Source organism: uncultured Jannaschia sp. (genome assembly GCF_947494055.1).
Classification (GTDB): domain Bacteria; phylum Pseudomonadota; class Alphaproteobacteria; order Rhodobacterales; family Rhodobacteraceae; genus Jannaschia.
In genome coordinates, this window is record NZ_CANLTR010000019.1 from 1 (window position 1) to 56,234 (window position 56,234).

54 protein-coding genes and 3 pseudogenes (1 of these 57 running past the window's edge) are annotated in these 56,234 nt (G+C 69.5%); 30 read left to right on the plus strand and 27 right to left on the minus strand.

What is annotated here, in order from left to right; genetic code table 11:
- From Q1A87_RS14465 to Q1A87_RS14480, 4 genes are all read left to right on the plus strand, one after another.
- On the plus strand, positions 1-1,259 hold a 1,259-nt coding region (locus Q1A87_RS14465), incomplete at its 5' end, for a Mu transposase C-terminal domain-containing protein (RefSeq protein WP_299652562.1).
- A gap of 264 nt (positions 1,260-1,523) precedes the next feature.
- Positions 1,524-2,498 (plus strand): TniB family NTP-binding protein, encoded by a 975-nt coding sequence (locus tag Q1A87_RS14470; RefSeq protein WP_299652564.1) that lies wholly within the window; start codon positions 1,524-1,526, stop codon positions 2,496-2,498.
- A 1-nt stretch (position 2,499) separates the two neighbouring features.
- Positions 2,500-4,329, plus strand: coding sequence for a TniQ family protein (locus Q1A87_RS14475; RefSeq protein WP_299652566.1), 1,830 nt, complete (start codon positions 2,500-2,502; stop codon positions 4,327-4,329).
- Positions 4,330-4,532: 203 nt separating this feature from the next.
- Positions 4,533-5,297 carry an SDR family oxidoreductase gene (locus Q1A87_RS14480; protein WP_299652569.1) on the plus strand — a complete coding sequence of 255 codons (765 nt, stop codon included), beginning with the start codon at positions 4,533-4,535 and terminating at the stop codon, positions 5,295-5,297.
- A 92-nt stretch (positions 5,298-5,389) separates the two neighbouring features.
- Here Q1A87_RS14480 and Q1A87_RS14485 read toward each other — a convergent pair whose 3' ends face one another.
- The 5 genes from Q1A87_RS14485 to Q1A87_RS14505 form a co-directional block, all read right to left on the minus strand.
- Positions 5,390-6,046: an ABC transporter permease subunit gene (locus Q1A87_RS14485; protein ID WP_299652573.1), complete on the minus strand. Its 657-nt coding sequence runs from the start codon at positions 6,044-6,046 to the stop codon at positions 5,390-5,392.
- Positions 6,047-6,149: 103 nt separating this feature from the next.
- Positions 6,150-6,953: an ABC transporter ATP-binding protein gene (locus Q1A87_RS14490; protein WP_299652576.1), complete on the minus strand. Its 804-nt coding sequence runs from the start codon at positions 6,951-6,953 to the stop codon at positions 6,150-6,152.
- Positions 6,940-7,803 carry an ABC transporter permease subunit gene (locus Q1A87_RS14495; protein WP_299652579.1) on the minus strand — a complete coding sequence of 288 codons (864 nt, stop codon included), beginning with the start codon at positions 7,801-7,803 and terminating at the stop codon, positions 6,940-6,942. Before Q1A87_RS14495 ends, Q1A87_RS14490 begins: the two co-directional genes overlap by 14 nt.
- Positions 7,800-8,804, minus strand: a complete 1,005-nt coding sequence (locus tag Q1A87_RS14500) for an ABC transporter substrate-binding protein (RefSeq protein ID WP_299652582.1) — start codon at positions 8,802-8,804, stop codon at positions 7,800-7,802. The genes Q1A87_RS14495 and Q1A87_RS14500 overlap by 4 nt, the downstream gene beginning before the upstream one ends.
- Before the next feature lie 64 nt (positions 8,805-8,868).
- Positions 8,869-9,549, minus strand: a complete 681-nt coding sequence (locus Q1A87_RS14505; RefSeq protein WP_299652585.1) for an FCD domain-containing protein — start codon at positions 9,547-9,549, stop codon at positions 8,869-8,871.
- A gap of 178 nt (positions 9,550-9,727) precedes the next feature.
- Here Q1A87_RS14505 and Q1A87_RS14510 point away from each other — a divergent pair, with 178 nt between their 5' ends.
- Entirely contained in the window at positions 9,728-10,411 is a 684-nt protein-coding gene (locus tag Q1A87_RS14510; protein ID WP_299652588.1) for a fumarylacetoacetate hydrolase family protein, read from the plus strand.
- Positions 10,412-10,485: 74 nt separating this feature from the next.
- On the opposite strand, the gene Q1A87_RS14515 is transcribed toward Q1A87_RS14510, so the two are convergent.
- A complete protein-coding gene (locus tag Q1A87_RS14515) occupies positions 10,486-11,694 on the minus strand; it encodes a DegT/DnrJ/EryC1/StrS family aminotransferase (RefSeq protein WP_299652591.1) in 1,209 nt (402 codons plus the stop codon).
- Positions 11,695-11,935: 241 nt separating this feature from the next.
- On the opposite strand from Q1A87_RS14515, the gene Q1A87_RS14520 reads away from it, so the two are divergent.
- A complete protein-coding gene (locus tag Q1A87_RS14520) occupies positions 11,936-14,290 on the plus strand; it encodes a transketolase (protein WP_299652594.1) in 2,355 nt (784 codons plus the stop codon).
- Between the two features lie 261 nt (positions 14,291-14,551).
- On the opposite strand, the gene Q1A87_RS14525 is transcribed toward Q1A87_RS14520, so the two are convergent.
- The 10 genes from Q1A87_RS14525 to Q1A87_RS14570 form a co-directional block, all read right to left on the minus strand.
- Positions 14,552-15,055 (minus strand): isopropylmalate isomerase, encoded by a 504-nt coding sequence (locus tag Q1A87_RS14525; RefSeq protein ID WP_299652597.1) that lies wholly within the window; start codon positions 15,053-15,055, stop codon positions 14,552-14,554.
- Positions 15,056-15,443: 388 nt separating this feature from the next.
- Positions 15,444-16,268 carry a hypothetical protein gene (locus Q1A87_RS14530; RefSeq protein ID WP_299652600.1) on the minus strand — a complete coding sequence of 275 codons (825 nt, stop codon included), beginning with the start codon at positions 16,266-16,268 and terminating at the stop codon, positions 15,444-15,446.
- Positions 16,265-16,519 carry a hypothetical protein gene (locus Q1A87_RS14535; protein ID WP_299652603.1) on the minus strand — a complete coding sequence of 85 codons (255 nt, stop codon included), beginning with the start codon at positions 16,517-16,519 and terminating at the stop codon, positions 16,265-16,267. Before Q1A87_RS14535 ends, Q1A87_RS14530 begins: the two co-directional genes overlap by 4 nt.
- A 20-nt stretch (positions 16,520-16,539) precedes the next feature.
- Entirely contained in the window at positions 16,540-17,703 is a 1,164-nt protein-coding gene (locus Q1A87_RS14540; protein ID WP_299652606.1) for a Gfo/Idh/MocA family oxidoreductase, read from the minus strand.
- Positions 17,700-18,458, minus strand: coding sequence for a sugar phosphate isomerase/epimerase (locus Q1A87_RS14545; protein ID WP_299652609.1), 759 nt, complete (start codon positions 18,456-18,458; stop codon positions 17,700-17,702). Before Q1A87_RS14545 ends, Q1A87_RS14540 begins: the two co-directional genes overlap by 4 nt.
- Complete coding sequence (locus Q1A87_RS14550; protein WP_299652612.1) at positions 18,455-20,875, minus strand: glycoside hydrolase family 2 protein; 2,421 nt, start codon at positions 20,873-20,875, stop codon at positions 18,455-18,457. The genes Q1A87_RS14545 and Q1A87_RS14550 overlap by 4 nt, the downstream gene beginning before the upstream one ends.
- Entirely contained in the window at positions 20,875-21,957 is a 1,083-nt protein-coding gene (ugpC, locus tag Q1A87_RS14555; protein ID WP_299652615.1) for a sn-glycerol-3-phosphate ABC transporter ATP-binding protein UgpC, read from the minus strand. The genes Q1A87_RS14550 and ugpC overlap by 1 nt, the downstream gene beginning before the upstream one ends.
- A 148-nt stretch (positions 21,958-22,105) precedes the next feature.
- Positions 22,106-23,002: a carbohydrate ABC transporter permease gene (locus Q1A87_RS14560; protein ID WP_299652725.1), complete on the minus strand. Its 897-nt coding sequence runs from the start codon at positions 23,000-23,002 to the stop codon at positions 22,106-22,108.
- Positions 23,003-23,042: 40 nt separating this feature from the next.
- Positions 23,043-23,969, minus strand: a complete 927-nt coding sequence (locus tag Q1A87_RS14565) for a sugar ABC transporter permease (RefSeq protein ID WP_299652618.1) — start codon at positions 23,967-23,969, stop codon at positions 23,043-23,045.
- A gap of 58 nt (positions 23,970-24,027) precedes the next feature.
- A complete protein-coding gene (locus tag Q1A87_RS14570) occupies positions 24,028-25,233 on the minus strand; it encodes an ABC transporter substrate-binding protein (protein ID WP_299652728.1) in 1,206 nt (401 codons plus the stop codon).
- Positions 25,234-25,383: 150 nt separating this feature from the next.
- Here Q1A87_RS14570 and Q1A87_RS14575 point away from each other — a divergent pair, with 150 nt between their 5' ends.
- On the plus strand, positions 25,384-26,397 hold the full coding sequence (locus Q1A87_RS14575) for a LacI family DNA-binding transcriptional regulator (protein ID WP_299652621.1): 1,014 nt from the start codon (positions 25,384-25,386) through the stop codon (positions 26,395-26,397).
- 30 nt (positions 26,398-26,427) lie between these two features.
- Here the strand turns inward: Q1A87_RS14575 and Q1A87_RS14580 are convergent, their stop codons facing one another.
- From Q1A87_RS14580 to Q1A87_RS14595, 4 genes are all read right to left on the minus strand, one after another.
- Positions 26,428-27,420 carry an aldo/keto reductase gene (locus Q1A87_RS14580; RefSeq protein ID WP_299652624.1) on the minus strand — a complete coding sequence of 331 codons (993 nt, stop codon included), beginning with the start codon at positions 27,418-27,420 and terminating at the stop codon, positions 26,428-26,430.
- Between the two features lie 190 nt (positions 27,421-27,610).
- On the minus strand, positions 27,611-28,009 hold the full coding sequence (locus Q1A87_RS14585; protein ID WP_299652627.1) for a type II toxin-antitoxin system VapC family toxin: 399 nt from the start codon (positions 28,007-28,009) through the stop codon (positions 27,611-27,613).
- A complete protein-coding gene (locus Q1A87_RS14590) occupies positions 28,006-28,251 on the minus strand; it encodes an AbrB/MazE/SpoVT family DNA-binding domain-containing protein (RefSeq protein WP_299652631.1) in 246 nt (81 codons plus the stop codon). Before Q1A87_RS14590 ends, Q1A87_RS14585 begins: the two co-directional genes overlap by 4 nt.
- A gap of 187 nt (positions 28,252-28,438) precedes the next feature.
- Complete coding sequence (locus Q1A87_RS14595) at positions 28,439-29,122, minus strand: hypothetical protein (protein ID WP_299652634.1); 684 nt, start codon at positions 29,120-29,122, stop codon at positions 28,439-28,441.
- A gap of 422 nt (positions 29,123-29,544) precedes the next feature.
- Between Q1A87_RS14595 and Q1A87_RS14600 the strand changes: the two genes are divergently transcribed.
- The 13 genes and pseudogenes from Q1A87_RS14600 (at position 29,545) to Q1A87_RS14650 (ending at position 39,366) form a co-directional block, all read left to right on the plus strand.
- Positions 29,545-30,855, plus strand: a complete 1,311-nt coding sequence (locus Q1A87_RS14600) for an AAA family ATPase (protein WP_299652637.1) — start codon at positions 29,545-29,547, stop codon at positions 30,853-30,855.
- Complete coding sequence (locus Q1A87_RS14605; protein WP_299652640.1) at positions 30,852-31,904, plus strand: ParB N-terminal domain-containing protein; 1,053 nt, start codon at positions 30,852-30,854, stop codon at positions 31,902-31,904. Before Q1A87_RS14600 ends, Q1A87_RS14605 begins: the two co-directional genes overlap by 4 nt.
- A 1,650-nt stretch (positions 31,905-33,554) precedes the next feature.
- Positions 33,555-33,899, plus strand: a complete 345-nt coding sequence (locus Q1A87_RS14610) for a glycosyltransferase (RefSeq protein WP_299652643.1) — start codon at positions 33,555-33,557, stop codon at positions 33,897-33,899.
- A gap of 572 nt (positions 33,900-34,471) precedes the next feature.
- The gene (locus Q1A87_RS14615; protein ID WP_299652646.1) at positions 34,472-34,723 is read left to right on the plus strand and encodes a hypothetical protein; all 252 of its coding nucleotides are present in this window, start codon (positions 34,472-34,474) and stop codon (positions 34,721-34,723) included.
- Between the two features lie 123 nt (positions 34,724-34,846).
- Positions 34,847-34,975 (plus strand): annotated as a pseudogene (locus tag Q1A87_RS24210) (glycosyltransferase); the annotation flags it as partial.
- Positions 34,976-35,159: 184 nt separating this feature from the next.
- Positions 35,160-35,696 (plus strand): SIS domain-containing protein, encoded by a 537-nt coding sequence (locus Q1A87_RS14620; RefSeq protein ID WP_299652650.1) that lies wholly within the window; start codon positions 35,160-35,162, stop codon positions 35,694-35,696.
- A 21-nt stretch (positions 35,697-35,717) separates the two neighbouring features.
- Positions 35,718-36,182, plus strand: coding sequence for a PfkB family carbohydrate kinase (locus Q1A87_RS14625; protein WP_299652653.1), 465 nt, complete (start codon positions 35,718-35,720; stop codon positions 36,180-36,182).
- Positions 36,140-36,529: a hypothetical protein gene (locus Q1A87_RS14630; protein WP_299652656.1), complete on the plus strand. Its 390-nt coding sequence runs from the start codon at positions 36,140-36,142 to the stop codon at positions 36,527-36,529. The genes Q1A87_RS14625 and Q1A87_RS14630 overlap by 43 nt, the downstream gene beginning before the upstream one ends.
- 550 nt (positions 36,530-37,079) lie before the next feature.
- Entirely contained in the window at positions 37,080-37,646 is a 567-nt protein-coding gene (locus Q1A87_RS14635) for a glycosyltransferase family 9 protein (RefSeq protein WP_299652659.1), read from the plus strand.
- Positions 37,647-37,648: 2 nt separating this feature from the next.
- A complete protein-coding gene (locus Q1A87_RS14640; protein WP_299652662.1) occupies positions 37,649-38,218 on the plus strand; it encodes a hypothetical protein in 570 nt (189 codons plus the stop codon).
- Positions 38,219-38,291: 73 nt separating this feature from the next.
- Positions 38,292-38,513 (plus strand): annotated as a pseudogene (locus Q1A87_RS24215) (glycosyltransferase family 9 protein); the annotation flags it as partial.
- Positions 38,514-38,583: 70 nt separating this feature from the next.
- Positions 38,584-38,793, plus strand: coding sequence for a hypothetical protein (locus Q1A87_RS14645; protein ID WP_299652665.1), 210 nt, complete (start codon positions 38,584-38,586; stop codon positions 38,791-38,793).
- A gap of 252 nt (positions 38,794-39,045) precedes the next feature.
- A complete protein-coding gene (locus Q1A87_RS14650) occupies positions 39,046-39,366 on the plus strand; it encodes a hypothetical protein (protein ID WP_299652668.1) in 321 nt (106 codons plus the stop codon).
- Positions 39,367-39,752: 386 nt separating this feature from the next.
- On the opposite strand, the gene Q1A87_RS14655 is transcribed toward Q1A87_RS14650, so the two are convergent.
- Positions 39,753-40,673 carry an NADP-dependent oxidoreductase gene (locus tag Q1A87_RS14655; protein WP_299652671.1) on the minus strand — a complete coding sequence of 307 codons (921 nt, stop codon included), beginning with the start codon at positions 40,671-40,673 and terminating at the stop codon, positions 39,753-39,755.
- 377 nt (positions 40,674-41,050) lie between these two features.
- Between Q1A87_RS14655 and Q1A87_RS14660 the strand changes: the two genes are divergently transcribed.
- From Q1A87_RS14660 to Q1A87_RS14685, 6 genes and pseudogenes are all read left to right on the plus strand, one after another.
- Positions 41,051-41,890: a manganese catalase family protein gene (locus tag Q1A87_RS14660; RefSeq protein ID WP_299652674.1), complete on the plus strand. Its 840-nt coding sequence runs from the start codon at positions 41,051-41,053 to the stop codon at positions 41,888-41,890.
- A gap of 1 nt (position 41,891) precedes the next feature.
- Positions 41,892-42,308, plus strand: a complete 417-nt coding sequence (locus Q1A87_RS14665) for an HIRAN domain-containing protein (protein WP_299652677.1) — start codon at positions 41,892-41,894, stop codon at positions 42,306-42,308.
- Positions 42,309-42,393: 85 nt separating this feature from the next.
- The gene (locus Q1A87_RS14670; protein WP_299652680.1) at positions 42,394-43,251 is read left to right on the plus strand and encodes an SDR family oxidoreductase; all 858 of its coding nucleotides are present in this window, start codon (positions 42,394-42,396) and stop codon (positions 43,249-43,251) included.
- Positions 43,252-43,624: 373 nt separating this feature from the next.
- Positions 43,625-45,034 (plus strand): dihydrolipoyl dehydrogenase, encoded by a 1,410-nt coding sequence (locus Q1A87_RS14675; RefSeq protein WP_299652683.1) that lies wholly within the window; start codon positions 43,625-43,627, stop codon positions 45,032-45,034.
- Positions 45,035-45,236: 202 nt separating this feature from the next.
- Positions 45,237-45,672 (plus strand): annotated as a pseudogene (locus Q1A87_RS14680) (twin-arginine translocation pathway signal).
- Between the two features lie 35 nt (positions 45,673-45,707).
- The gene (locus Q1A87_RS14685; protein ID WP_299652686.1) at positions 45,708-46,268 is read left to right on the plus strand and encodes a ferric reductase-like transmembrane domain-containing protein; all 561 of its coding nucleotides are present in this window, start codon (positions 45,708-45,710) and stop codon (positions 46,266-46,268) included.
- A 37-nt stretch (positions 46,269-46,305) separates the two neighbouring features.
- Here the strand turns inward: Q1A87_RS14685 and Q1A87_RS14690 are convergent, their stop codons facing one another.
- Positions 46,306-46,761 (minus strand): hypothetical protein, encoded by a 456-nt coding sequence (locus Q1A87_RS14690; RefSeq protein ID WP_299652689.1) that lies wholly within the window; start codon positions 46,759-46,761, stop codon positions 46,306-46,308.
- A 236-nt stretch (positions 46,762-46,997) separates the two neighbouring features.
- Here Q1A87_RS14690 and Q1A87_RS14695 point away from each other — a divergent pair, with 236 nt between their 5' ends.
- Positions 46,998-47,780 carry an L-iditol 2-dehydrogenase gene (locus Q1A87_RS14695; protein ID WP_299652692.1) on the plus strand — a complete coding sequence of 261 codons (783 nt, stop codon included), beginning with the start codon at positions 46,998-47,000 and terminating at the stop codon, positions 47,778-47,780.
- 19 nt (positions 47,781-47,799) lie between these two features.
- Positions 47,800-48,579: an SDR family oxidoreductase gene (locus tag Q1A87_RS14700; RefSeq protein ID WP_299652695.1), complete on the plus strand. Its 780-nt coding sequence runs from the start codon at positions 47,800-47,802 to the stop codon at positions 48,577-48,579.
- 170 nt (positions 48,580-48,749) lie between these two features.
- Here the strand turns inward: Q1A87_RS14700 and Q1A87_RS14705 are convergent, their stop codons facing one another.
- The 4 genes from Q1A87_RS14705 to Q1A87_RS14720 form a co-directional block, all read right to left on the minus strand.
- On the minus strand, positions 48,750-49,478 hold the full coding sequence (locus Q1A87_RS14705) for an SDR family oxidoreductase (RefSeq protein ID WP_299652698.1): 729 nt from the start codon (positions 49,476-49,478) through the stop codon (positions 48,750-48,752).
- Between the two features lie 301 nt (positions 49,479-49,779).
- On the minus strand, positions 49,780-50,520 hold the full coding sequence (locus Q1A87_RS14710) for an ATP-binding cassette domain-containing protein (protein WP_299652701.1): 741 nt from the start codon (positions 50,518-50,520) through the stop codon (positions 49,780-49,782).
- Positions 50,517-51,518 (minus strand): ribose ABC transporter, encoded by a 1,002-nt coding sequence (locus Q1A87_RS14715; RefSeq protein WP_299652704.1) that lies wholly within the window; start codon positions 51,516-51,518, stop codon positions 50,517-50,519. Before Q1A87_RS14715 ends, Q1A87_RS14710 begins: the two co-directional genes overlap by 4 nt.
- A 2-nt stretch (positions 51,519-51,520) precedes the next feature.
- Positions 51,521-52,519, minus strand: a complete 999-nt coding sequence (locus Q1A87_RS14720; RefSeq protein WP_299652707.1) for an ABC transporter substrate-binding protein — start codon at positions 52,517-52,519, stop codon at positions 51,521-51,523.
- Between the two features lie 385 nt (positions 52,520-52,904).
- On the opposite strand from Q1A87_RS14720, the gene Q1A87_RS14725 reads away from it, so the two are divergent.
- A complete protein-coding gene (locus Q1A87_RS14725; RefSeq protein WP_299652710.1) occupies positions 52,905-53,885 on the plus strand; it encodes a sugar kinase in 981 nt (326 codons plus the stop codon).
- Positions 53,882-55,150 carry a D-tagatose-bisphosphate aldolase, class II, non-catalytic subunit gene (locus Q1A87_RS14730; RefSeq protein WP_299652713.1) on the plus strand — a complete coding sequence of 423 codons (1,269 nt, stop codon included), beginning with the start codon at positions 53,882-53,884 and terminating at the stop codon, positions 55,148-55,150. The genes Q1A87_RS14725 and Q1A87_RS14730 overlap by 4 nt, the downstream gene beginning before the upstream one ends.
- A 401-nt stretch (positions 55,151-55,551) precedes the next feature.
- Here the strand turns inward: Q1A87_RS14730 and Q1A87_RS14735 are convergent, their stop codons facing one another.
- Positions 55,552-56,234, minus strand: the 3' portion of a protein-coding gene (locus Q1A87_RS14735; protein WP_299652716.1) for an ABC transporter permease. It continues 79 nt past the right edge of the window; 683 of the gene's 762 nt are visible here — the last part of the coding sequence; the start codon falls outside the window, past its right edge; the stop codon is at positions 55,552-55,554.

Below are 56,234 nucleotides of genomic sequence, written 5' to 3' on the forward strand. Positions count from 1 at the left end.
CAAGATGTCCATTATCGATCATGGACATTATCGACAGCAGAGGCTCACCGTCAGAGCAGTCACAACGGACGGATACGGATCAGCTCGGGTTCAACAAGAAGGGAACCGGACGCTTTCTCGTGACGCTCGCGCTCTGCGCCGCAACTAGGTGCATCGTCGGTCTGACCCTGACCCCGACGGCGAACGCCTCCGCGGCCCTGAAGACACTGGCGATGATCCTGTCCGACAAAGGCGTCTGGGCAGATCTGGTCGGGGCCCAATCGCCCTGGAACATGTATGGCACGCCCGAAACGATCCTTACGGATTGCGGGTCCGCGTTCCGCTCGGAGGTCTTTCGCCATGCCTGCGCGGACCTCCTGATCACGCTCGAGCGGGCACCTGCCGGAGTGCCGGAGTTCCGCGGTTCGGGAGAACGGATCTTCCGAACCATCTCGGGCGGTCTCTCTGCGCGTCTGGCCGGGCACACCTTCGGCGACATCTTCGCTAAAGGAGATCGCGACCCGTCGAAGGACGTGTCGCTCACGATCGAGGACATCGCTTTCGCGCTCGTTCGCTGGGTCGTCGACGTCTACCACAATACGCCGCACGAAAGGTTGGGTGGGGAGACGCCGGCGGCCTGCTGGCGTCGCCTTTCCAGCGAATACGGCGTCATGGCGCCTCCGGCAATGGACCGCTTCCGGATGATCTTTGGCACCAGGCTCGAACGTTCCCTCGGAAAGACGGGCGTGATCGTGCTCGGGGTGAGATACCAGTCTCACGCGCTCGCCCAGCACATGCTCCGGCGCGATCCTCACAAGGTCGACATCCGCTGGCATCCCGAGGACGTCGGTTCCATCGCGGTCCGGATCGGTGAAGAGTGGCATGTCGTCCCCGCGGTCGTCGAAGGGCTGGACGGGGTTCCCGCCGCAAGCTGGCTGACGGCCCTTCGCGACGTTCGTGCGGGTCGTCATCAGGCCCGGGAGATCGACCTTCGCATCGTGCTCGACGCATTGGCGGCGATCGAGGCCCGTAATGCCGACGCCATGCTCGCAGCCGGCGTGACCATGGACGACTGGTCGCCCGAGCGTCTGGCAAAGGCCGAGAAAACCCTCCTTTCGGGGACGACGTTACGGGAACCGACCACGTCCACCGCCGATGACGGCGGCATCGGGCGACCGATCCCCGATCCAATCGATCCCCTGGTCAACGAGCGCGTCCCTGCCAAACGGGTCACGCCGACCAACGGCCGCAAGGGCGGCCTCGCCGCGGAGGAAGACTGACGATGGAAAGCCTTTCTCCCGGCATTCTGCATGCAAAGGGGCCCCTCCGGGGGGGCCTTCTCTAATTCTGCCGTCCTTCGTCGTCGTGCGGGCTTGAGAGGGCCCGGCGACACGGAGACGTCCGGCCAGCCACAGCCTCCTGCCACAAGATCTCATAGGCACGCTCCGCGACCCTCGACGTCGCGGGGCCTAGTCTCGCGACGGTCTCCGGGCTCGAACTGCCCCGCCGCCGACTATTCCCTTCACTCCTATTGGAGACAAACCATGTCTGACATCATGCGCACTCACACCATCGTCGAAGGTCTTCGTGCCCTCCACTTCCCCTCGGACCGGGACGGCGAGATGACCGCCCATCTCGACCGGCTATTCGAACGGGACGCCGAGGGCGCTCCCATCCCCGTCCCGCTGCGGTTCGGGCGAACCCGGGAGACGCGCGCGATCTTGTATGTCGCCGATCCGGGGGACGGAAAGACGCATTCCGTACACCGTGGGCTCTTCAAGTATCCCGCGCTCGTGGAGCGGCCGGATGGCTCGCTGCCCTGGATTTTTGCGACCGTTCCAAGCCCCGCTTCCCTGAAGTCGATGGTCTACGCGCTGCTCAAGGCTTCCGGATACCCGATCGAGACCTCCCGTCGTTCGATCTGGGAACTCGTCGATATTCTGCGTGATCGACTCCATGACTTCGGCCAATGCCTGATCTGGATCGACGAGGGGCACGATCTCTTCTGCGCAGACCGTGATCTCATCCTGCGGTTTCTGAAGGCGCTCATGCAAGGCGACGAGGCGGTTATCGTCGTAATGTCAGGTACCAACAAGCTCGACGAGGTGATCCGAAGCGATCCGCAGGTCCAGCGCCGCTTCTCGGTCATCCGGCCCCGGGCGGTGACCGCCCATATCGACGGTCCGGACTTCACCGATCGGATCGCCGAATGTTGCAGACGGGCCGGGCTGAGGCCGCCTTCCGAACCGGATCTCGTATCCCGTCTCTTTCATGCGGCTCGCTATCGTTTCGGCCGCGTTATCGAGATGACCATCGACGCGATCGAGCAGGCCCTGCTGGCAGAGGCCGACGGTCTCGAGGTATGGCACTACGCGCTTGTCTGGGGGATGCAGGAGGGTCCGGAAGCCGAGCGCAATGTATTCCTCGTCGGCAATTGGAAAAGTATCGAGACGGACCCGATCGAGATCGAACGGCCCCGTCGCCGGCACCGGGCTGCCTCGCGTACGGGAGGTCGCTGACATGACGAAGCTCATGCCTAACCTTCCCTTTGACGACGACGAAACCCCCCTATCCTGGGCCTCCCGGATGGCGGAACTGCATACGCATGGCAGGATCAACTCATTTCTCACCGAGATCGGGATCTCCGTGGGCGATCTTGCGGTCGGCGTACGATCGGCTGTTATGGCTCTCTGTAAAATCACGGGTCAGGATCCCGCACCGGTTCTGCGCAACACCGTGACCCATACCGATGCGCGGACGCGGACCTTCCGTGATCAGAGCTTCGAAGCCGACCTGACGGCGTCGCATCCCAAGTTCTGCGCGCAGTGTCTCGTGGAAGACGAGGTTGGTGTCGATCATCCCCACATCGGACGCAGACACCGCCTGCTTTGGACCTTCGCTCCGGTCCGAAGCTGCGTTCGGCACGAGGTTCGCCTTTACGAGAGACCATCGTCAAGCGGTGGTTCGGCGCCTTTGGACATGCGCGAAGTGGTTCCGGAAACGGGACTTGCTCTTGCAGATCTGGCCAATGCCGCGGAGCCTGCCGTACCGACCGGGCTGGAACGCTACCTCATGGGACGCTTCGACGGGATGTTGGGGCCGGTCTGGCTTGACGGGCAACCCGTCGATCTGGCCGTCAAGTCGACCGAAATTCTTGGGGCAAGGCTTCTGTTCGGCCCGGAGAAGACGCTAAGGCAAATGTCCGAAGATGACTGGCGTCGCGCGGGCGCTGTCGGCTGGAATGCTGTCTCGGAGGGCACTGACGGCCCTCTCAACGTCCTTGACGAGATGCTCGATGAGCACGGTCTGCAATGCGCCTCCAGGTTCCGGCCCGTGCATGCTCTGGGCATGATGGCATCTTGGCTACAATACCGGGGGCGGCAGGACGAACCGGGCGCGATGCATGATATGGTCTTCGAGAAGGTTCGGCAACGCTTCCCCTTCAAGCCCGGCCAGACCTTGTTCGGCAGGAAGATCGACTCCCCGTGTCTCGTCCGGATCAGTGACGCGACCGCAGGCCTTATCACCGACGTGGAGGGTTACGCACACGAACTGCATCGCCGAGGGCTTCTAAGGGACCATCAACGCATGCTGCCGCCCAATCGTCAGGTCGTACACTACCGCGGTGCCATCGACGTCCGAGATTTGGTCATGCGGGCTGTCCGACCGGAGCACGCCGCCCAATGGCTTGGAACGGATACGAGGCTGATCAATGCTCTGATGACGGCAGGCTTTCTGGGGGCGTTCGATGTAACGCTGGGCGTCCGGGCGTCCGATCGATCCTTCGTGGACAAGAGCGACCTTCAGGCTTTGTTGATGCTGATCGCGTCATTCCCGATCGCTCGAGAGAGCCAGACCGGTCTTGTCGATCCATTCGTGCCCACATGGACGGGGGCGGCGGACCTGGTTTCCCTCGTTTCGAGCATCCTGGGTGATCCAGATCGAACCGTATTTCGGCTGAATGGCCGAGCCGCGATCGATCGGGTCCGCACAAGGGTCGTCGATCAGGTCAACGATTGGCGTCCGGGCGGGGGTATGGCCGGGACAGTCGCGCTTTACATGCTCGGGCTCTCCGCCAAGTCCGATCCACGTGAGATCGCCTGGCCGGAGGAGTTTCCATGGTCCGCGACTGACGGAGATCTCGGCGACGTCTGGGTCGAGCCATGGGAGATGGAAATGATACGCAAGACGTTCGTCCTGCCTGATCGACTTGCTTCGGAACTGGGGTCATCGCCGACGGCGATCGAGCATCGCATCAGCGAGGCCGGCGTAACGCCCGAGGTCGGTCTAGAATCCTTGCAGGCACCGCTCTATCGAAGGACAGATTTACCCGAAGGCCTTCGAACCTGACGCGCCATTCTCCCTCGATGCTTTAGGCCGCCCTTTCGGGCGGCTCTTTTTTTCAGATTCCGATGGAAGTTAATCGACGGCTTAATGGCAGTTTTATCGGCGTAGTCTCGTCGAGATCTGCGTTCTCTTCAGGAAAATTGAAGATTGATTTGACGTTGTGGTCGTTTGGCGATGTTTCCTACATCTGGTCCGGAGGAAGCCGCATGCGATTGTTCGACCTGAGCGACAGGACCGCGCTCGTCACGGGCGCGACCAAGGGCATCGGTCGCGCCATCGCCGGGGCGTTGGCGGAAGCCGGGGCCCGTGTCGTCGTGTCGAGCCGGACGCAGGTGGATTGCGACCGGGTGGCCGAGGAGATCGCGGAGGCCGGCGGCACCGCCACGGGCATCGCCGCCAACATCTCGAAGGACGGTGCGCTCGAAGCTCTCGTGGACGGCGCCGAGGCCGCTTTCGGCCCGGTCGACGTTCTCGTCTGCAACGCGGCGGCGAACCCCTATTACGGGCCTTTCCTCGATACGCCGGACGCGGCGTTCGACAAGACGATCCGCACGAATGTCCGCGCCAACATGCGGCTCGCCCGCCGCGTCGTTCCGGGGATGCGGGCGCGGCGCGACGGGGCGATCGTCGTGATCTCCTCCATCGCGGCGTTCAAGGGTTCCGACAATCTCGGCATGTATGCCCTGACAAAGGCCGCCGACGCGCAGCTCGTGCGCAACCTCGCGGTGGCCTACGGACCCGACAACATCCGCGCGAACGGCATCGCGCCGGCGCTGGTGCGGACCGACTTCGCTCGCGCGTTGTGGGAGGACGAGGCCCGCGCCGCTCGCGTTGCGGAGACCTACGCGCTCAAGCGGCTGGGCGAGCCCGACGACATTGCCGGGCCCGCGGTCTTCCTCGCGAGCCGAGCCGGCGCCTGGATGACCGGCCAGACGCTCATTATCGACGGTGGCTGGTCGGTGCGGGACTGACGGCGCTTGCGGGCCGCCTGCGACAACGTCGATGCGCCGCAGGCCTCAGACGTTACCGGCTCCTGCCCCCGAAGCGGTTTCCGGGCCCCCGATCAGCGGGACGCCGCATAATACGCGATCTTGCGCTCCAGATAGGCGAGAAACTCCGACAGCGTGAAGGCCAGGGCGAACAGCACGATCAGCACGGCCCAGAACTCTGCCATCAGGAAATTGCTGGCATAGAGCTCGAACAAAGCCCCGAACCCCACGATCGAGATCAGCAGCTGGCCGATGATCACGCCCTTGACGGCCCGGATCACTCCGATCCGCACGCCGCCCAGGATCTCGGGCAGCGCCGCCCAGACGTAGATCTTGAAGAAGGCGTCGAGCGGCGTCGCACCGAAGGAGCGCGACATCTCGACCAGCGACCGGTTGATGTTCTTCACCCCGGCCCGCGCGTTCAGGATGATGATCCAGATCGCGAACAGGGTCGTGGTGATGATGATCGTCCGCATGCCGAACCCGAACAGCACCATCAGTACCGGCACGAGCGCGGTCAGCGGCGCGCTGAGGAAGATGTTGACCCAGGGCAGCAGCAACTCGTCGAGAAGCCGGCTCCGTCCCATGAGGATGCCGACGGGGATACCGATGACGACCGCCACGATCACCCCCGCCCAGAACGCGTAGGCCGTCGTCGCCAGCGCATCGAGGAAGGAGGGCGTCGTCACCAGACCCAGCAGCGTGACGACGACCTCCGAGAGCGGCGGCACGAAAAAGGTGAGATCCAGCCGCCCGACGAGTTCTCACAGGAGCCCCCAGACGATCAGGGAGGACATCATCGGCAACCTGTATCCGAAGACCATCATGATCGGCTCACTCCACGTAGCTTCGCAGCGAGGCCCAGATCTCGTCCACGATGTCGAGATATTCGGCATCCCTGCGGATGTTGCCGCCGCCGCCGCGCGAGATCGACGGCCGGATCACCTCGTGCACCCGGCTCGGACGCGGCAGCAGGATGGCGATCTGGTCGGAGACGTAGACCGCCTCCTCGATCGAGTGGGTGACGAAGATGAAGGTCTTCCGCTCGGTCTCGACCAGCGCCAGCATGTCCTCCTGGAACTTGCGGCGCGTCTGCTCGTCCACCGCCGAGAACGGCTCGTCGAGGAGCAGGACGTCGGCATCGACCGAGAGCGCTCGGGCGAGGCCGACGCGCTGGCGCATGCCGCCCGAAAGCTCGTGCGGGAAGCTCTGCTCGAACCCTGCCAGGCCGACCTCCCGGATGTAGCGCGCCGCCCGGTCCTCCCGCTCGGACCGGGCGACGCCGCGCAGTTCCAGCCCGAAGGCCACGTTGCGCAGCACGCTGGCCCAGGGCAGGAGCGCGAAATCCTGGAACACGAAGGCGCGGTCCGGGCCCGGCCCCTCGACCGGGCGACCATCCACCTCGACCGAACCGGAGCTCGCCGGGATCAGGCCCGCGATGATCTTGAGCAATGTCGTCTTGCCGCAGCCCGAGGGGCCGAGCAGCGAGGTGAGCTGCCCCCGCGGGAAGTCGAGCGACAGGTTCTCGAGCGCCTGCACGTCGCCGTAATTCTTCGACACGCCACGGACCGACACCGCGATATCGGCGGGCGGGGCGGCCGGGGCCGCGCGCCCGAGGCTTCGATCAATCTGAGACATAGCCACGGTTGTTCCCTTCGAAGAGCCGGTTCTCGAGCGTCTCGAGCAAATTGAGGAAGACCACCGCCAGCAGGATGATCGAGAAGATCGCCGCGTACATGCTCGGGTAGTCCGCGACCGACCGGCTGTAGGTGATGATGTCGCCCACACCCGTCGGCGTGATCTTCAGCTCCGACAGGATGGCGCCGATGAAGCCCGCCGACACGCCGAGGCGCAGCCCCGAGAAGATGATGGGCGAGGCGGCGGGGATGACGACCTTGAGCAGCACGTCGCGATCGCTCGCCATGAAGGAGGTCGCCATCTCCTTGATCGAGCCGGGCGTGTTGGCGACCGCGCTCGCCGTGTTCAGGACGATCACCGGCATCGCCATGATGCAGACCACGAACACCTTCGAGGTGAGCCCGATGCCGTAGACCATCACCAGGATCGGGATCAGCGCGGCGAGCGGCGCGGCCTGCATGACGATGAAGATTGGCGAGAACAGCCATCTGGACGCGGCGTTGAGACCGATCCAGAGCCCCATCCCGATTCCCACGAGCGCGGAGATCGCGACGCCGATCACCAGAGGCTGCAGCGTCTCCGCGTAGGCCACGAAGAGCGAGCCGTCGAAGACCATGCGCATCAGCGCCAACATCGAGTTGATGAAGGTGGGGAAGGCGTAGCTGACCGGAACGCGCCCGGCGATCTCCCACGCGCCGAACACGATCGCCGCGGAGAGGACCTTGAGCGCGAGGGACCGGTGGGTCCGGAACGCGTCGATCGCGCGCCCGGTCCCCGCGGTGACCCGCGGCCGCCCGCCCGACGCGCCCTTGCCCGCATCGCGGGCGAGGGACCGCCCGGCGCGGATCACTGCGAGGCCTTCTCGGTCGCGGCGCCGCCCGTGGCCTTGTCGAGAGGCGCGAAGTACCAGAAATCCTCGATGTCGAGCGAGGCCGGATCGCCTTCGAGCTGACCCGCGGCGGTGTACCATTCGAGATCGGCCTCAGCAGCCTTCCGGCCGCCGCCCTGCGGGTCGTAGAGGCCGCCCTCCACCGCTTCGGCGTAGAAGGTGTCGAGATCGCCCAGCACCGCTTCCGGCAATCGCCCGATCGGCCCGTCGGGATCGGTCTCGCGGCCGATGATCGTCGGGTCCGCGGCCATGTCGGCCCAGGTGCTCGCGAGCGCCGCGACGAAGATGTCCACCGCCTCCTCGTTGGCCTCGATCCAGTCGAGATTGGCGAAGAGCGCCTCGTCGCTGGCGTTCACCTCGAACATCGGCAGGGCACGGAACCTGTCGCCGGCCTCGTCGAGGATGCGGTTCTTGTTGGCGAGGTCGAGGATCGTCGCGTCCGCCTGCCCGGCGATCAGCGCGACGACCCGGTTGGCCGAACCCGGCACGTAGGAGCGCTCGCCGAAGGTGAGCCCCTCCCGCTCCTCGATGACGTTGGCGATCGAGTCGGTGCCGCCGCCGCGCGAATGCAGCAGGATCGGCTCCCCGTCGAGATCGGCGAGCGTCTCGTAGGTGTTCGTCGTGACCGGGAAGAAGATCAGCCGCGAAAGCTGGTAGATGATTCGGATTGGGGCGCGCGAGCGCTGCATGGCCGCGTAGGGCGTGCCGAAGCCGACATCCATCTGCCCCGAGAGCACCGCCTGGATGGCGAGCTCCTCGTCGGCGAAGGCGGTCCATTCGTAGTCCAGACCCTGCGCCTTCGCCCGGTCGAGCGCGACGAAGAACGCCGCCAGCTCGGCGGAGGGCGTCTCGGCGAGCGCGATGCGGATAGTGTCCGTCTGCGCGGTGGCGCCCGTCGTCGACGCGGCTAGGACGAGGCCCGCCATCGCGCCGAGGAACGATGCCTTCGGATAATGTCGCATGTGTTCTCCTCCCAAAAGAACGTTCGGACTTCGGTCGCGCCTCTCGGACGCGACCCCGAGGGGGCTACTCCCCCTCGAACAATCTCGCCGAGACGGAGCGCAGGTGCGCCCGCATCGCGGCATCGGCGGCAAGCGGATCGCGGGCCCGGATGGCCGCCACGATCGTGCGATGCTCGGCGAAGCTGGTATGGTCGCGCGGCGGACGGTCGGTCGTCCGCTCCACGCTGCCCCAGGCGACGGCGCGCCGCGCCTCGTTGAGCTGATCGAAGAGCGTCAGCAGCAGCAGGTTGTCGGTGGCCTGCGCGATGGCGCGATGCAGCCGGTCGTCCTGCCCCTCGTATTCGTGCCAGCTCGCCGCCGAGACGCAGCCGTCGAGCGCCGCCTGCATCGCCATCGCGTTCGCATGCGAGGCGTTCAGTGCCGCCTCCCGCGCGATGGCCGGCTCCAGCGAGATCCGCGCCCGCATCATCTTGAACGGCGTCAGCTTGAGCCCGAGCTCCACCAGCGGACCGTCGCCGCCCCTCGGACGTTCCTGCGACACGAAGGTGCCGCGGCCGACATGCCGCCAGATCAGCCCCTCGCGCTCCAGCACGTCGAGCGCCTTCCGGAGTGTCGCACGCGACAGGCCGAGCGTCTCCGTCAGGCTGCGCTCCGCCGGAAGACGCGCGCCCGGCCCGAAGCCGCCCTCTTGGATGTAGGTCCTGACCTGCGTGGCCGGATCCGGCATCTGGTCGATGTCGTACAAGGTCGCTCACCCGATTGGTTGACCGATCCCTGCCTGATTGGCCGGATATAGTCAAGTATCTCGGCCTCCAGTGGCCAATTTAGATCGACCAAACCGATATACTCTGACCAATTTGGATTGATCAGCCAATTCAGATCGCCTATGGCCATGCGTGAACCAAGCTCGAACGAGGCGTCCCATGACCGACTACGCGATTGCCGCACCCCCCATCCCGACGATCCCGACCCGCGACGGGGGGGCCTTTCCGGTACGCCGCGTCTATTGCATCGGTCGGAACTACGCCGCCCATGCCGTCGAGATGGGGCACGACCCGGACCGGGAGCCGCCCTTCTTCTTCCAGAAGAACCCCGACAACCTCGACGCCTCCGGCAGCTTCCCCTACCCGGCACAGAGCGACGACGTTCACCACGAGGTCGAGCTTCTGGTGGCGCTCGGCTCCGGCGGGCGCGACATCGCGACGGAGGACGCGCTTGACCATGTCTGGGGCTACGGCGTGTGCCTCGACATGACGCGGCGCGACCTGCAGGGCGTGGCCAAGAAGATGGGCCGCCCCTGGGAGATCGGGAAGGCGTTCGAGCGCTCCGCCCCCATCGGACTGCTCTACCCGGCCTCCGAGATCGGCCATCCCGCGGAGGGCCGGGTCGAACTGAAGGTCAACGGCGCGGTGACGCAGGAGGGTGACCTGAACCAGATGATCTGGAAGGTGCCCGAGATGATCGCCTACCTGTCGGATTATTTCGAGCTCGCCGCCGGCGACGTGATCATGGCCGGAACCCCTTCGGGCGTCGGCCCGGTGAACCGGGGCGACGTCATGGAGGCGACGATCGAAGGGCTCGGCACGTTGAACGTGACCGTAAGCTGAGACGAAGGCGCAGGACTGGCCGCGGGCGATCCGTCGCCGCGCGGTCGAGCCGGCTCGTCTACCGGTCCGCCCGGCTATTCGGCGGCGGCGAGACCGGCCTCCGCCGCCGCGTCCGCGATGATCTCCGCGATCACGTCGCAATCCGCGAGGTCGAAGGTCAGCGGCAGGCGCATGTCGAACAGTCCGGCCAGCACCGCATCCGTTCTCGGCAGCGCTTGCGGTTCCATGTATCGCCAGGAGCGGTGGCTGGACGTGAAGCCCGCGGGCTCCGCCGCGCCGAACCACTTGATCTCCACCCCGTCCGCCGCGGCGCGCGCGACGAAGGCCGCGGCCTCGCCCGACGCAATGCCCGGTACGGTGAACTGGACCGAGGAGCCGACGTAACGCTCCTGCGGCGGACGGACCGGAAGGCGGATCGCGGGCTGGCCACGGAGCCGGTCGGCCAGCCGGTCGTGGCGCGCATTCCAGCGCACGACGTTCGCGTCGAGCTCGCCGATCTGCGGGCGCAGCAGCGCGGCGCGCAGGTTGTCCATCCGCGCCGAGAGGTTCGGCATGTCGAGCCGGGCGTCGGCGAAGGCCGCGGCCTCCGGCCCCGCGCCGTGGCGGTCGTGCAGCATGTAGGAGCCCGACAGGATCGTAGCGCGCGCCATGAAGCCCGCATCGTCCGAGGTCAACAGCCCGCCCTCGCCCGAGTTCATGTGCTTGTAGGTCTGCGTCGAGAAGCACCCCACCAGCCCGAAGCCGCCCGACCGGCGCCCGGCCCACGCCGCCCCCATCGTGTGGGCGCAATCCTCGATCACGGTGACGCCCCGCGCGGCGGCGATCGCCATCAGCCGGTCCATGTCGCACAGATGCCCGCGCATGTGCGACAGCAGCAGGAACCGCGCGCCGGTCGCGCGGGCCTTCGCGTCGAAATCGTCGAGGTCGAGAACGAGGTCCAGCGTGATCTCGACGAGCGCCGGCCGCGCGCCGAGGGCCGCGATGGCGCCGGGCACGGGGGCCAGCGTGAAGGCGTTGGTGAGCACCGTATCGCCCGGGCCCACCCCCGCGGCGCGCATGGCGATCTGCATCGCCTGTCCGCCCGAGGCCAGTGCGAGGCAGTACCGCGCCCCCTGCCACGCGGCGAAGTCCCGCTCCAGCGCGGCCGCTTCCGACACCTCGCCCGGACCGGTGTTGTAGCGGTGCAGGCGGCCCGAGCGCATCACCTCCACCGCGGCGGCGATGCCGACCTCGGGGATGGGCGCCTGCTGCGTGAAGCTGCCGCGGAAACGTGGGCTCGGCATCGTCGTCGGTCCTCCCCTGCCCTCCTCTGCCCGGGCCAGCGTCGTCAGCCTACGGGGAAGGCGTGCCCGCCGCCATGCGGGAAACGTCCTTGGGAAGCGCGGCCGGCCCCGGCCGCGACCGTCACCGAAAACAGCGACCCGTGGCTTCACCTGCGACGCCCTTTCGGTCATGCCTCGACGAAACCGGTATGCTGCGGCGGCAAGTGCCGGCACGAGGCGGCACCGAGCGGGAGGAGACGTCATGGACGGCACGCAACTCAAGATCGTCGAGCAGCGGCTTCTCTGGCTGTCGCATTGGATGATCCACAACGCCAACCACCTTCGCCCCAAGGCGGACGGGATCAAGGTCGGCGGGCATCAGGCGTCGTCGGCCTCGATGGTGTCGATCATGACCGCGCTCTACTTCTCCGCGCTGCGTCCCGAGGACCGGGTGGCGGTGAAGCCGCATGCCTCGCCGGTTTTCCACGCGATGCACTATCTCATGGGCAACCAGACCCGCGAGAAGCTCAAGACCTTCCGCGGCTTCGGGGGCGCGCAGAGCTATCCGAGCCGAACCAAGGACATCGACGACGTCGACTTCTCCACCGGCTCCGTCGGCCTCGGCGTCGGCATCACCGCGCTCGCCGCGATCGTGCAGGACTTCATCGCGGCGAAGGAATGGGGCAACGTCCCGCTCGGGCGGATGGTCGCGCTGGTGGGCGACGCGGAACTCGACGAGGGCAACGTCTACGAGGTGCTGCAGGAGGGCTGGAAGAACGACCTGCGCAACACATGGTGGATCATCGACTACAACCGACAGTCGCTCGACGGGATCGTGCGCGAGGGGCTGTTCGGACGGATCGAGCGCATCTTCGAGGCCTTCGGCTGGGACGTGGTGCGGGTGAAGCACGGCACGCTCCAGCGCGCGGCCTTCGACGAGCCCGGGGGCGCCAAGCTGCGCGACTGGATCGATGCCTGCCCCAACATCGAATACGCCGCGCTGACCTATCGCGGCGGCGCCGTCTGGCGCGAGCGCCTGATGGACGATCTGGGCGACCAGGGCGACGTGACCGCGCTTATCGACCGGCGGGACGACGACGCGCTGGCCGCGCTGATGGAGAATCTCGGCGGAAATTGCGTGGAGACGATGGCCGAGACCTTCGCCGCCATCGACCACGACCGCCCGACCTGCTTCCTGGCCTACACGATCAAGGGCTGGGGCACGCCCATCGCCGGGCACAAGGACAATCACGGCGGCCTGATGACGAAGGCGCAGATGGCCGAATGGCAGGCCAATATGGGTGTGCCCGAGGGTCAGGAATGGGAGCGTTTCGCCACCGTCGTGGACGTACCTGCCTTCGAGACGGCGCTCACGCGGGTGCCGTTCTTCGCCGCCGGTCCGCGCCGCCACGGCGACGCACGACTCGACGTGCCCGCCATCGCCTTCGCCGCCGAGCGGGAGATCTCGACGCAGGCCGCCTTCGGCAAGATCCTCGACGAGTTGGCGAAGGGGGACAGCGACCTCGCCGCGCGCATCCTCACCACCTCGCCGGACGTGACGGGGACGACCGGGCTCGGCGCCTTCGTCAACCGCCGCAAGCTCTTCGCGCGGGAGGCGCTGGCCGACGCCTTCATCGACCACCGCATCCCGTCCGTGGCGAAGTGGAACTTCGCCCCCGAGGGCCAGCATGTCGAACTCGGCATCGCGGAGATGAACCTGTTCCTGCTGCTCGGTGCCGCAGGGTTGGCACACAGCCTCTGGGGCAAGCGTCTGATCCCCATCGGCACGGTCTACGACCCGTTCGTGCATCGCGGCCTCGATGCGCTGAACTACGCCTGCTACCAGGACGCGCGGTTCATGATCGTGGGGACGCCCTCGGGCGTCACGCTCGCACCCGAGGGCGGCGCGCACCAGTCGATCGGCACGCCGCTCACCGGCATGGCGCAGGACGGGCTCGCCGCCTTCGAGCCGGCCTTCGCCGACGAGCTTGCGGTCATCATGGAATGGGCCTTCGACTACCTGCAGCGCGACGGCGAGGGCGACCCGGACGAGCGCACCTGGCTGCGCGACGAAACCGGCGGCTCGGTCTATCTGCGGCTAACTACCAAGCCGCTCGAACAGCCCGGCCGCCGCCCCGACGACGCGTTCCGGCAGGGCACGATCGACGGGGCGTACTGGTTGCGCAAACCGGGTCCGAACTGCGCGGTCGTGATCGCCTATCAGGGCGCGGTGGCCGACGAGGCGATCGCGGCGGCGGGGACGATCGGGGAGCATCGACGCGACGTGGCCGTGCTCGCCGTCACCTCGGCCGACCGCCTGAACGCCGGCTGGACCGCGGCGCAGCGCGAACGCGCGCGCGGCAATGCCGGGGCCGCGAGCCACGTCGAGCGCCTGCTCGGGGATCTGCCGCGGCACTGCGTCCTCGTCACCGTCATCGACGGCCACCCGGCCACGCTCGCCTGGCTCGGCGCCGTTGCCGGGCACCGGACGATCCCGCACGGGGTCGAGCATTTCGGCCAGACCGGCACGATCGGCGATCTCGCGGAACATTTCGGCATCGACCGGGCGTCCATCGCCCGCTCGGTCGGCGCGCTCACCGAGGGCTCGCGGGTCTAGGGCCGGGGAACGTAGCCCTTAGGCAGCCCTCTCAACCGTGCCCGGCCGCGAGGGCGGGCACCGAAGGCTCGAGATCGGCGGTGGCATCTCGCGCAGGCGCCGCAACCTCGCCTGGACCTTCCGAGGGCTCGGTCCCGACCCGAATGTCGCCGGCGCTCTGCAGCGCGAAGCCGACGGGGCCCACTGCGCCCCGGTCACCGCGCCGTCGGCGATGCGCCGGACAGTGAGCCAGTACGCAGAGGACGCCGTTCCCCGTCCGTGTCAGTATCCGGATCGCGGCGGCCGTCGCACCGACAGCGCGACAACGCAACCCAGGATGAAGACGGCGATCCCGCCGAGCTCGAACACCCAGTTCAGCCGCATCCCCGCTAGGCGAAACCCGATCATCCGGTCGACATCGTGGAAGCCGACGGCCCGGACGAGGACGAACCCCGTGATCCAGACCAGACCGAGAAGCGCGATGCCGGTGCGACGGATCGTGCGGCGCAGCAACCAGAAGACGCCGGTCCCGCCGATGATCGCCATCGCGATCAGTCCGATGATGAAGTCGGCCTGCACGGTGCGGCGCATGTCGTACCAGCCCTGCATCTGCGCGGTGCAACGACCCGCCGCCGTCAGGAAGCTCTGCAGGTCGAGTTGCTTGTTGACCGACAGGAACAGGAGCCCGGCCCCCGCGACGGCCCAGAACGTGCGCTCGAGGGTCTGCCGATCCCGCCGCGTGGCAAGCGTCAGGGAGAAGATGGCGGCAACGGCATAGGCGACCACGGTCAGCCATCCGGCGAAACCCGGATCGCCTATGCCCGGCGACCATCGCAGGAGAGAACAGTCGATTATCTGCGAGATGGTGTCGGGCAAAACAGGCGGCCTCGTCGGGTCTGGCGTCGCGCCTCCCTACCACCGGGAGCGGGCGAAGCCACGTCTGCGGGCGAGCTTCGTGAATGATCGCCTGCGGCGTGCCCCCGGAGCTGCCACCATCTCGTCGTAAGGCCCTGGCAACAAGGCAACACGCCATCGTTGTCGAGCACATTCGCCGCGGGAACGACAGACCGGATCGCCGGCACGAGCGTGATCGGCGACGGCCCTCCCTAATTCGACTGTCATGCCGCCCGGTCCGGATCGATAGCCTTCGCGAGGCCCGCTCCGGGCACGCGGCTCAGGCCGGGGCGTAGCGCGCGAAGGCGAACGCGCCCCCGGACGGGCGCCAGCACGGCACGTTGATCGTGCCCTGGCCGCCGAAGAGCGACAGGACAGACCGCGGGGTCCCGCCCGCGGCGGGCATGGTCCGGAGCTCGACCAAGCGGTCGCGGGGATGCTTCTGCGTCCCGGGCGGGAAGGCCAGATACAGGATGTCGCGTCCGTCGGGCGACGGGTGGGGGAACCAGCCCACGCTGTCGCCGCGGGTCATGCGCTCGGGCGTGCCGCCCGCGGCCGGCACCCGCCACAGATCGACGCCGGCTTCGGTCTCGCCGTTGAACCAGACCCAGGCGCCGTCGGGCGTCACGTCGGGACCGTCGCAATGAAGGAACCCCTCGGTCAGCGCACGTTCGGGCCCGCCCGCCACGGGAATGGCGTGGATCTGGAACGTCGCGCCCCGCCGCGCCGTATAGACGAGCGTGGCGCCGTCCGGGGTCCAGCCGTGCCAGTAGGACGGCGTCGCGGGGGTCACGCGGCGCGGCTGTCCCCCCTCGGCCGGCAGGACGTAGATGGCGGAGGCCCCGTCCGCGCTCGAATCCGAGACGGCGAGGAGGCGCCCGTCGGGCGATAGCCCGTGATCGTTGTTGAGCCGGTCGAGCGGGCCGGTGTCGATCTGCGCGAGGCTGCCGTCCGCGTCGAGCCGCCAGAGACGCCCGTCGCCATTGACGATCAGGTGCCCGTCGGGATGCCAGTTCGGCGCTTCCAGCAGGCGCGGCGTTTGCAGCCAGACCGAGACCGCGCCCGTGGCGAGGTCCATCGTGCAGATTTCGGTCCGCCAGGTCATTCGGCCAAAGCCTCGCCGCGGACCGGGTCGAAGCTCTCCGGCACGACCGTGGTGATCCGGAAGATTTCGAACCGTGGCGGGCCACTTCTAGCAACGGCGCGGCTGACCCCCGCCTCGCTGCCGCAGCCTTCGGCAGTGTCGAGGCGGCGGCAGTCCGGCGCCAGCGCGGTGGAGACGCCGTGACAGGCGGCGTCGCCCTCACGGTTCCAGAAGCGGGGACCGGTCCGCGGCGCGCGCTCGATGCGCCTCATTCCAGGGCTTCCGGTTCGGATCATGCGGCGACGGCCCCTTCCGGCATCAGGCGGCGCGCGGCGGCGGCGTCGAACGGCGCCGGACGCGCGCAGGTCGTGGTCATCTCGATGAACCGGCCCTCCTCGCCCGAGCGCAGGATCGCCTCCAGCACCTCGGTCACGTGGAGCGCCATCTCCAACGCGCAGCGATGCGGCCCGCCCGTCTGGATCGCCCTTGCCATGTCGGCCAGCCCCACACTCCGGTAATCGGCGCGCGGACGCCCGTCGCGGGTGGTGCGGTTCACGACCGAGAGCGGATGGTCGGCGGCCTCGAAGCTCCGGACGTCCTGATCGGAGCCCACGATCTCGGTCGTGCCGCCGAAAAAGTTCGGGTCCTGCGGCAGCAACGTGCCCTCGGTCCCGTAGAGCTCGACGTTGCGATGGCCGTGATGGGGCACGTCCCACGAGGCGGAGAAGGTGATCTGCGCGCCGGAGGCGAAGTCGAGGAGCGCGTGGGCCGTGGTCGGCGTCTCCACCGGGATCGTCTCGCCCGTGCGGGGCGCCGTGGCGATGACGCGCGTGTCCCGGGCCATGCCGGTCATCGCGGCGACGCGGCGCACCGGCCCGATCAGGTTGACGAGCTGCGTGACGTAATACGGCCCCAGGTCGAGGACCGGGCCGCCGCCCTCGAGAAAGAAGAAGTCCGGGTTCGGATGCCACATCTCCATGCCGGCCGACATGACGTGGCAGGTGCCGTGGGTGATCCGCCCGACCGCGCCCGCATCGAGCAGGCGGCGCGATTCCTGATGGCTGGCGCCGAGGAACGTGTCGGGCGCGCAGCCGATCCGCCGCCCAACCACCTCCGCCGCGCGGGCGAGCCCCTTCGCGTCCGCGAGCGTCAGCGCGAGCGGTTTCTCGGAATAGGCGTGCTTGCCCGCCGCGAGGATCGCGCGGGTGACCTCCGCATGGGCCGCGGGCACGGTGAGGTTGACGACGATGTCGATATCCTGCGCGGCGAGCAGGCCCTCGACCGTTTCCGTGCGCAGGCCGAACTCGGCGGCGCGCGCCTCGGCCCGGGACGCGTCGAGATCGGCGACGGCCCGCATCTCGATCCCCGCGAAGAGCGCGGCGCGGGCGAGGTAGCTCTCGGAGATGTTGCCGCAACCGATGAGGCCGACGCCGAGCGGGGCGGGGGCGGCGCTCATGCCGGCACCCCGTCGAGCGCGCGGGCCGCCGCGAGCCCCGCCTCGGCGAAGCGTCGGTCGTCGGAAGGGTTGTCGTGCTCCATCACCCAGTGACGGACATCCACGTCGGCGAGCGCGCGGGTGAGCGTGGGCCAGTCCATCGTGCCGGTGCCGGGATCGGCCCAGCCATCCTCGTCCGCCTTCTCGCCCGCAGGCGCGATGTCCTTGACGTGAACGGCGGAGATGCGGTCGCCGTGGCGGGCGATCCAGTCCATCGGGTCGGCGCCGGCGCGAACGGCCCAGGCCAAGTCGAACTGCCAGTCGAGCCGCGTTCCGCCCAGGAGGTGATCCATCGGCACGGTGCCGTCCGGCAGCGCGGCGAACTCGAAATCGTGGTTATGCCAGCCCGCCCGCAGGCCGGCGGCCTCGATGCCCCGTGCCGCGGCGGCGAGGCGCTCGGCGAAGGCGCGCCAGCCCGCGGGGTCCGAGGGCCGCTCGGCGGGCGGGATGCTCGGCACGAACGCCGTCTCGACGCCCATCTCGGCCAGATGTGCGGGCAGGTCCGGCTCCGCCTCGAGCGTGGCCAGCCCGACATGCGCCGTGGGCATCGCAAGCCCGGTCTCGTGCAGGCCGGCGGCCAGCCCGGCGCGGGCCCCGGCATCGGCGAAGAGCGCGCCGTAGCCCTCGACCGCCGGATAGCCGAGATCGGCCAGCATCCGCAGCGTCTCCGGCAACGGGCCGAACTTGCGGGACGAATAGAGCTGATAGGAGATCATGCAGGATCCTCCGGATAGGTCGCGCCGTGCAGGTCGCGCAGGGTGAAACGGGGCTCCGCCGCGGAGTCGAGCGGCGTGAAGTAAAAGGTCTCCGCCGTGCCCGGCAGCGCCAGCACCGCGGCGCGGTCCCAGCGGCCGGGCAGGTCCGCCTCGGCGGTCAGGAAGAAGCTCGGTGCCGAAACCTCGACCTCGAGCCGCCAGCCTTCGCCGTCGCGCGTGGCCTGGAAGGCCGGGCGGGCCTCAAGCAGGTCGTAGGCTTTCCACGGGCGCGGCGCGTGCAGGTCGCGGCCCGGATCGGGGCCGTCCCAGTCGAAGAGCAGCACCTCGTCCGCCGCCAGAGCGCCCGCGTCGAGCGTCAGCAGGTCCGCCGCGGCATCCGGCCCGACCGCGCCGCCGCCTTCGTCCAACGCATGCAGGCCGCCATCCATCGACAGCGCCCGCGCCCGCACGGCAATGTCGACGGACGCGCGCGTGTCGTTCACCCCGACCAGCCGGATCGCGTCGCCCGCGGGCACCGCGAGGACGGCCACCGGCGCGAAGAAATCCCGCGCCATGTGATGCAGCAGCTTCCACCCCCCGCCGTGGTCGAGCGACGACCACGAGGCGCAGGGCCAGGTGTCGTTGAGCTGCCAGTAGAGCGTGCCCATGCAGCGCGGTTTGAGCGACCGCCACTGCGTCACCGCCGTCCGGATCGCCAGCCCCTGCTGGATCTGGCTCAGCCAGACAAAATCCTCGAACGCGTTCGGAAACCGAAAGTAGCGGAACATCGTCTCCGCGATCCGGGCGTTGCCGCCCGCGTTCTTCTGGTGGCTCTCCATCACCGGCGCGGCGATGTTGCGGTCCTCGGGCGCGGCGAAGCGGCGGATCACCTCCATCGACGGGTAGGACTGGAAGCCGAACTCGCTGCAGAACCGGGGCGCGACGTCGCGGTAATGGTCGAAGTCCCGGCCCTCGTGCCAGACCGACCAGAAATGCATGTCGCCCGACGCGTCGTCGTGCCACGCATCCCCGAAGGCGAGTGGCCCCGGCGAGGGCGAGGACGGCCACCAGTTCGCGTCGGGCAGCGCCGCGCGCAGCCCCGCCTCGACCGCGCGGTTCAACCGGTCGTAGCAGACCAGGTAACGATCCCGGTCGGCCAGGCTCTCCGGGAACCAGCCGAGCGCGCCGATGAGTTCGTTGTCGCCGCACCAGAGCACCACGGACGGATGGTGCGAGAGCCGCAGCGCCACCTCCTCGGCCTCGTCCCGCACCTCGGTCAGGAAGGCCTCGTCGGCGGGGTAGAGGTGGCAGGCGAACATGAAGTCCTGCCAGACCATCAGGCCCATCTCGTCGCAGATGTCGTAGAACCAGTCCGGCTCGTAGCGGCCCCCGCCCCAGACCCGGATCATGTTCATGTTCGCCGCCGCCGCGGATCGGAGCAGGTCGCGCACCGCGTCGCGGTCGATCCGGCCGGCCAGCGCGTCGGCCGGGATCCAGTTCGCACCGCGGCAGAAGGTGTCGTGGCCGTTGATCCGGACGACGAAGTTGCGGCCGATCGCATCCGGTTCGGAGACGAGACGCGCGTCGCGCAGGCCGATCCGGCGCGTGGCGGTCTCGGTGCCGCAGGTCACGTGCAACTCGTGCAGCGCCGGCGGCCCGAGCCCGTTCGGCCACCACAGTTCGGGGTCGGGGATCGCGAGGCATAGCGTCGCGCCGTCCCTCGCCACTTCGGCCTCGGCGCGCTGGCCGCAGAGCGTCGCCTGCACCGCCGCGCCCTCGACCCCGCCGCGCATCCGCACGGTGACGTGGGCGGTTCCGCCTTCATGGCGCTGCTCGACGGCCACCGCGGTGATCCGCCCGGCCCGCCGCGGTTCCAGCCGGATACCCCCGGTCACGCCGAAGGGCGCCAGCGCGATGTTCCAGTCCCAGCCGAAATCGCATTGCGGCTTTCGCAGCATGTTGCCGTGCGGCAGCGGGCAATTGCCCTGGTGCCAGGGGATCGGGAAGGGCTGCGCCGCCGCCCGCTCGGCCGCCGCGGCAAGCGGCGACTGGAAGGCGATCTCGATCTCGTTCGCCCCGGGGTGGGCCGCGGCCGACAGATCGGCGCGATGCGTGCGGAACGCGTTGGCGGCATTCAGCACGCACACGCCGTTCACCCGGATCTCGGCGACGGTATCCAGCCCCTCGACCACGAGGTCGCGATCCGCCGCCTCCATCTCCACCCGACGTGACACGATCCAGTCCCGCTCCGCCGGCCAGCGGGCTGCGTATTCGTTCCGCGCCTCGTAGGGCTCCGGCAGCAGCCCGGCCTCCACCAGCGCCGTGTGCCCGTCGCCCGGCAGGGTCATCGGAACGCCCCCGACGGGCAGATCCGCCCCGCCCTGCCCGTCCGCCGGACGGAGGACCCACGCCCCCGCAAGGTCGACCGTGTCGTCCATCAGATGCGCTGCTCGCTCTCGGCGTCGAACAGACTGGCCTTGTCCATCACCGGCACGACCCGGACCTCCGTCCCGCGCCGCAGGCTGCGCTCGACGGGGATGCGGGCGGACATCTTCTGCCCCTCCACGTCGAGCCAGAGCAGGCTGTCGGCGCCCATCGGCTCGTCGATGTCCACGGTCGCGAGAAGGCCCCCCGGCCCCCCCTGCCCTTCCACGATCTCCACATGCTCGGGCCGCAGCCCGAGGATCGCGGGGTCGAGCCGCGCGGGCACCTCGCCGTCGTACCCCCCGAGGTCGAGCGATTGCGTCCCCACGTGGAACCGCCCGCCCTCCACCCGGCCCGACAGCATCGACATGGCGGGCGAGCCGATGAAGCCCGCCACGAACAGGTTCGCCGGCCGGTTGTAGATTGTGAGCGGCGTGTCGAGCTGCTGGATCACGCCGCCGCGCATCACCGCGATCCGGTCGGCCAGCGTCAGCGCCTCGATCTGGTCGTGGGTGACGTAGATCATCGTGTTCTCGAGCTGCGCGTGCAGGCGCTTCAGCTCCACCCGAAGCTCCGCGCGCAGCTTGGCGTCGAGGTTCGAGAGCGGCTCGTCGAACAGGAACACGTCCACGTCGCGCACCAGCGCCCGGCCGATGGCCACCCGCTGGCGCTGCCCGCCCGAGAGCGCGGCGGGCTTGCGGTCGAGGTAATCCTCGATCTGCAGAATGCGCGCCGCCCGCGCGATCCGCTCCTCGATCTGCGCCTTCGGCATGCGCTGGTTCTTCAAGCCAAAGGCCAGGTTCCCGCGCACGCTCATCTGCGGGTAGAGCGCGTAGGACTGGAACACCATGCCGATGCCGCGGTCCTTCGGCTCCTCCCAGGTGACGTTCTTTCCCTTGATCCAGATCTGGCCGTCGGTGATCTCGAGCAGCCCGGCGATGCAGTTCAGCAGCGTGGACTTGCCGCAGCCCGAGGGCCCGAGCAGCACGAGGAACTCGCCCGGCGCGGTCTCGACGTTGAGGCCCTTCAGGACCTCGACGGCCCCGAAGGCGAGGTGGAGGTCGCGGACGGAGACGGAGGCGGTGTCTTGTGTCATCGGGGCCTCCGGTCCGGGCGGGAGAAATCGGGGTGGGCGAGACGGTGAAGGCCGAGGCGCGGCGGCCCGGCGACGGGCTCTCGCCCGCCGCGTTCGGCGGTCGCGGTGCCCCACCGGGGCCCCGCGTTTCGCTGCGCGACAACCCGCCTCACCCCTTCACCGCCCCGGCTGCGATGCCGCGCACGAAGAGCTTGCCGGACACGAAATAGATGGCAAGCGGCACGAGGCCGGTGAGCAGCGTCGCCGCCATGTTGACGTTGTATTCCTTCACGCCCTGCACCGAGTTGACGATGTTGTTGAGCTGCACCGTCATCGGGTAGTTCTCCGGCCGCGTGTAGACGACCCCGAACAGGAAGTCGTTCCAGATCCCCGTCACCTGGATGATCGTCGCGACCACGAAGATCGGCAGCGACATCGGCATCATGATCTTGAAGTAGATCGCCCAGAACCCCGCCCCGTCGACCCGCGCCGCCTTGAACAGCTCCTCCGGGATCGAGGTGAAGTAGTTCCGGAACAGCAGCGTCAGGATCGGCATTCCGAAGATCGTGTGCACGAGGATCAGCCCCCAGAGCGTGCCGTAGATCCCCAGCTCGCGCAGGATGATGACGAGCGGGTAGAGCATGACCTGATAGGGGATGAACGCCCCGAAGATCAGGATCACGAAGAACGTCTCCGACCCCCGGAAGCGCCAGTTCGCGAGCGCGTAGCCGTTCACGCTCGCCACCGCGATCGACAGGATGACCGAGGGGACGAGGATGCGCACCGAGTTCCAGAACCCGCGGCTCAGCCCGTCGCAGTTCAGCCCGGTGCAGGCCTCGCCCCAGGCCTTGACCCAGGGCTGGAACGTGACCTCGACGGGCGGCGCGAAGATGTTGCCCAGCCGGATCTCCGGCATCCCCTTCAGCGACGTCACGATCATCACGTAAAGCGGCAGCGCGTAGTACAGCGCGGCCACCAGCAGCGTGCCGTAGAGGAACACGTTGCCCCGCGACAGCGCCCGCCGCGGCCGCGCGCCTCTGGGCCCGCCCGGGTCCGCGCCGGGGATCGCGTCGGCCGCGGCGACGGCGGCCGAGAGGGTGGCGGGGTTAGCCACGGCGCTTGCCTCCGAATTCGAGATAGGCCCAGGGGATCAAAATGATCGCCACGGTCAAAAGCATCATCGTCGAGGCGGCGAAGCCCTGGCCGAGGTTCTGCGCCTGGAACATCAGGTCGTAGACGTATTTCGCGGGGACCTCGGAGGCGATGCCCGGCCCGCCCCCGGTCTGCGCCACGATCAGGTCGTAGAGCTTGACGATGCCGCTTGTGATCAGGACGAGCGTGGTCACGAAGACCGGCCGCATCATCGGGATGACGATGAACAGGTAGGTCTTCCACATCGGGATCCCGTCGATCCGCGACGCCTTCCAGATATCCTCGTCGATGCCGCGCAGGCCCGCGAGCATCAGGCACATGATGAGCCCCGTCCCCTGCCACAGCCCGGCGATCAGGACGCCGTAGATGACGATCTGCGGGTTGTAGAGCGGGTCGAAGTCGAAACTTTCCCAGCCAAGCGCGCGGATCACGCTCTGGACGCCGAAATCGGGGTTCAGCAGCCATTGCCAGACCAGGCCCGTGACGATGAAGCTGAGCGCGAAGGGATAGAGGAAGATGGTGCGGAACGCGTCCTCGAACCGGATCTTCTGGTCGAGCAGCGCGGCGAGGAGGAAGCCGATCACCAGACTGAAGATCAGCGAGAGCGATCCATAGATCAGCAGGTTCTCGATCGAGATCAGCCAGCGGTTCGTGCCCCACAGCCGCTCGTACTGGTCGAACCCGATCCAGCGCTCGCGCGGCAGCAGCTTCGAGTCGGTGAAGGAATAGACCACCGTCCAGATCGTGCCGCCGACGAACACGCCCATCGCCGTCAGGATCATCGGGATCGAGGCGAGCTTGGCGTTCAGGTTGCGGAACAGCTGGCTCGGCCGGGCCGTCCGCGTGCGGGGCCCGGACGGGGTGTCGGTGACGGAAGGCATGGATCGACCTCGCGCGGGAAGCGTCGGGCCGCCGCCGACGCGGCGGCCCCGGGCGGCGTCAATAGGCGTCGGCGATGATGTCCGCGAACCGCTCCTGCGCCATTTCCGGCGTCATCGAGGTGTCGGCGAAGAACTCAGAGAACAGCGTCTCGATCTGCGTGTTCGTGTCGGGGCTGACGAGCTGGTTGACCGAGGTCACCGTGCCGCCCGCCTCAAGGATCGCGAGACCCTTCTTCATGCAGTCGTTCGCCGCGTCGAGATCGACGTCCTTGCGGATCGGCAGCGAGCCCTTCTTGAGGTTGAACGCGATCTGCACCTCCCGGTCGAACAGGATGGAGGCCAACTCCTCCTGCGCGGCGGACTCGGCCTCGTCGTCCAGCATCGGGAAATAGAACGCGTCGCCATCCGTCGAGATGATCTCGTTCACGCCGAGCCCCGGCAGGCAGCTGTAGTCCTCGCCCGCGACCTCGCCCGCCATCTGAAACTCGCCCTGCGCCCAGTCGCCCATGATCTGGCCGCCGGCCTGGTCGGTGATGACCATGTTCGTGGCCTCGTTCCAGTCCTGGACGTTGGTGCCCTGCGACAGCTCGCGCGCATCGGCCACGGCGGCGAAGATCTCGGCGACCTCGGGACCGGCGGCGTATTCGGCATCCTTGTCGTCGTAGACCCGCATCGTCATGTCCCGCCCGCCGAGCGCGTTCAGGAGCACGTTGAACAATCCCGCATTCTGCCAGGGCTGGCCGCCCACGGCGAGCGGCACCTTGCCCGCCTCGCGCAGCGCGGGCCCGGCGGCCACGAACTCGTCCCAGTTCGTCGGCACCGCGACGCCCGCATCCTCGAACGCCTTGTTGGACAGCCACAGCCATTGCCACGAATGGATGTTGATCGGAACGCAGTAGATCTCGCCGTCGAGCGTGCAGCTCTCGAGCAGCGACGGCGCGGCGATCACGTCGCGCCATCCCTCCGCCTCGGCGACCTCGGTGACGTCGCGCATCAGCCCGGCCTCGACCAGCTCCTCGGCCTGCCGGCCGTGGTTGAACTGCGTGGCCCCCATCGGGTCGCCGCCGGTGATCCGGCTGATCATGATCGGCCGCGCGGTCGAGCCGCCGCCGGCGATGGCGCCGTCAACCCAGGTATCCTCGGTGCGTTCGTCGAACGCCCCGGCGAACTCCGCCACCGCGGCGGCTTCCCCGCCCGACGTCCACCAATGCGTCACTTCGAGATCGGCGGCCTGCGCCGCCACCGGCAGCGTCGCCCCCACCATCCAGGCAGCCTTGATAATGCTCTGCACGTCGGTCCCCTCCCTTGGACTGAAACGTTACAGGAGCTTTCTATGACGATTTAGATCGTTTAGACAAGCCTCGATCGCGGGGATGTCGGATCGACCGCCGATCGTGCTGAAAGGAGGCCGTCAGTGGCCCGATTGCCCGGAACCGAGACACGGCCGACGCTGAAGACGATCGCCGCCGATACCGGGCTGGCGGTCGCCACGGTCAGCCGCGCCCTGAGCGACGCGCCCGATATCGGCGCCGCGACGAAGGCCCGCGTGCGCGAGGCGGCGGAGCGCCTCGGCTACCGTCCGGACCGCGCGGCGGTGCGGCTCCGGACCGGGCGGACGCAGGTGATCGCGCTCCTGCTCGGGGCGGAGCCGTCGCTCATGACCCATACCGCGCAGCTGATCCACGCGCTCGCCGCCGCCCTCCGGGGCACCGGCTACCACCTCGTCGTCACGCCCGTCCTCCACGGCGAGGATCCGCTGGTGCAGGTCCGCTACCTCGTGGAGACGGGCTCCGCCGACGCCGTCATCCTCAACCGCATCCGGCCCGACGATCCCCGGGTGGCCTATCTCGCCCGGCACGGCCTGCCCTTCGTCACCCACGGGCGCAGCGACATGGGGATCGCCCATCCGTGGTACGATTTCGACAACGCGGCCTTCGCGCGGCTGGCGGTGCGGGCGATGGCGGCGCGGGGGCGGCGCGACCTCCTCGTCGTCGCCCCGCCGCTGGCACAGAGCTACGCGCAGCACATCCTCGACGGCGTGCGCGCCGAGGCGGACGCGACGGGAATGGGCTGGACCGTGCTGGACGACGCGACCACCGATGCCGCCGACGCCGAGGTCGAGGCCGCCGTGGCCCGCCGCCTCGCGAACGGCGGCATCGACGCGGTGCTCTGCGCCTCGGTCTCCTCGGCGCTGGCCGCGGTCGCGGCATTGGAAGCCTGCGGGCGCGAGGTCGGCCGCGACGTGGACGTCGCCGCCAAGGAGCCCTTCGCCCTGCTGGGCCGGTTCCGCCGACCGATCATCGCCATCCGCGAGGATGCCGGGGCGGCGGGCGAGTTCCTCGCGCGCGCCGCGCTCGACGCGATCCGCCGGCCCGGCGGCGCCCGAATGACCTACCTCGAGACGCCGGAGCGGACCTCGCTCGACTGAGCCCCGGCCCGCCCCGTCAGGTCGCCGCCCTCACCAGCGCTGATGCACGTGCGGCGCGATCAGGTCATCATAGACCCCGCGGACCGTGTCCATCGCGTCGGGGGACAGCGGCGCCAGCTCGGCCGCACCCGCATTCGCGCGGGCCTGATCCTCGGAGCGCGCCCCGGGGATGACGACGCTGACACCCGCCTGCATCAGGATCCAGCGCAGCGCGACCTGCGCCAGGCTCGCCCCCTCCGGCACGAGCCCCCGCAATTCCTCGACCGCGTCGAGCGCCACGTCGTAGGGCACGCCCGCGAAGGTCTCGCCGACGTCGAAGGCCTCGCCGTGGCGGTTGAAGGCGCGGTGGTCGTCCGCCGCGAAATCCTGGTCCCGGCGCATCTTGCCGGTCAGCATCCCGCTCGCGAGCGGCACCCGGACGATCACCCCCACGTCGCGCGCCCGGGCCCGCTCGAGGAACAGGTCGGCGGGCCGCTGGCGGAATATGTTGTAGATGATCTGCACCGAGGCCAGCCCGGGATATTCCAGCGCCTTCAGCCCCTCCTCCACCTTCTCGACCGACACGCCGTAATGGCGGATCTTGCCGTCCTCCCGCAGCGCCTCCAGCGCCGCGAAGACCTCCGGCCGGTAGAACACCTCGGTCGGCGGACAGTGCAGCTGCACCAGGTCCAGCGTCTCCATCCCGAGCTTCTCGCGGCTGCGGTCGACGAAGCCCTCCAGCGCCTCGCCCGTGTAGCCCTCGGCCATGTGCGGATCGAGCCGGCGTCCCGCCTTGGTCGCCACCACCGGCCGGTCGCCGCCGCGCTCGCGCAGGACGGCGCCGATGATCTCCTCGGAGCGCCCGTCGCCGTAGACATCGGCGGTGTCGATGAAGGTGACGCCCGCATCGAGCGCCGCGTGCAGCGCCGCGCGTGCATCGGCCTCCGGGACCGCGCCCCAGCTCCCGCCGATCGCCCAGGCGCCGAACCCGATCTCGGACACGTCCCATCCGGTCTTGCCCAGCTTGCGGTGTGGCATCGTCATGATGATCTCCCCGTATTCCGTTTGTGCAGTTTGCGTGCAGCTAGCCCTGAAGCCCCGCCGACCAAGCCCCTGCCCCGCAACGCCGCCATTCGCGCGACCGACGCGCGATACGGAACGGGCAGTCCCTGTCCTTGAGGGGCGGACGCGAGGCGGCACCCCAACAAGGCCCCCTGCCCCGCCGCATCCCCCGTCAGGGCGCGATCAGCTCGACCGATGGGAAGTAGGTCCGGTACCGGCGCACGTCCCGAGTCAGCAGCGGGCGTTCGGCCAGCGCGGCCTGCGCGCCGACGAAGAAATCCGGCAGCACTCCCGTCCGCGTGCCGCCCGACCGGCGGTAGGACGCGAACGCCTTGCCGGCGAGGAACAGCGCCGCGTCCGGCATCGCCGCCCGCCTGAGCCCGGCCCGCGCGACGAAGGCGTCGAGATCCTCGATCCGCGCGTAGCGCACCGAGAGTTCGGCATAGACGATGTCGCCGATCACCAGCGGCCCGCGCAGGGCCGCCGCCTCGAGCTGCGCGAGCGACCAGTCGGCGTGGACCGGATCGTCCGTCACCAGGTCGAGCAGGACGTTCGTATCGACGAAGGTCACGCCCCGTCCGTCACCTCGCCCCGCGTCAGCGCCATGATCTCCTCGGTGGAGGGCCCCGGCCCGGCATGGCCGCGCAGATCGGCCAGCGACCGGCGCTTCGGCGCGGCGCCCTCGGGCCGGAGCTCGACACGGCCGTCCTCCGTCCGCCCGAAGCTCACGCGGCTGCCGGGCCCGATCCCGAGGAAATCGCGCACCGGCTTCGGAATGGTCACCTGTCCCTTGGAGGTCACGGTCGTCGACATGTCGGCTCCTGAAGGTAATACGCCTGAGAAAACGGTATTACCTCCCGCCGGCGATTTCAAGCCTCCTGCGGCCGCGCGTGGCAAGCGACGAACGCCGTTCGCGGCCGAAACACGAACGGGGACGGCTTCCAGCCAAGTGTGGCGGCCTCTCCACCGAACGGCAGGAATACCCTCCCGCCTGCCCGTCTCAGACCGCCGCCTCGACCAGCACCCGCCGCCCCGGCCCCATCTCCGCCTCCACGGCCTCGGCCAGCAGCCGCGTCAGATGGGTCTGGACGTAATGCGCCCCGTAGCGCGTCGGCGCGCGCAGGCGCAGCACCCGACCGTCATCGCCGGCCGGCACGAGCGGCGCGATCCAGGCCGAATGCACCGCGGGATCGGCCAGCCGGATCCGGCGCATGACCGCGCGCCAGGTGCCCCGCGCCGGCGCGGCCTCGGCCAACTCCGCCGCGGGCGCCGCCGACACCGGAACCTCCTCAACCGGCGCCATCCGTTCGACGTAATCGGGCCCGACCCGCGGCCAGAGCGGCGCCGCCTGCGCGCGGATCTCCACCATGTCGAGCCGGTAGGCCCCGGCCCGGCCCCGCACGCCGGTCCGCGTCCGGATCATCAGCCGCGCCTCGATCCAGGCCCGCACCTCGCGCTTCGCCGTCCGCTCCGTCACGCCCCACATCCGCGCCATGTCCCGCTGGCAGACGCAGAGCTCGTCCTGGCGCCAGTTGTAGCGCGCCGTGACGAGCCCGATCAGCCGCAGGATCGAGACCGCGCGCCCGCCCCCGCCGGCGAAGCCGATCAGGCTCAGTGCGGTCAGCACGTCGTATTTCGCCGAGCCCGCCTGTGGCCCCGTGAACTGGCGCATGTCGATCTTCACATTCGCCTCCCCGTCGCGCCACCGGACCCGGCGGCATCCCGGCCCCCCTGCCCCGGTGGTCCAAACCCGCTCGTCGTATCAATGCCTGCCATATCGCTGCCCTCTCCGTGGCTCACGTCGTTCGATTCCCGATACGGTCAGTAGGCCGCCGCATCGCGTCGTTTGTCAACGGGATCCGAAAAGCGGGATTTCCGACCCGTATTAATAGCTGCAAAGAAAACTTCGGATAGATGGTTTAGGGGGACAAGCCTTGTCACCTTATCGCGCCGCCCATGTCCCCTATCCGGCGCATTCGGGAACAAACCGCTGTCCCGCATCCCGTTCTTTCTCCACGCCGGCAGAATATGCGGGATTTTCGATTTTGCCAAAATCCAATTATCCCGCTATTCCGGTCGCAACAGAAGAAAACGCGAGGCAGCGACATGCGAGACCATTCCGATTTGCTGGCGATGAACGAGCGGAGCCTGTCGCAGCAGGCCGCCGTGCGTCGCGCCACCTTCTCGCCCGCCGAGGTGAAGGAACTCCGGCCGTTCTCGATCTGGGAGATCAGCCAGTTCATGTTCGACATCCCGGCCGACACCCTGCGCAAGAAGCTCGCCGACGACCCCTCGCTGCCCCAGGGCAACGTTGAGGAGGACGGCCGCCAGCGCTGGTTCTCGCTGACCGAGATCAACGAGCTCCGCCGCCGTCTTCGCTTCCGCGGCCGCAATCTCCTGCCCGAGCGTCCCAAGGGCCGCGCGATGCGGGTCGCGGTGTCGAACTTCAAGGGTGGCGTCGGCAAGACGGTGGTGGCGCAGCACCTCGCCCATGCCGCCGCGCTCGACGGCTACCGCGTGCTCTGCATCGATTTCGACCCGCAGGCGACGCTCACCCATTCGATGGGCCTCGTGGAGGTCAAGGAGTGGAACACCGTCTGGGGCATCATGTGCCGCGATCTCTGCCGCGAGGCCGACCGCATCACCGCGACCTATGACGACCCGGACGACTGCCCCCACCCCTCCTCCGACGAGCTGCCCGAGGACGTGCAGTCGATCGGCGCCCAGCGGTTTCAGGACTTCATCCAGCCGACCTGCTGGCCCACCATCGACATCATCCCGTCCTGCGCCAACGCCGCCTTCGTCGAGTTCGCCTCGGCGCAGTACCGTGCCCTTCACAAGGCCTGGACCTTCTTCGGCTGCGTGGCGCGCTATCTCGACGAGCTGCCGGACGACCAGTACGACGTCATCATCTTCGACTGCCCGCCGGCCATCGGCTACCAAAGCCTGAACGCCGCCTTCGCCTCCGACATCCTCTACATCCCGTCCGGGCCCGGCTACTGGGAATACGATTCCACGACCTCCTATCTGGGCCAGCTCGGCGACGCGATGTCGGACATCTCCGAGGGCTTCGCCGGCCTCGCCTCGGAGGCCGGCCTTACCCTGCCCAAGACGTTCCGCGACGTCCGCCTGCTGATGACCCGGTTCGAGGCCAACAACCCGCTCCACGTCGCTATGTCCGAGGCGTTCGGCAACGTCTTCGGCGCCGATGTCTGCCGCGACCCGATCGAGATGACCCGCGCGGTCGAGCAGTCGGGCCGGTTCCAGATGTCGGTCTACGAGCAGGATTACCGCCAGATGACGCGGGAGACATGGAAGCGCGCGCGGCAGAGTTTCGACCGCGCCTATGCCGAGTTCAAGGATACCGTCCTGCAGGCCTGGCGCGACGACGCCGCAAGCACGGGAGATGCAGCATGACACCGAAGAACAAGTTCGGCTTCGCCCCGGTCGAGCCCGAGCCGACCCCCCGCCGCGATCGCAAGCCCGGCCCGATGGGCACCGCGGTCCGCGAGACGGCGGAGAGCCTGCAGGAGAGCACCGAGGCCAAGATGGAATCGCGCCGGCGCAACGCCGAGGACGCGAAGGCATGGCGCACGGCGAGCGAGGAGGGCCGGGTCCTGGCGACGTTGCCGCTGGCTGCGATCCGCACCGACGCACTGCCGCGCGACCGGCTGGAGCTCGAGGCCGTGGCGCAATCCGACGAGATGGAGGAACTCAAGGCCTCCATCCGCGAACGGGGCCAGAAGGAGCCGATCGAGGTCTGGCCGGACGGCGACCATTACCAGCTCAAGAAAGGCTGGCGGCGGCTGACGGCGCTGAACCAGCTGCTGCGCGAGACCGGGGACGAGCGGTTCGCGGTGATCGTCGCGCGGGTCGAGACGGGGCCGGGGGACCGGCTCGGACGGTTCATCGACATGGTCGAGGAGAACGTCATCCGCGAGGACCTGACCTTCGCCGAGATGGCGCAGGTCGCGATCGCCGCGGCACGAGATGCCGGGATCGAGGAGATCGACCCCGACGCCATGGTCGGACGCCTCTATGCCTCGCTGCACAAGACGAAGCGCAGCTACATCCGCGGCTTCGTCTACCTTCTCTCGGTGCTGGGCGATGCCTTGCCGTTCCCGCGCGCGATCGGCCGCAATCTCGGGGTGGAGGCGTCCCGGGCGATCCGCAATCCGTCCGCCGTCGAGGCTCTACGCGACCGGCTGGCCGAGGTTCGCTCCGCCGAGGCACAGAACAAGGCGCTGCAGGACTTCGTCACGGCCGCTAAGCGCGGCGAGGCGAAGGGGGAGGGGGTCAAGACCCCGAAGGTCGAATTCCACGTCGGCGCATTGAAGGTTACCGCCCGGAACGGCGAATGCCGCATTGTCAGCGACGCGGACTACGCGGAGATCCCCCGCGAACGGCTGGAGCGCGCGATCAGGGCTTTCGAGGATGAACTCCGCCGGCGGGCGCGCGTATCCTGAGGGTGCCGGTTACCCGCGGGTAACCGCGCGCGGTTACCCGCGGGTGACCGGGTGGAGGGGTTACCCGCGGGTAACTCAGACGGACATCAATGAGCAGGGCTCTACCGTTACCTACGGGTAACTCTCTTGTAAATGGAAAAGCAGGGTAACCTTGCGTGGCGCAGGCCAACCAAAACGGGAAGTGTCTGGCGGGTGGACGCGTTCTTAATCGCTGTCTTGCGAAGATCGCGGGGAAAGTGCTCAAAGTCCCGCCGGCCAAACACAAAGCAGCATCTGAACCCGCGGTTCTTAATGGAGCGGAGCGTCGGTCCGGGGCAACGATCGGTCTGCGGATGTTTAAGCAGAAGAAAGGCTACTCGTCCTACAAATCCTCATTGCCGATGCAACTGCATCATGGCGCCACGCCAATATAGGTAGACGCGTCATGACTAATGGGGTCGTGCGGGCGACAGCCAATCGGAAAACAGGCGGAGAAAAGATACTAACCTATTGTCCGGTATAGAAATTATGTGGGCGTGCAATGCTTTTTTCGCAGCATCGCCTTAATGCATTCCGATCCGCGACCATGCCACAGATCGCGCAGACCACGGTCACGAGTAGCGCCAGATCCCGCCCATTAAGCAGCCGAAGGCTGCCTGCCTTTTCGGCTTGACGAATCACTATTCAAAAGTGAGGTCTTGGCAGAGACAATCAATTCGACAGCGGCCGGCCGGAACGCGTTGCCCACTGATCTTTGACATTCACTCTAGGCAACGTTCGGTGCAGAAATGTGGCTAGCGGCATCGCGGCGGCTCCGGCGTGGCGCGTGCGACTGGCGAGAGGGGTGGGCATGGCGGATATGAATGCCGGGTGGGGCGGCGAAAAGGCCGGGCCTTAACTGAAGTTGGTCGTCGCGCTGCGCGCGTTGTCGGGATTGGGCGACATGCTCCATGCCGGACCCACGCTGCGGTCTGTTGGGGCAGGGTCGCCGGCGGCGCATCTGGCGCTTGCGGTCCTGCCGGGCACCGAGGGGCCGGCGCGCAGGGCGCCGCCGATGGTGGACGAGACGATCGTATTCGCGGGCTACCCCGGTATTCCCGAACGGCCGGTGGCGGACCCGCCCTTGGCCGGCCTTCCGCGCGCCGATGCGGGGGCGGGACCAGGTGCTCGCCTTGCAGTTGCACGACGACAGCCTGTATCCGGAAAAGGCGCATCGATCTGTGCAGCACGGGCGCGGACTCGCCATGCGGGGCTAGTCAGAAACCGCACTTTTCCGGAATACCTTCAGCGCGCCGAACTCGGATGCGCGCCGTCGAACTGGAGAGACATCGTTAACCATTACGGCATGGCGATGACCCGGCGGCTCCGACTTCTGACGTAGCACATGCATGGCCGCTACCGGTGGTACCTGCCGCATATCCCGCACGAGATCTTCCTGCCGGTCCGCCCGGGGCGGCCCTAGGGATACGAGGGCCGGTCGCCCGGATCCGACTGGCCTGCGAACCTGCACGACGTGCCATCCGAGCCGGTGCGCAACATGTCCTTCGATGCCGCGCTGACCCAGTCGTACCGGGACTGGCGGAACGACCGCGGGGGGGGTTCCTGAGTGCGGCGCAGTGCGACCTGACGCGGCTGCATTTCGAGTACGATCCGCCGCTCGGCCTCTACGGCTTGGGCTCACGCGCGATCAGGGGGCTGGGCGAGCTACCGCTGGCGCACCTGCCGGGGCGGATGGCGCAGTGCTGGTTCTTCTCCAACCCGATAGGTTACACGAGCCTCGGTCTGTCGATCTGCGAGGCGATGATGGCGGGCGTGCCGATCCTGGGGCTGGCAACGACCGAGATGGCGACGGCGGTGGAGAACGGGGTGTCAGGCTATGCCGACACGCGCGAGGCGGTGCTGCACGACCAAATGCGCCGCCTGATCGCCGACCCGGCGGTGGCGCGGGCGCTGTCCGACGGCGCGGCGCGGATCGCGCGGGCGCGGTTCGGGATCGACCGCTTCGTCGCCGACTAATGCGACGCGCTGGCCGAGGCGACCGGGTTCGACGCGACGCAGCCGGAGCGGGCGCATGCGTGACCTGTCCCTTCCCGCGGGCCGGCGGCTGATGATGATCTCCGAGCATGCCTCGCCGGTCGCCGCGCTCGGCGGCGCGGACGGGGACGGGCCGAGCGTCTATGTCGGTCAGGTCGCCCGCCACCTCGCCCGGCGCGGATTAAAGGTGGAGGTGCTGATCCGGCGAGACGACTCGGACCCGCGGGAAGCTCTGGAGTGGCGCGGCGGGGTGCGCATCGTCCACGTCCCCGTCGGGCCGCCGCGCCGGTCCCGAAGGAGGCTCTGCCGGGCCATATGGGCGCTTTCGCCGCCTGGACCGAGGCGCGGTGCTGGGCGAGCGGCCGGACCCGATCCGCGCGAACTTTTCCTTGTCGGGGCTCGTCGCCGCCGAGGTCTCCGCCGCGACCCGGGTGCCCTTCGCCGTCACCTTCCAAGCGCTCGGCCGGGTGCGGCAGCTAGCGTAGAGCGAGGGGGACCGCTTCCCGCCCGAGCGCGAGGCAATCGAGGCGCGGGCGATCTGCGAGGGCGCGCTCGTGATCGCCGAATGTCCGCGGGACAGTGACGGCGTGATCGGGCTCAACGACGTAGATCCGGCCCGCATCCGGGAGATGCCCTGCGGCGTCGAACCAACGATTTTTGCACCGGTGCCGCGGGCGGTACTGTGGCTGCCGGAGGACGGGTTCCTCGCGCTGCAGGTCGGGCGGATGGTGCCGAGGAAGGGCGTCGACGACGCGATCCGTGCGGTGACTCGGTGCCGTGCGGCGGGGCGCTTGATATGCGCCTGAAGGTGGTGGGCGGGATCGGGTCGCGACTCGACCCGGCGGCCGACCCGGAACTGGCGCGGCTGATGGAGGTGGCCGCCGAGGAGGGCGCGGCTTGGCGACCTGCTGTGATACCATTACTGCGCCGCCGACGCGTTCCTGACCCTACCGAGGTACGAGCCGTTCAGGATTACCCCCCGGGAGGCGATGGCTTGCGGCGTATTAATGGTTGGGGCCGATGTCGGGGGCATCGCGCACAGCGTCGTAGACGGCTGAACCGGGTTCCTCATCGCGCCGCGCGACCCGGACGCGGCGGCGCGGGCGTTGGCCCGCCTCCATGACTAGCCGGTGCCGCGCGCCCGTATGGGCGCGGGGGGGCCAAACGCGGGTTGCGGCGGAGTTCACCTGGCACCGGGTGGCGGACGGGCGCGAAGCGGCTTTCAGGGAACTGTCGGACCCGATGTCGGCCCCGGTCCTGGTGCCCGCCTGCCGTACTGGCGTATCGCGCGTCCCGGCCTCAGCAGGGTTCGACGAGTTGTCCCGGCTTCTGGAGCTCGGCCGCGACGCGCTGGCGCCCGCGACGGCGCGGATGGCGGGGGAGGTGGCGGATGTCCTCGCGGGCGGCGGCAAGCTCTTCGTCCGCGGCAACGGGGGCAGCGCGGCGTATGCGCAGCACATGGTGGCCGAACTCGTCGGCCGGTTCCTGATCCCGGGCCGGCGGGGCCTGCCTGCCATCGCGCTCTGCGCGTGCGCGGCGACGCTGACGGCGCGGTCGAACGATATCGGCTACGAGGACGCGCTGGCGCGCGACGTGCTGGCGCTCGGCCGGTCGGAGGATGTGATCCTAACCTTCAGCATGTCGGGGGCCACGGCGAACCAGCTGGCGGCCTTCTACGCTGCGGAAAGCGTCGGGCTGCGGCGGCTGGCGCTTCTGGCCGCGACGGCGGGGCGCTGCGCCCGCTCTGCGTCCGGGCGATCATCGTGCCCTCGCATTTGACGCCGCGCATCAAGGAGGTACATGTGCTCCTCATGGACGAGATCTGCGCCGCCGGTTGCGACGCTCGACCGGGACGGGGCGGTGGTGCTGCGCGCGGGCTGCGGCACTTTGCACCTGCCGACCGCTTGCGACGTCGAGGGGGCGGACGTGACCGGCGCGGGTGAAATTTTCGCGGCGGCATTGGCGTTGGCACTGACGCTGGCCGCCGGGGCCGGAATCGCCGTCGCGGCACGGCTGGCCTGCGCCGCCGCCGGGGTCGCGGTCGCCAAGCCCGGCACCGCGACCTGCAGCGCGGCGGAATTGCGCGCCGCCCTCGCGGGGCAGGTCGTCCGCCCCCTGCCGGCGTGTTGCGCTCGGCGGGGGAGGCGGCGGCATTCGGTCGGGCGGCGCGTGCGGCGGATCGTCTTCACAATGATTGCTTCGACATCCTGCACGAGGGGCACATGGCGTATCCTAAGGAGGCCCGCTCGCTCGGCGATATGTTGATCGTGGGGGTGAACTCGGATGCGTCGGTGCGGCGGTTAAGGGGCCGGCCCCGGCCGGTCAATGCTTGCGCCGGGCGGATGCGGATGCGCACGGCGCTTGGCTTCGTGGACCACGTCGTGGCCTTCGACGAGGAAAGTCCCGAGGCACTGATCCGGGCGATCCGGTCACAAATGTTCGCCGAGGGCGGCGATAACGACCGTGCGCATCTGCCCCAAGCGGCGCTGGTCGAGGCGATGGGCGGCGAGGTGCGGCTCCTGCGCTACCGACGCGGCCGCTCGACCACCGACATCATCGCGCGCATCCGCGAGAGCGCCGCGCCGCGGCCCGTGACCCGGAGCGTCTCGTGAGCTGAGCCGCCGCGCGCCGGGTGCTGGCCGTCCGGCTGGACGCGATGAGCGACGTGCTGATGACCGCGCCGGCGCTGGCCGGGCTGAAGGGGCCGGGGCGGCACGTCACGCTGCTCACCTCACCCGCGGGGGCAGGGCGACGCGGATGATCCCGGCGGTGGACGCGGTGATCGTGCATTCCGTGACCTAGACCAAGGAGGGGGCGGAGCGCGCGCCCGCCGGCGATCTCGCGCTAATCGAGCGCCTGCGGGCCGGGCGCTTCGATGCCGCCGCCATCTTCACCGTGCACAGCCAGAGCCCGCTGTCGGCCGCGCTCACGACGCAACCAGCGAGCATTCCGCTCCGGCCCGCGCATTGCCAGGAGAACCCCTACGCCTCCTGACCGACTGAGTTCACGAGACCGAACCCGGTACGCATCTGCGCCACGAAGCGCGCCGGCAGATCGACCTCGTGGGCCATGTGGGCCTGACCGGGCCGGAGGGGCCGGGGCTGGCCGTGCCGACGGCGGCGACGCGGGCGACGGCGGCGCGGCTGGCGGCGCTCGGGCTCGATGAGGGTGATCCTGCATCCCAAAGTCAGCGCGCCGTTACGCCGCGCGCCGCTCGCCACGCTGGCGAAGGTCGTGCGGCGGCTCGCCCGCGATCGCGGCTGGCGCCTCCTCGTCACCGGCGGAGCAGGGGAGGGGGCGCTGGTGGCCCCGCTCGCTACGCTGCCCGGGGCGGTGGCGGCGGGGGAGACGAACCTGCCGGAACTTGCCGCGCTGATCGTCCGCGCGCCCGTTCTCGTGACCATGAATATAGGTCCCGCGCATCTCGCCGCGGCGCTCGGCACGCCGGTAGTCGATCTCTATGCGCTCACCAACTTGCAGCACGCGCCGTGGCGGGGGCGGGGGCTGTTCCGCGGCGGGCTCTGCCGCGTCTGCCTGAAGAGCGTTTGCTTCGAGGGGCATCACCGGTGCCTCGCCGGGATCGAGGTCGGTTCGGTCGTGGCCGCCGTGCGCGAGGCGCCGGCCGGGTGGGCGCCCGCGATCCCGGAGGATCCGGCGGCGCTGTTCGGGACGACCGGCCTCGGGCGCGGCGTGGACGAGGCACGCGACCTGCTCACGCTGGCGCGGTGATCGTGGCGCCGCCGGTCCGCCGCCTCCTCGTCGTGGGGCTTCCGGGTGGGCTCGGCGACGTGGCCGAGGCGCTGCCGATAATTCTGGCGCTGGCGCGGTCGCATCCGCGGGCACGGGCGAAGGTGCTGGCCTTCGCGTCCGGCGCGGCCCTGCTCGCCGACGATCCGCATGTCGACTCGGCACGGGTCGCGGCGGCGGGCGGGGCGCGGGCGTTGCCGCGGATTGGGCTTGCGACGCTGGCGGCGGTGCTCGGCGGGGGTCGCTGGGACGGGGCGGTGATCCTGACGAGCTTCGCGCAGAGCCCGCCCCCGGCCGCGCTGGTCTGCCGCCGCGCGGTCATTCCTTTGGTCGTGGGCGCCTTCGACGAGGCGGGCGGCGCGCATACGCATCGGCTGCCGAAGGGGGACCGGACTATCCATCAGGCCGAGCGCAACCGCGATCTCGCCCGCGCGCCCGGCTTCACGGCGGGCGATCCGGCGATACGGCGGGCCGTTCCCGACGAGGCGTACATCGCCGCATGGACGCTTGCGGGGCCGTCCGGGCCGGGCGGGTATCTGCTGGTGTCGCCCTGAGCCAGCGCGGCGGCGCGTCAATACGCGCCCGAGGGGATGGCTGCCGCTGCGGTGCGGATCGCGGCGGCACATGATGCGGGTGGTCGTGACCGGCGCGCCCGGCGACACGGCCCGCGGCGCGGCGCTGGCGGCTGCCATTCCTAGCGGCCGCGACGTGACCGGGCAGACCAGCGTTGCCGAGGCCGTGGCGCTCGTGGAGGGCGCACGGCTCCTGCTCTGCTGCAACAGCTCGGCGATGCATATGCTCGGGGCGCTCGGCACGCCGGCGCTCGTCCTGTTCGCGGTCACGGAACTGCCGTCGCAATGGGCGCCGCGGCGGCGGACGCGCTGCTTGCCCGGTCGCTGCGGGCCGTCTTGTAACCAAGGTGTTCCAGCCGTTCGTCGGAGAGGCCGATCACGCAGCGCTGACCGCGCGCGCGTTGCGCGGAAACCGAGCGGCGGTCGCGCGGCTGACGGCACTCGCCCTCGACGAGGCGAAGGGGGCGGCGGGGGCGCTGTTCGGCGGCGTGGTCGAGCCGTTCTGCCACGGGTTCACGCAGGCCGGGGCGCCTGCGACCAAGCGCTGGCGCAGGTGATCGATCTCGCGCATCGGCATCCGGCCTGCGCCGCGTTCGATGCGGCCCTGACGCTCGAGGGGATCGGGGACGAGGCCGACCTGCTAGCGCGGGCGGGCCGGGGGACCGAGGCTGGTTCGACCCGCGCGTCGGATCGCATCGGCTTTTTCTCGCGCGTGACGTCGGGCGCGGATCTTGCCGTTACGGTTCCGCTCGTGCGCGGGTTGGCGGTTCGGTGCCGTCGCGTCGGATACGCCGCGGCCGCCGCGGCCCGTGGATGTGGTCTGGTCGTGGCGGCTGCGGGCGGCGATGGGCGCGGATGGCCGGGAGATCATGGCGGCGGGGTTCGGCACCGGCGGTAATCCGGCCAAGCTGATCGGGCCGGACTTCGAGGCGGGGACGCTCGCCGCTCTGGTCGCGGACGGGCCTCGCGTGCTGCTCTCGCGCGGGGTCGGCGCGGCGGGGCCGGCGGCGACGGAGGCGGTCTGTGCGGCGCTGGTCGGCCGGGGTCTGCGGGTGCTCCACTTTCCCGAGGGCCAAGTCGGGCCGGGCACGGATGCGGATGTGGTGACGTGGCAGGCGGATCCGGGCTAGGAATCCGCGGGGCAGCACATCGCGGCGGCTCTGGGTGTACCGACGCTGACGGTTTTCGTCACGGCGGCCGGGGCGTGGCACGTTGACAGCCGGCGGCCGCGCGGGACCGGCGCGATCCGTGTCCTGCGGGTCGATCCGGGCGTGGTGGGTTCGACGATCGTCGGGCCCGCCATGGTGGCGATGCGGGAGTTGCTGAAGGACGTGCGTAGGTAAGACGCGAGGGGATCGAGTAATCGGATCCTACGCGTTGGTGTTTCGCCCGGCGACACGCCGGGCAGCCCCCGACCGCCCCCCAGGGCGGGGGCTTTACCCCCGCCTGCGGCCGGGGGCTGCCCTCTTCGTATGACGACGGTCTTGCACGCGCGGTGCGCCACTCGCCCGCCCCGTCAGGCGACCGTCAGCACGATCTTGCCGCGGACATGGCCGGCCTCCAGCCGGTCCTGCGCCTCGGCCGCGCGCTCGAGCGGGAAGGTCTCGGCGACGACCGGCCGGAGCTGGCCCCGGGTGACGAGCCGCCCGATCTCCTCGAGCTGCGTGCCGTCGGGCTCGACCAGGAACACCGCCACCCGGGCGTCCTTCTCCCGCGCCTTCTCCTCCGACGGCGCCTGCAGGGTCGAGACCAGCGCGCCGCCGGACTTGAGCACGGCCCAGGACCGTTCCTGCGTCTCGCCGCCGATCAGGTCGAGGACGAGGTCGATCTCGCCCGCCTCGTCCTCGAAGCGCTGGTCCTTGTAGTCGATCACGGTGTCGGCGCCGAGCTCGCGCAGGAACGACGCGTCCCCGGCCGAGGCGGTCGTGAGAACCTCGGCGCCGCGGGCCTTGGCGATCTGAATGGCGAAATGGCCGACTCCGCCGGCGCCGCCGTGGATCAGGACGCGCTGCCCCGCTTCGAGCCCGCCATGGTCGATCAGCCCCTGCCACGCGGTCAGCGCGGCGAGCGGGATCGCGGCCGCCTCCGCGTCGCTCAGCCCCTCGGGCACGGCGGCGACGTCGCCGGAACTGACGACGACGTGCTGCGCGTAGCCGCCATCCACCATCGCGTAGACCCGCGCGCCGCGGGTGAAGCTCTCGACGCCCTCGCCGACGGCGTCGATCAGGCCGGCGACGTCGTGCCCCATCGTGACCGGCAGGTCGTCCGCGCCGACCCTCGGATAGCTGCCCGCCCGGGTCTTGAAGTCCACCGGGTTCACGCTCGCGGCGCCGACGCGGATGCGGACCTCGCCGAAGTTCGGCTCGGGCGTGGGTCGGTCCTCCGTCCGAAGGACGTCGGAGGCGCCGAATTCGTGGATGCGGATGGTCGTGGACATGCTGCGTCACCTCTGTTGCGTCCGGGCGGGTCCCTGCGCAGGCAGGGACGTCCCGAACGGGTCCGTCCTGAACAGGCGGGCCGGCCGGATGTTCCGCCGCCGGTCCGGTGACGCCGTTCCGGCCATCCCCGACCCGTCTCGCGGCCCGCTACGGCACCGCGCAGGGACGCCGCCCGCGACCGAACTGACTGGATCGCGGACCGGCGGCGGAAACGACGTTTCGGACGGGCGCGGGTCCGTGCTCGGGACCCGGGGCCGGGAGGGGGGGCGAGGGGTTCCACGGCGCGGTTGCGTACGCGGGTTTCCGGGCGGACCGGTTGCCGGAACCTAGCCCCGGATCGAACGTTCCTTCGCGTCATCGCAGGGGAATGCGCGCCATGTTCTACACGGATTACAAGCTTCAGTTTCCGGTGCGGGTGGAGACCCCGAGCCCCGTCTTCGCGCGCGCCCTGCAACAGGCGATCGGCGGGGTCGAGGGCGAGATCCGGGTCGCGATGCAGTACATGTTCCAGGCCTGGGGCATGAAGGGGCTAGGCTCCGCGCGCTACCGCGACCTGTTGCTCAATACCGCCGCCGAAGAGCTCGGCCATATCGAGATGCTGGCCACCGCCGTCGCGCTGAACCTCGAGGGCGCGCCGCTGGAGCTTCAGGAAGAGGGGGCCGCCGACGCCGCGGTCGGTTCGATCATGGGCGGACGCAACTTCCGCCAGTTCCTGTCGGCCGGTCTGGGCGCGCTGCCCGTCGATGCCGACGGCGTGCCGTTCGACATGAGCCACATCTACGCCTCCGGCAACATCGCTGGCGACATGTACGCCAACATCACCGCCGAGGGCACGGGCCGGACGCTGGCGACGCGGCTCTACCACATGACGAACGATGCGGGCATGCGGGAGATGCTGGCCTATCTGATCGCGCGGGACACGATGCACCAGAACCAGTGGAAGGCCGTGCTCGAGGAGCTGGAGGCCGAAAACCCGCAGATGCCGGTGCCGAACTCCTTCCCGCAGGCCGAGGAGAACCAGGAGTTCAGCTACGCCTTCCTCGGCTTCACCGCCGACGGCGCCGAGCCGCCGGCCGGCCGCTGGAGCGAGGGCGAGTCCGTCGACGGCAAGGGCACCTTCACCACGCGGGCGATGGAGCCGATGGGCGACGTGCCGACCCCGCCCGCCCCGCGGCCGGGAACCTATCCGCAGACTTCGCAGCTTCCGGACCAGTGAGATGAGCACGTCACGCAGAACCTTCCTCGCCGCCGCGGGGGCGGGCTCCGCCGGCCTCGGACTGGGGATCGGCGGCGCCTCGGCGTCCGCGGCGGGCGGCGGGCGCAGCCTGCCGCTCCTGTCCACCCATCTCGCCGGAACCGAACGCTACGAGGCCCCGGCTCATGCGCCCGCGCTCGCCGCGGGCGACCGGCTGCAACTGCGCCGCGAGCCGGAGCACAGCTACGATGCGCGCGCGATCTCCGTCTGGACGCCGGACGGACAGCGCAAGCTAGGCTACGTGCCGCGCGTCCACAACCAAGCGCTGGCCAACCTGATGGATGCCGGCGTGGCGGCCGAGAGCCGGTTGCGTGTCGTCAGGGGCACGCCCGAGCGGCCGGACATCCTGCTCGACGTGGCGATCGTCCTTCCCGCCTGAGGGGCGGGTGTCGAGCCTTCGTTCGCGACATGCCGCGCCCGACGGAGCGGGGCGGCCCTTTTGACTCAAGACAGGGAGATCCCCGATGCAAGACGCCCCCGAACCCCCGCAGCCCGAGCAGAAGCAGCCGATGCCGGGCACGACCGAAAAGATGGACCCCCGTCCGGATCACGGCGAGGACAGCTATGTCGGCCACGACCGGCTGAAGGACAAGAAGACGATCATCACCGGCGGCGACAGCGGCATCGGACGCGCCGTGGCCATCGCCTTTGCGCGCGAGGGCGCCGACGTCCTGATATCCTATCTCGACGAGGAGGAGGATGCCCGCGAGACGGCCCGGTTGGTCGAGGCGGCGGGCCGGCAGGCGGTGCTGGTGCCCGGCGACCTCAGCGATCCGGCGCATTGCCGCAAGGTGATCGACGAGGCGGCGCAGGCCTTCGGGCGGATCGACGTGCTGGTCAGCAACGCCGCCCATCAGGCGCATTTCGAGAAGTTCGAGGACATCACCGACGCGGAATGGCGCAAGACCTTCGCGGTGAACGTGGACCCGTTCTTCTACCTCGTGAAGGCCGCGCTGCCGCACATGCAGGCGGGCGGGTCGATCATCGCGACGAACTCGATCAACGCCGACCAGCCGAGCCCCGGCCTGCTGCCCTATGCCACGACGAAGGGCACGATCCGGGACATGATCGCCGGGCTGGGCGCGATGCTGGCCGAGCGGGGCATCCGCGTGAACGGCGTGGCGCCGGGGCCGGTCTGGACGCCGCTCATCCCCGCGACGATGCCGCCGGAGAAGGTCAAGAGCTTCGGCAGCAACACGCCGCTCGGTCGCGCCGCGCAACCGAGGGAGCTGGCCCCGCCCTACGTGATGCTCGCCAGCGACGAGTCGAGCTACATCATCGGCGCGACCATCCCCGTGACGGGCGGGCGGCCATTCATCTGACACGTGCCGGGACTTGCCCGGCGTGCCGTCAGCGGGGTCAATAGCAACAATGACGGCCAGGCCGATTTTTCGAGCGCGCCTGTGCCTGGCCGTCAGGTCGGGCAGCCCCCGTCCGCCCCCCAGGGCGGGGGCTTTGCCCCCACCCGCGGCCGGGGACTGCCCTTTCCGTGGTTCGGAATGGGGTAAGCCTTTCTCCAGCCGCGTCCTGCACGCCGATCCGGGTCTGGCCGGCTTGCTGGCGTGGCAGACGGTCGCGATTCCGCGTGTCGGTCGGAACCTGTCGCGACGTTTCGGGTCGATCCGGTGCAAGGCCGAGGACCGGAACAGTCACGTCCCCCGGCCATACGGCACGATTGTCCGAGGGAGGTACGACTTGGCGGAACATTCCTGCGACGTGGCCGTGATCGGCGCCGGCACGGCGGGGCTGGCGGCGGAACGCGCCGCGCGAGAGGGCGGCGCGACGACGCGGCTGATCGACGAGAGCTTCGGCGGAACGGTCTGCGCGACGGTCGGCTGCATGCCCTCGAAGCTGCTCATCGCCGCGGCGGATGCGGCGCATGGCGTTCGCCGCGCGTCAATCTTCGGAGTCGAGCCCGGCGGCGTGACGGTCGACGGTCCTGCGGTCATGGCGCGACTGCGCAAGGAACGCGACCGCTTCGCCGCGGCCACGCGGGGCGCCTTCGACGATCTGCCGGCGGGGACGTGCCTGAAGGGCCGGGCGCGGTTCACCGGGCCGACGCGGCTCGAACTCGACAGGGGCGACGTGGTCTTTGCCCGGGCGGTCGTCGTCGCGGCGGGGGCCTATCCGATGGTGCCCGCGCCGTTCGAGGCTCTGGGGGATCTCGTCCTGACGAACCGGACCGTCTTCGAGATCGCGGACCTTCCGCGCTCGCTCGCGGTCATCGGCGGCGGGGCCATCGGGCTGGAGCTGGCGCAGGCCATGGCCCGGCTCGGCGTCGAGACCTGTCTTTTCGACCATGCGGAGACGCTGGGCGGGTCCGAGGACGCGGAGGTTCAGGCCGCGCTCGAGGAGATCCTCGGGGCGGAGGTGACGCTCCATCTCGGCGTCGAGGTCGAGGCCGCGCGGGAGGGGGACGAGGCCCGTCTCTCCTGGTCGGGGGCGTCGGCGGGGGAGGCCCGCTTCGAGCGGGTCCTCGTCGCGGCCGGCCGGCCGCCGCAGCTCGACGGGCTCGACCTGGTCGCCGCGGCGCTCGCGCTCGACGAGACGGGCTTGCCCGCGTTCGACCCGACGACCCTGCAATGCGGCGACGCGCCCGTCTTCGTGGCCGGCGACGTGAACGGCGACCGCCCGGTCCTGCACGAAGCCTCCGACGAGGGTACGCGCGCCGGGCGCAACGCCGCCGCCTGGCCCGACGTCACGCCCGTCGCGCGCAGCGTCCCGTTCCGCCTGACCTTCACCGACCCGCCCTTCGCCGTCCTCGGCGCGCCGGCCGCGGCGGACAGCATCGTCGGCACCGCCTCCTACGCCGATCAGGGCCGGGCGCGGGTGGAGGCGCGGGCGCAGGGCCTCGTCCGCCTTTACGCCGCCGCGCCGGACGGCCGGCTGACGGGGGCGGAACTGTTCGCGCCGGGGGCCGATCACATGGCGCATCTGCTGGTGCTGGCGTTGTCGCGGGGTGAGACGGCGTCCGCGCTCCTCGATCTGCCGATCTACCATCCGACGCTCGAGGAGGGGCTGAAGCCGGCACTGCGCGCGATCTGCGCCGCGCCGCAAATCTCCGCGCGCAGCAGCCGGGACAGCGGCGATCCGCCCGGGGCGTAGGGCAGGGGGCGCAGGCACGGCCTGTCGAGACGGCGGACATGCCTTCACGACCCCGTGCGATGCGTTGCCCGGCCCGTAGGCGCGGTTATCTGACCGTGATACCGTCGAGAGAGACATGACACGCAGGAGCTCCGGCATGGCCATTCTCGCCTCCCGCCGCACGATCATCGCAGGCGCCGCCGCAGCGGCCACCGGGCTCGCCATGCCCGCGATCCTTCGCCCGGCGGCGGCGCAGGGTCTGGCGCCCACGCCGACGATGCGGGGTGGCGCCAACAATTACCGGCCCGGCGCGCCCCTTGGTCGAGCGCATCGGCGGGGGCGGGTTCCTTATGACCGGGTCGGTGCGCCGCGCCGGCGACGGGGCCCCGGTCCGGGATGCGCGGATTCAGGTCTGGGCCCACACCACCGAAGGCTACGAGAGCGATCCGGAGAGCCACGGGGCGACCCTCACCGATGCCGACGGCACGTTCCGGATGGAGATGCCGCAGATCGTGCCCGCCTTCGGCCAGCCGCACGGCCACCTTGCCTACGATTCCGATTTCGACGGCGCGGCTTTCGGGACGGTGTTCCTGCGTCCGGTGATGGCGTCGGCGCGCGACGCGAGCCTCGAAGCCCATTTCGTTCTCGCCCCCGTGTGATCCCGGCCCGCACGGCCCTCGCCTGGGGGGCGGCGGTGCTCGTCGTCGCGGTGCCCTTCCTGATCGCCGCGGCGAGCCCGTTCCACGCCTATCGCAGTGCGCCCTACGTGGCCGCGAGCCTTGCCGGCGTGCTGGGGCTGGGCCTGCTGTTCGTGCAGCCGCTTCTGGCGGCGGGCTGGCTCCCCGGGGCGCGGTTGGCGCGGATGCGGCGCTGGCATCGCCGGGTCGGGGCCACGCTTGTCACTCTCGTGGCGATCCATGTGGGCGGCCTGCTGATCGCCAGCCCGCCCGACGCGATCGACGCCCTGCTCCTGCGCTCGCCGACACCGTTCTCCGTCTGGGGCGTGATCGCGATGTGGGCGGTGGTGCTGACCGGGCTGCTGGTGGCGCTGCGCGGTCGGATGCGGCTCCGGCCGGCCAGATGGGCTGCGATCCACAACGCCCTGGCGCTGGTCGTCGTCCTCGGAACAATCGTCCACGCGGTGCAGATCGAGGGGACGATGGAGGCGATGAGCAAATGGGCACTCTGCGCCGCCGCCCTTCTCGTCGCCGTCGCCGCCGTGGCGCGGACGCGCCTCGGGGCCCTGCGGCGGTGATTGCCTAGGGCGGCGACAACCTTCCGTTGCGGCCGGGTCAGGGAACGAGATGCCTGACGACGAGATAGGCGGCTTCGTTGGAATGGAACGTCAGATAGATCGCCAGCAGGATCAGCGCCGTGTCCGTGACGTAGAGGGCGATCCGGCCGAGCAGCCCGGCTCGCTCGCCGGGCGCTGCGCCGCCACGCTTCAGGCAGAGCCAGAGACCGAGCGGCGGCAAGAAGGCGAGCCAGGCCCGGGCGGTGGTTCCGCGAATATGGTTCGAGCGCGCCGCCGCAAGGCAGTAGAGCCCCATGCCGGCGACGACGAGGCAGCCGAGAAGCCCCAGCACCTGGGAGTTCGGCTCGATTTCGACCGTGAAGATGATACCGACGGACGCCCGGAACATGACCTGCAGGATCGTGACGTACAGAACGTAGGTCACGCGCCGCAACGCGGACCGGACGGTGAACCGCCAGCTTGCCAGAACGCCGCCGAGAGCCAGGGGCAGCATGATGAATGGATTCCAGACTTCAAGAGTGAGCAATGGGACACCTCTTCCGACGGTCCGGGTTCGATCCGGTCTGGGCCGGGCCGTTCTCTGAATTCTCGCCAATGACGTAAAAACCGTTAAGGCAGGCGATCCGGTCAACGCCCTGGCATCGATGGTTCAGAACGAGGTCGCCTTGTGGTCTGGCGTCGCCCGCCGCGTTGTTCCACATCGGCCCCAAAGGTCGAAAAGGAGCCCGCATGGAACAGAAACGCCGCCTCGAGGGCAGGACAGCTCTCATCACCGGGGCCGCCCGCGGCATCGGCCTTTCCTTCGCGCAGGCCTATGCGCGCGAGGGGGCCCGCGTCGCCATCGCCGACATCGACATCGCGCGCGCCCGCGCGGCCGTCGCCGCGCTCGGCGAGGCGGGCATTGCGGTGGAGATGGACGTGACCGACCAGGACAGCATCGACCGGGGCGTCGCGGCTGCGATCGAGGGGCTGGGCCATATCGACATCCTCGTCAACAACGCGGCGCTGTTCTCGGCTGCGCCGCTGGTCGAGATCACCCGCGCCGATTACGACAGGCTGTTCTCCGTCAACGTCGCCGGAACGCTGTTCACGATGCAGGCCGTCGCGCGCCACATGATCGCGCGCGGGCAGGGGGGAAAGATCATCAACATGGCCAGCCAGGCCGGCCGGCGCGGTGAGCCGCTGGTGGCGGTCTACTGCGCCACCAAGGCCGCGGTGATCTCGCTCACCCAGTCGGCCGGGCTGAACCTGATCGAACACGGCATCAACGTGAACGCCATCGCCCCCGGCGTCGTCGACGGCGAGCATTGGGACGGCGTCGACGCTTTCTTCGCCCGCTACGAGAACAAGGCGCCGGGCCAGAAGAAGAAGGAAGTCGGCGCGAGTGTGCCCTACGGCCGGATGGGGACGGCCGAGGACCTGACCGGGATGGCGATCTTCCTGGCCACCGAGGAGGCGGACTACATCGTCTCGCAATGCTTCAACGTCGATGGCGGACAATGGATGAGCTGATAGGGCGGGGGATGAACCGATGGATCTGGGACTGAACGGGAAACGCGCGGTCGTCACCGGGGGAAGCCGGGGAATAGGCCTGGGCATCGCGCGTGCCTTCGCGCGGGAAGGGGCCGATGTCCTCATCACCGCGCGGACGCAATCCGCCGTCGCGCGGGCGGCCGAGGAGATCGCGTCGGAATTCGGCGTGGCGGCGCGGGGAATCGCGTCCGACGTGGCCACGGCCGAAGGCTGCGCGGCGATCGTAGCCGCCGCCGCCGAGATGGGCGGCGCGGATATTTTCGTCTCGAATGCCGGCACCGGGTCGAACGAGACGGTCATGGACGCGCCCGACGAGAAATGGCTCGAGTTCTGGAACCTGCACGTGATGGCGGCGGTGCGGCTGTCGCGCGGGCTAGCCCCGCAGATGGAGGCCCGGGGCGGCGGTGCGATGCTGATGAACGCGTCGATCTGCGCCGTTCAGCCGCTCTGGTACGAGCCGATCTATAACACCACCAAGGCGGCGCTGATGATGTTCTCGAAATGCCTGTCGACGGAGATGATCGGCCGGAACATCCGCGTGAACACGGTCAATCCCGGGCTCGTCCGCACGCCCGACTGGGAGAACACCGCGCGCGAGCTCAGGGGCGAGAAATGGGAGGACTACCTGCAGGAGGTCGCCGACGAGCACGCGCCGATCCGGCGCTTCGCGAGCGTCGAGGAACTCGCCGACTTCTGCGTGTTCCTCTGCTCGGCGCGGGCCAGCTATCTCGTCGGAAGCGCGGTCCATGTCGACGGCGGCATGTTGCGGACGGTCTGAGCGCCCCGGACCGCCGGCGGGGCCGGGCCCTACAGGGTGCCGGTCGGAGCGGGCCCGGATTGCGGCGTTTCGGTTCCGGGCCGCCAGGCCTGCGGAACCGGAACGTCGTCCCCTCACGCGTCCTTTCTCCGAACGAAACCATGCGGCGAAGGCGCCCCGCCGCCGCGCGTTCAGACGGCGGAGAAGCCCCCGTCGATGGGCAGCGTGACGCCCGAGATCATCGCCGCCCCGTCGGAGAGGAGGAACACGATCGGCGCGGCGATGTCGTCCTCCGTCGCCCAGCGGCCGAGCGGCATCGTCTCGAGGAACGGCCCCTCGATCTCCGGGCGGCCCCAGTACCACGTGGACATGGGCGTCATCACGACCGTCGGATTGACGCTGTTCACGCGGATCCCGTGCGGGCCCAGTTCGAGTGCGGAGACCCGGGTGATGCCGTCGAGCGCCGCCTTCGATGCCGTGTAGGAGACGTGGCCCTTCAGCCCCACGAGCGCGGCCTGGCTCGACACGTTGACGATGGCGCCGCCCCGTCCAAGACGGATCATCGACTGCGCGGCGTATTTCGTCGCGAGAAGCGCGCCGCGGGTGTTGACCGCGATGACCTTGTCGAAGACCGCGATGTCGGTCTCCATCGGCGTGGCGATCTCGCCGCCGAAACCGCCGCAATTCACCAGTCCCCAGAGGTCGAGCCCGTCGAGCGCGGCCGCGACCTCTTCCTCCGCCTCGAGCGCGAAGGCGAGGCTGCGGCAGCCGGTCTCGTCGGCGAGCGCCGCGAGCTTGCCGGCGTCGCGCCCCGCCGCGATCACGTCCGCGCCCTTCGCGCGGAGCTGCCGCACGGTCGCGCCGCCGATCCCGCCCGATGCGCCCGTCACGAGGATCGCGCCCCCACCGAATCGTGTCATGTGCCTTCGTCCTTCCATCGTGCCGCCGGACCAGCCGCCGCATGCCCCGCGATATCCCGCGCCGTCGGGCAGTTGGATGTGCGGCCGCGCCGGACGGGCAGGGTCCCGGCACGCCTGTCGCTCGCGCAGGCGATCGGCCCGCGGACGCGCCGACCCACATCCCTGCCGACGCCGCCCCCAAAGAGGACGGGCCGGAAGCCGCCCGCTTCGCTCGCCGCGGGGAGCGAAGCCGCGAGCTCACCGCCGATCCGGCCGTTTCGACCCGAGGGAACGGCCGGGCCCGGCGCCTGCAACGCTCGCCTCATTCCTGCGCGCCCATCATCAGGCGCACGACCTCCTCGTCGCTGGTCTCCGCCGGACGGCGCTCGCCCGCGACCTTGCCACGCGCGAGCACGATGATCCGGTCGGCGGCGGCGAAGATGTCGGGCAGGTTGTGCGAGATCAGGATGATCCCGACGCCGCGCGCCTTGAGCCGTTCGATCAGGGCCATGACCTCGCGCTGCTCGGGCACGCCGAGCGCGGCGGTCGGCTCGTCCATGATGACGAGCTCCGCCTCCCAGTGGATCGCGCGGGCGATGGCGATGGCCTGCCGCTGTCCGCCGGAGAGTTCGCGCACCGAGGCGCGGGGGTCCGGCAGCTCGATCCCGAGGCCCTTCATCACCCGCGCGGCGTCCGCGCGCATGGCGCGGCGGTCGAGGACGGGCAAGCCTAGCACGCGCGTCGTCTTTTCCCGGCCGAGATAGAGGTTCAGCCCGGGGTCCAGATTGTCGGCGAGCGCGAGGTCCTGATAGATTGTCTCGATTCCCGCGCCGCGCACCGCCTCGGGGAAGGACCCGGTCAGGCGGCGTCCCTTGAAGCGGACCTCCCCGGAGGTGGGCTGATAGACGCCGGAGACCATCTTGATCACCGTGGACTTGCCCGCGCCGTTGTCGCCGGCGAGCACCACGCATTCACCGGGGCCGACCGCGAAGGAGACGTCGCTCACCGCCTCGTTGCCGCCGAAGCGCTTGCGCAGGCCCTCGACCTCGAGGAGCGCGCTCACGATCGGGCTCCGGTCAGGCGGTCGCGGGACTGGTCGACGATGACCGCGACGATGATCACGAAGCCGACCGCGATGAACTGCCAGTAGGGGGGCAGGCCGGAGAAGACGAGACCGAACTGGATCACGGCGATGATGAGCGAGCCGACGACGGTGCCGGTGATCGTGCCCTGCCCGCCGGTGAGGGAAGCGCCGCCGATGAAGACCGCGGCGACTGCGTAGAGCAGGATCGGCTCGCCCGCATTGGCGGCGCCCGCCGAGAAGCGTCCGGTATAGACGAGCCCGCCGATGGCGGCGGTGACGGACGAGATCACGAACAGGATCATCAGGTGCCGCTTCACGTCGACGCCCGCCCGCTCGACCGAGGCGCGGCTCGCGCCGAGCGCGTAGGTATGCACGCCGAAGCGCGTATAGGTTAGAATGTAGTGGCAGACGAGTGCCAGCACGACAGCGAGCAGGACCGGGATCGGCACGCCGAGGACGTTGCCGTTGCCGAAGGTCCGCGCCGCCTCGTTCTGGATCGACACGACCGCGCCGCCCGCCACGATCAGCGCCGCGCCGCGGGCGATGCCGTAGGTGCCGAGCGTTCCGATGAAGCTCGGCACGTCGAGGCGCGAGACGAGCCAGCCGTTCACGACGCCGACGCTCACGCCCGCCAGGATGCCGGCGGCGAGCCCCGCGAGGAGCGCCAGGACGCCGCCATCGGCGCCGAACATGTTGACGACGAGCGCCATGGTCACGGCGGCGAAACCGGAGCTGAAGGCGATGGAAAGGTCGATATGGCCCGCCACTACGACGAGCGTCAGCCCGAGCGCGAGAAGCAGGATCTGCGCCGCCGCGATGGCGAGCGATTGCAGCGAATAGACGCGGAACAGGAACGTCGTCCCGACCTCCACCTGCGCGTAGATCTCGAAGAAGACGAGGATCAGGGCGAGGAACAGCCAGGACCACAGGTTGAGCAGGGGCTTCCAGAAGGAAGCCCCGTTCGCGGACGCATTCATGCTCATTCCGCGTAGATGAACTTCTGGATGTCCTCGTCGTTCACGTTGTCCGCCGTGATGACGGTGAAGCCGGTACCGATCTGGGTCGGGACCGACTGGCCCTGGATCACCGCGAAGGCGGTCATCACGCCGTAGAAGCCGATTTCGGCGGGGTGCTGGGCGATGACGGCGTCGACCTGACCAGAGGAGAGGTTGTTGGTGATCGAGGGCGGCGCGTCGAAGGCGATCATCGTCACCTGATCGTTCATGTTCGCCGCCGCCACGCCGTTCGAGGCGCCGAGGGCGGAGAACAGGTTGGCGCCGAACACGCCCTTGATGTCGGGGTTGCGCGCGAGCACGGCCTGGAACTGCGAGGCGGCCTGCGAGGCGTCGTTCTCGTTGTACTGGGTGTCGAGCACCTCGACGTCGGGGTAGTTCTCCGCCATCTCGGCCTTGAAGCCCTCCTCCCGCTGATCCATCGTCGAGACCCCGGGCCGGAGGTGGGCGACGTAGACCTTGCCCGCGCCGCCGATCGCGTCGGCCATCGCGCGCGCGGCCATGCGCCCGCCCATCACGTTGTCGGAGGCGATGTAGGCGAGCGGGAAGTCGGCATCGCCCGCGCCGTCTTGATACTGGCCGTCGTCCACGAAGGTGTCCACGGTGATGACCGGGATGCCGGCCTCGTCGGCGCGACGCAGCGGCTCGATGAGCTGCGTGCTGTCGGTCGGCGCGATGAGCAGCGCGTCGGGCTGCCGCGCGATCACGGCGTCGAGCACGGGGGTCTGGAGCACGGGGTCGAACTCCTCCGCTCCCTGGAAGTTCACCTCGATACCGAGCGCCTCGGCCGCCGCCTGTGCGCCGCGGTTCATCGTGATGTAGAACGCGTCGGTCGTCAGGCCGGGGATCAGCGTGATCGAGATGTCCTCGGGTGGCACCGGCAGCGGGTCGTCCTGCGCGATGACGGGCGCGGCGCCGAGTCCGATGGCGGCGACCAGCGCCGCACGAAAGAGATTGGTGTGCATCCTGTTCCTCCCTGGTGGTCGGTCCCTCCCGGACCTGGCCGGATGCTCTGCCGGTTACTGGCGGGGGTCAACAGGCTTGCTGTGGAGATGGCGGCCGAACCGGAGGCGTCCGCTCTCGTGGGCCTGCGGCCCGGGACCGGGTCGTGGCACCGCCCCGCGCCGGTTCCCTGGCAACCCGGTCGTGCCGTACGACCGGATCGGGGCGGGATTTTCGCCGAACGGGTTTGCGCCTTCCGCGAAGGACGGTAACGGTCAGGGATTAGGCCGGGGGAGCGACGATGCAGGGGTCTCGAATGAAACCGTCGGGCCGGAGGATGTCGATCCGCTCCATCGCGGCAGGCGGGCCTTTCCCGGCAGGTTCAGGGACACGCCACGGAGGGCCGGAATGACACGTGCGCTCGCTCCGGACGCGCTCGGGCCGACGATCTGCGCCGGCGAGATCCTGGTTGAGCTCGTCGCCAGCCGTCCCGGCGCGGGCTTCCGGGAGGTTCTGGACCTGACCGGGCCCTATCCGAGCGGTGCGCCGGCCATCTTCATTGACCAATGCGCCCGGCTCGGCGGGCAGGCCGCGATGATCGGCGCGGTCGGCGACGACGATTTCGGCGCGGTCAATCTCGACCGCCTGCGTCAGGACGGCGCCGACCTGAGTGGCGTCGCCGTGGATCCGGACCGCCCCACCGGCTCCGCATTCGTGCGCTACCGCCCGGACGGCGCGCGCGACTTCGTCTACAACATCGCCCATTCCGCCGCCGCCCGCTTCGGCTGGTCCGACGCGGTCGAGGCGCTGGTCCGCCGCGCGGGGCACCTGCACGTCATGGGCACCGCCCTGTCGATGCAAGCGGCGCGCGATGTCATCGTCCGTGCGGCGGACATCGTCCTCGGGCGGGGCGGGTCGCTCTCCGTCGATCCGAACCTCCGCAAGGAAATCGCCCACGACGCGGAAACGGAGGCGCTCTTCGCGGACCTCGTCGATCGCGCCGCGCTCTGTCTGCCCTCGGGCGAGGAGCTTTCCCGGGCCGCCGGAATCGCGATGCCCGAGGCGGCGGTCGCGGCGCTGCACGCGCGCGGGGTGGGCGAGGTCGTGCTGAAACGCGGCGCGGGGGGCGCCACGTTGTTCCTGCCGGGCGGCATCCGCCACGACGCCGCGGCCTTCGCCGTCCCGGAGGTCGATCCGACCGGCGCGGGAGATTGCTTCGGCGCGGCCTACCTGACCTGCCGGCGCCTCGGGATGGCGCCGAAGCGCGCGCTCGACTATGCCTGCGCCGCGGGCGCGTGCAACGTCGCCGTTCGCGGGCCGATGGAGGGTGCGGCCACCCGCGCGGAGCTCGACGCCTTCATCGCCGGTACCCCGAGGAGGGCTTCGTGACATTGCTCGACGATTTCGCACGCCACCGCCGCGACGGCCGCCCGAGGGGTATCACCTCGGTCTGCTCGGCCCATCCGCTCGTCCTGCGCGCGGCGCTTCGGCACGGACGGGAGAGCGAGGCGACGGTGCTGATCGAGGCGACCTGCAACCAAGTGAACCACGAGGGCGGCTATACCGGGATGCGCCCCGCCGACTTCGCCCGCCTGGTGCGCGAGATCGCCGCCCAAGAGGACTGCCCGGAGGAGCGGATTGTCCTTGGCGGCGACCATCTCGGCCCGAATCCCTGGCGCGACCGGTCGGCCGAGGAAGCGATGGCGGAGGCCGTGCGGATGGTGGAGGCCTATGTCGCGGCGGGCTTCCGCAAGATCCATCTCGACGCTTCCATGGGCTGCGCCGGGGAGCCTGCGGCGCTCGACGACGAGACGACCGCGATCCGGGCCGCCCGCCTTGCGCGGGCCGCGGAGGATGCCGTCACCGAGGACGGTTCCCCGCGCCCGGTCTACGTGATCGGGACCGAGGTGCCGCCGCCCGGGGGCGCGGACCACGCGCTCGACAGCGTCGCGGTCACCGCGCCGGAGGCCGCACGGCGCACCATCGCCGTCCACCGGGCACGCTTCGCGGCCGAGGGGCTGGGGGCGGCGATGGCGCGCGTCGTCGCGGTGGTCGTGCAGCCGGGCGTCGAGTTCGGCAACCGCAACGTCGTTCCCTACGACCCGGACGCGGCGCGGGGGCTCGCCCGGGTCCTCGACGAGGAACCCGGCTTCGTCTTCGAGGCCCACTCGACCGATTACCAGGGGACCGGACCGCTCGCGCGCCTCGTGGCGGACGGGTTCGCGATCCTGAAGGTGGGACCGGAGCTGACCTTCGCCCTGCGCGAGGCGCTCTACGCGCTCGACCTGATCGCGTCGGACCTCCTGCCCGGTTACGGCGACCGGCCGTTGATGCGCGCGATGGAGGCGCTGATGACGTCCGCGCCGGAACATTGGTCGCGGCATTACGGGGAAGCCGCCGAGGACGCCTGGATGCGGCACTATTCGCTGTCGGACCGCATCCGCTACTACTGGGCCCGTCCCGAGGCCGAAGCCGCCGTCGAACGTCTCGTCGCGGCTTTGGACGGACGACACGTGCCGCGCCCGCTCCTGTGGCAGCATCTGCCGGGCGCGGCGCACCTCGCCGACCGCCCGTTCGACGCGGAGGCCGTCGTCCTGAATCACGTTGCAGACCGGCTCGACGCGTATCTCGCGGCCTGTCGCCCGGCGGGGTAGCGGCGTGCTTTGTCGACCACGCGACCGGCCTCTTTCATTTCGGCAGGCGGGTCGGTGTCGCGGCGTCGAACGTGGCAGTGGCGGCCCTCGATCGGGTGCAACTGGTCATCGACGCGTTGTCCCGGCACGGCGGCTATGCAGGCCGCCGCGGTTTCGACCTGCCGGCGGCGCCGGGTCGGGCGCCCGGATGATCCGCGCTATCCCGCGCCGTCGGTCCGCCCCTGGTCACCACGTAGCGGGGCAGGCGGGTCTTGCCGGCGTCGGCTTCGACGGGCGGCTGACAATCGAACGTCTAATGGCTTCGGAGCAGTCCATCCGCCTAGGTCAGCGTTCCGATCGGCATTCGCCGACACTCATGTCGAGAGCGCGACCCATAGCGAGAGTACGCCACCACCGCTCGTCTACTTCCGCAGCTTCCAGCCGGTTCTGAAGATCCACCAGATCGTGCCGAGGCAGAGGGTGAGGAATAGCAGGATCATCGCTACGCTGAGCCCGATCGCCACGTCCGCCTCCCCGAAGAAGGACCAGCGGAAGCCGGACACCAGATAGACGACCGGATTGAACAGCGTCACCGTCTGCCAGGCCGGGGGCAGCATCGAGATGGAGTAGAAGCTGCCGCCGAGGAAGACGAGTGGCGTGATGACGAGGAGCGGCACCAGCTGAAGCTTCTCGAAGTTGTCAGCCCAGATGCCGATGATGAAGCCGAGAAGCGCGAAGGACACGCAGGTCAGGATCAGGAAGACCAGCATCCAGACCGGGTGCAGGATCGTAAGGTCCACGAAGAAGAAGGCCGTGGCCAGGATGATGAGACCGATGAAGAGGGCCTTCGTCGCCGCCGCTCCGACGTAGCCGATGGTGATCTCGATGAATGAGAGGGGGGCCGACAGGATCTCGTCGATCGTGCCGATGAACTTCGGAAAGTAGATGCCGAAGGACGCGTTCGACGTGGCCTGCGTCAGGACCGTGAGCATGATGAGACCCGGCACGATGAAGGCGCCGTAGGGAATGCCTTCGACCGTCTCGATCCGGCTGCCGATGGCCGCGCCGAACACGACGAAGTAGAGCGACGTCGACAGCACGGGCG

Excerpts from the sequence above, each read along its gene's own strand:
- ugpC (WP_299652615.1), bottom strand. The coding sequence starts at position 21,957 with ATGACACAAGACACCGCCTCCGTCTCCGTCCGCGACCTCCACCTCGCC.
- Q1A87_RS14475 (WP_299652566.1), top strand. The coding sequence starts at position 2,500 with ATGACGAAGCTCATGCCTAACCTTCCCTTTGACGACGACGAAACCCCC.
- Q1A87_RS14655 (WP_299652671.1), bottom strand. The coding sequence starts at position 40,673 with ATGTCCACGACCATCCGCATCCACGAATTCGGCGCCTCCGACGTCCTT.
- Q1A87_RS14665 (WP_299652677.1), top strand. The coding sequence starts at position 41,892 with ATGAGCACGTCACGCAGAACCTTCCTCGCCGCCGCGGGGGCGGGCTCC.
- Q1A87_RS14705 (WP_299652698.1), bottom strand. The coding sequence starts at position 49,478 with ATGACACGATTCGGTGGGGGCGCGATCCTCGTGACGGGCGCATCGGGC.
- Q1A87_RS14565 (WP_299652618.1), bottom strand. The coding sequence starts at position 23,969 with ATGCCTTCCGTCACCGACACCCCGTCCGGGCCCCGCACGCGGACGGCC.
- Q1A87_RS14510 (WP_299652588.1), top strand. The coding sequence starts at position 9,728 with ATGACCGACTACGCGATTGCCGCACCCCCCATCCCGACGATCCCGACC.
- Q1A87_RS14515 (WP_299652591.1), bottom strand. The coding sequence starts at position 11,694 with ATGCCGAGCCCACGTTTCCGCGGCAGCTTCACGCAGCAGGCGCCCATC.
- Q1A87_RS14590 (WP_299652631.1), bottom strand. The coding sequence starts at position 28,251 with ATGTCGACGACCGTGACCTCCAAGGGACAGGTGACCATTCCGAAGCCG.
- Q1A87_RS14695 (WP_299652692.1), top strand. The coding sequence starts at position 46,998 with ATGGAACAGAAACGCCGCCTCGAGGGCAGGACAGCTCTCATCACCGGG.
- Q1A87_RS14620 (WP_299652650.1), top strand. The coding sequence starts at position 35,160 with ATGTCGGCCCCGGTCCTGGTGCCCGCCTGCCGTACTGGCGTATCGCGC.
- Q1A87_RS14720 (WP_299652707.1), bottom strand. The coding sequence starts at position 52,519 with ATGCACACCAATCTCTTTCGTGCGGCGCTGGTCGCCGCCATCGGACTC.
- Q1A87_RS14715 (WP_299652704.1), bottom strand. The coding sequence starts at position 51,518 with ATGAATGCGTCCGCGAACGGGGCTTCCTTCTGGAAGCCCCTGCTCAAC.
- Q1A87_RS14470 (WP_299652564.1), top strand. The coding sequence starts at position 1,524 with ATGTCTGACATCATGCGCACTCACACCATCGTCGAAGGTCTTCGTGCC.
- Q1A87_RS14690 (WP_299652689.1), bottom strand. The coding sequence starts at position 46,761 with ATGCTGCCCCTGGCTCTCGGCGGCGTTCTGGCAAGCTGGCGGTTCACC.
- Q1A87_RS14670 (WP_299652680.1), top strand. The coding sequence starts at position 42,394 with ATGCAAGACGCCCCCGAACCCCCGCAGCCCGAGCAGAAGCAGCCGATG.
- Q1A87_RS14700 (WP_299652695.1), top strand. The coding sequence starts at position 47,800 with ATGGATCTGGGACTGAACGGGAAACGCGCGGTCGTCACCGGGGGAAGC.
- Q1A87_RS14600 (WP_299652637.1), top strand. The coding sequence starts at position 29,545 with ATGCGAGACCATTCCGATTTGCTGGCGATGAACGAGCGGAGCCTGTCG.
- Q1A87_RS14625 (WP_299652653.1), top strand. The coding sequence starts at position 35,718 with ATGTGCTCCTCATGGACGAGATCTGCGCCGCCGGTTGCGACGCTCGAC.
- Q1A87_RS14725 (WP_299652710.1), top strand. The coding sequence starts at position 52,905 with ATGACACGTGCGCTCGCTCCGGACGCGCTCGGGCCGACGATCTGCGCC.
- Q1A87_RS14480 (WP_299652569.1), top strand. The coding sequence starts at position 4,533 with ATGCGATTGTTCGACCTGAGCGACAGGACCGCGCTCGTCACGGGCGCG.
- Q1A87_RS14660 (WP_299652674.1), top strand. The coding sequence starts at position 41,051 with ATGTTCTACACGGATTACAAGCTTCAGTTTCCGGTGCGGGTGGAGACC.
- Q1A87_RS14520 (WP_299652594.1), top strand. The coding sequence starts at position 11,936 with ATGGACGGCACGCAACTCAAGATCGTCGAGCAGCGGCTTCTCTGGCTG.
- Q1A87_RS14570 (WP_299652728.1), bottom strand. The coding sequence starts at position 25,233 with ATGGTGGGGGCGACGCTGCCGGTGGCGGCGCAGGCCGCCGATCTCGAA.
- Q1A87_RS14545 (WP_299652609.1), bottom strand. The coding sequence starts at position 18,458 with ATGATCTCCTATCAGCTCTATTCGTCCCGCAAGTTCGGCCCGTTGCCG.
- Q1A87_RS14530 (WP_299652600.1), bottom strand. The coding sequence starts at position 16,268 with ATGACCTGGCGGACCGAAATCTGCACGATGGACCTCGCCACGGGCGCG.
- Q1A87_RS14535 (WP_299652603.1), bottom strand. The coding sequence starts at position 16,519 with ATGAGGCGCATCGAGCGCGCGCCGCGGACCGGTCCCCGCTTCTGGAAC.
- Q1A87_RS14635 (WP_299652659.1), top strand. The coding sequence starts at position 37,080 with ATGAGGGTGATCCTGCATCCCAAAGTCAGCGCGCCGTTACGCCGCGCG.
- Q1A87_RS14540 (WP_299652606.1), bottom strand. The coding sequence starts at position 17,703 with ATGAGCGCCGCCCCCGCCCCGCTCGGCGTCGGCCTCATCGGTTGCGGC.
- Q1A87_RS14580 (WP_299652624.1), bottom strand. The coding sequence starts at position 27,420 with ATGACGATGCCACACCGCAAGCTGGGCAAGACCGGATGGGACGTGTCC.
- Q1A87_RS14550 (WP_299652612.1), bottom strand. The coding sequence starts at position 20,875 with ATGGACGACACGGTCGACCTTGCGGGGGCGTGGGTCCTCCGTCCGGCG.
- Q1A87_RS14500 (WP_299652582.1), bottom strand. The coding sequence starts at position 8,804 with ATGCGACATTATCCGAAGGCATCGTTCCTCGGCGCGATGGCGGGCCTC.
- Q1A87_RS14490 (WP_299652576.1), bottom strand. The coding sequence starts at position 6,953 with ATGTCTCAGATTGATCGAAGCCTCGGGCGCGCGGCCCCGGCCGCCCCG.
- Q1A87_RS14605 (WP_299652640.1), top strand. The coding sequence starts at position 30,852 with ATGACACCGAAGAACAAGTTCGGCTTCGCCCCGGTCGAGCCCGAGCCG.
- Q1A87_RS14630 (WP_299652656.1), top strand. The coding sequence starts at position 36,140 with ATGGCGTATCCTAAGGAGGCCCGCTCGCTCGGCGATATGTTGATCGTG.